The 56,534-nt window shown below is 64.3% G+C and carries 51 protein-coding genes (2 of these 51 running past the window's edge); 22 read left to right on the forward strand and 29 right to left on the reverse strand.

Features of this window, described 5'->3' with window-relative positions; genetic code table 11:
• Positions 1-410, reverse strand: partial view of a DNA mismatch repair protein MutS gene (gene mutS, locus D4Q51_RS03855; RefSeq protein WP_120076429.1) — the 5' end (the start) only. 2,209 nt of this gene lie to the left of the window's left edge; 410 of the gene's 2,619 nt are visible here — the first part of the coding sequence; it begins with the start codon at positions 408-410; its stop codon lies off the left edge, out of view.
• A 113-nt stretch (positions 411-523) separates the two neighbouring features.
• Between mutS and D4Q51_RS03860 the strand changes: the two genes are divergently transcribed.
• A complete protein-coding gene (locus D4Q51_RS03860) occupies positions 524-2,788 on the forward strand; it encodes an NADP-dependent malic enzyme (RefSeq protein WP_120076430.1) in 2,265 nt (754 codons plus the stop codon).
• Between the two features lie 164 nt (positions 2,789-2,952).
• Positions 2,953-3,561 (forward strand): outer membrane protein, encoded by a 609-nt coding sequence (locus D4Q51_RS03865; RefSeq protein ID WP_120076431.1) that lies wholly within the window; start codon positions 2,953-2,955, stop codon positions 3,559-3,561.
• Between the two features lie 46 nt (positions 3,562-3,607).
• Here D4Q51_RS03865 and trmB read toward each other — a convergent pair whose 3' ends face one another.
• On the reverse strand, positions 3,608-4,309 hold the full coding sequence (trmB, locus tag D4Q51_RS03870) for a tRNA (guanine(46)-N(7))-methyltransferase TrmB (protein ID WP_120076432.1): 702 nt from the start codon (positions 4,307-4,309) through the stop codon (positions 3,608-3,610).
• Between the two features lie 67 nt (positions 4,310-4,376).
• On the opposite strand from trmB, the gene D4Q51_RS03875 reads away from it, so the two are divergent.
• Positions 4,377-5,588 (forward strand): mechanosensitive ion channel family protein, encoded by a 1,212-nt coding sequence (locus tag D4Q51_RS03875; RefSeq protein ID WP_120076433.1) that lies wholly within the window; start codon positions 4,377-4,379, stop codon positions 5,586-5,588.
• 85 nt (positions 5,589-5,673) lie between these two features.
• Here the strand turns inward: D4Q51_RS03875 and ctrA are convergent, their stop codons facing one another.
• Positions 5,674-6,375 (reverse strand): response regulator transcription factor CtrA, encoded by a 702-nt coding sequence (gene ctrA, locus D4Q51_RS03880; RefSeq protein ID WP_120076434.1) that lies wholly within the window; start codon positions 6,373-6,375, stop codon positions 5,674-5,676.
• Between the two features lie 600 nt (positions 6,376-6,975).
• On the opposite strand from ctrA, the gene D4Q51_RS03885 reads away from it, so the two are divergent.
• Positions 6,976-7,260 carry a GIY-YIG nuclease family protein gene (locus D4Q51_RS03885; RefSeq protein ID WP_120076435.1) on the forward strand — a complete coding sequence of 95 codons (285 nt, stop codon included), beginning with the start codon at positions 6,976-6,978 and terminating at the stop codon, positions 7,258-7,260.
• A 701-nt stretch (positions 7,261-7,961) separates the two neighbouring features.
• Here the strand turns inward: D4Q51_RS03885 and rpoN are convergent.
• Both rpoN and lptB read right to left on the reverse strand, forming a co-directional pair.
• Positions 7,962-9,410 carry an RNA polymerase factor sigma-54 gene (gene rpoN / locus D4Q51_RS03890; protein ID WP_120076436.1) on the reverse strand — a complete coding sequence of 483 codons (1,449 nt, stop codon included), beginning with the start codon at positions 9,408-9,410 and terminating at the stop codon, positions 7,962-7,964.
• A gap of 54 nt (positions 9,411-9,464) precedes the next feature.
• On the reverse strand, positions 9,465-10,280 hold the full coding sequence (lptB, locus tag D4Q51_RS03895) for an LPS export ABC transporter ATP-binding protein (RefSeq protein WP_240624550.1): 816 nt from the start codon (positions 10,278-10,280) through the stop codon (positions 9,465-9,467).
• Positions 10,281-10,469: 189 nt separating this feature from the next.
• On the opposite strand from lptB, the gene D4Q51_RS03900 reads away from it, so the two are divergent.
• A complete protein-coding gene (locus tag D4Q51_RS03900) occupies positions 10,470-10,847 on the forward strand; it encodes a hypothetical protein (protein WP_120076437.1) in 378 nt (125 codons plus the stop codon).
• Between the two features lie 65 nt (positions 10,848-10,912).
• On the forward strand, positions 10,913-12,256 hold the full coding sequence (locus D4Q51_RS03905; protein ID WP_240624551.1) for a mechanosensitive ion channel domain-containing protein: 1,344 nt from the start codon (positions 10,913-10,915) through the stop codon (positions 12,254-12,256).
• Positions 12,257-12,453: 197 nt separating this feature from the next.
• On the opposite strand, the gene D4Q51_RS03910 is transcribed toward D4Q51_RS03905, so the two are convergent.
• Both D4Q51_RS03910 and D4Q51_RS03915 read right to left on the reverse strand, forming a co-directional pair.
• Positions 12,454-12,870: a PilZ domain-containing protein gene (locus tag D4Q51_RS03910; RefSeq protein ID WP_120076438.1), complete on the reverse strand. Its 417-nt coding sequence runs from the start codon at positions 12,868-12,870 to the stop codon at positions 12,454-12,456.
• A gap of 90 nt (positions 12,871-12,960) precedes the next feature.
• On the reverse strand, positions 12,961-13,350 hold the full coding sequence (locus tag D4Q51_RS03915) for a PilZ domain-containing protein (RefSeq protein ID WP_162925123.1): 390 nt from the start codon (positions 13,348-13,350) through the stop codon (positions 12,961-12,963).
• A 180-nt stretch (positions 13,351-13,530) separates the two neighbouring features.
• On the opposite strand from D4Q51_RS03915, the gene D4Q51_RS15615 reads away from it, so the two are divergent.
• Positions 13,531-13,716 carry a hypothetical protein gene (locus D4Q51_RS15615; RefSeq protein WP_162925124.1) on the forward strand — a complete coding sequence of 62 codons (186 nt, stop codon included), beginning with the start codon at positions 13,531-13,533 and terminating at the stop codon, positions 13,714-13,716.
• A gap of 26 nt (positions 13,717-13,742) precedes the next feature.
• Positions 13,743-14,072 carry a PilZ domain-containing protein gene (locus D4Q51_RS15620; protein WP_162925125.1) on the forward strand — a complete coding sequence of 110 codons (330 nt, stop codon included), beginning with the start codon at positions 13,743-13,745 and terminating at the stop codon, positions 14,070-14,072.
• A gap of 24 nt (positions 14,073-14,096) precedes the next feature.
• Here D4Q51_RS15620 and ppa read toward each other — a convergent pair whose 3' ends face one another.
• Entirely contained in the window at positions 14,097-14,633 is a 537-nt protein-coding gene (ppa, locus tag D4Q51_RS03925) for an inorganic diphosphatase (protein ID WP_120076441.1), read from the reverse strand.
• Positions 14,634-14,805: 172 nt separating this feature from the next.
• Between ppa and hisS the strand changes: the two genes are divergently transcribed.
• The 7 genes from hisS to D4Q51_RS03960 all read left to right on the forward strand — a co-directional run bounded on the left by hisS (position 14,806) and on the right by D4Q51_RS03960 (position 23,059).
• Positions 14,806-16,047: a histidine--tRNA ligase gene (gene hisS, locus D4Q51_RS03930; RefSeq protein WP_120076442.1), complete on the forward strand. Its 1,242-nt coding sequence runs from the start codon at positions 14,806-14,808 to the stop codon at positions 16,045-16,047.
• Positions 16,044-17,111 (forward strand): peptide chain release factor 1, encoded by a 1,068-nt coding sequence (prfA, locus tag D4Q51_RS03935; RefSeq protein WP_120076443.1) that lies wholly within the window; start codon positions 16,044-16,046, stop codon positions 17,109-17,111. The genes hisS and prfA overlap by 4 nt, the downstream gene beginning before the upstream one ends.
• Positions 17,108-17,959, forward strand: coding sequence for a peptide chain release factor N(5)-glutamine methyltransferase (gene prmC / locus D4Q51_RS03940; protein WP_120076444.1), 852 nt, complete (start codon positions 17,108-17,110; stop codon positions 17,957-17,959). Before prfA ends, prmC begins: the two co-directional genes overlap by 4 nt.
• 188 nt (positions 17,960-18,147) lie before the next feature.
• Complete coding sequence (locus D4Q51_RS03945) at positions 18,148-18,885, forward strand: DUF4167 domain-containing protein (protein WP_120076445.1); 738 nt, start codon at positions 18,148-18,150, stop codon at positions 18,883-18,885.
• A 68-nt stretch (positions 18,886-18,953) separates the two neighbouring features.
• Positions 18,954-20,525 carry an apolipoprotein N-acyltransferase gene (gene lnt, locus D4Q51_RS03950; protein WP_338068448.1) on the forward strand — a complete coding sequence of 524 codons (1,572 nt, stop codon included), beginning with the start codon at positions 18,954-18,956 and terminating at the stop codon, positions 20,523-20,525.
• Between the two features lie 50 nt (positions 20,526-20,575).
• The gene (gene metK, locus D4Q51_RS03955; RefSeq protein ID WP_120076447.1) at positions 20,576-21,784 is read left to right on the forward strand and encodes a methionine adenosyltransferase; all 1,209 of its coding nucleotides are present in this window, start codon (positions 20,576-20,578) and stop codon (positions 21,782-21,784) included.
• Between the two features lie 12 nt (positions 21,785-21,796).
• Positions 21,797-23,059: a DUF418 domain-containing protein gene (locus D4Q51_RS03960; protein WP_240624552.1), complete on the forward strand. Its 1,263-nt coding sequence runs from the start codon at positions 21,797-21,799 to the stop codon at positions 23,057-23,059.
• Here the strand turns inward: D4Q51_RS03960 and D4Q51_RS03965 are convergent.
• The 4 genes from D4Q51_RS03965 to D4Q51_RS03980 all read right to left on the reverse strand — a co-directional run bounded on the left by D4Q51_RS03965 (position 23,022) and on the right by D4Q51_RS03980 (position 25,976).
• Entirely contained in the window at positions 23,022-24,305 is a 1,284-nt protein-coding gene (locus D4Q51_RS03965; RefSeq protein ID WP_120076448.1) for a spinster family MFS transporter, read from the reverse strand. The two genes, D4Q51_RS03960 and D4Q51_RS03965, sit on opposite strands and share 38 nt — an antisense overlap.
• Positions 24,306-24,386: 81 nt before the next feature.
• A complete protein-coding gene (locus D4Q51_RS03970; protein WP_120076449.1) occupies positions 24,387-24,761 on the reverse strand; it encodes a hypothetical protein in 375 nt (124 codons plus the stop codon).
• Positions 24,762-24,775: 14 nt separating this feature from the next.
• Positions 24,776-25,315, reverse strand: a complete 540-nt coding sequence (locus D4Q51_RS03975) for a hypothetical protein (protein ID WP_120076450.1) — start codon at positions 25,313-25,315, stop codon at positions 24,776-24,778.
• A gap of 25 nt (positions 25,316-25,340) precedes the next feature.
• Positions 25,341-25,976: a GbsR/MarR family transcriptional regulator gene (locus D4Q51_RS03980; RefSeq protein ID WP_240624553.1), complete on the reverse strand. Its 636-nt coding sequence runs from the start codon at positions 25,974-25,976 to the stop codon at positions 25,341-25,343.
• 49 nt (positions 25,977-26,025) lie between these two features.
• Here D4Q51_RS03980 and D4Q51_RS03985 point away from each other — a divergent pair, with 49 nt between their 5' ends.
• A complete protein-coding gene (locus D4Q51_RS03985; protein WP_120076451.1) occupies positions 26,026-27,378 on the forward strand; it encodes an FAD-binding oxidoreductase in 1,353 nt (450 codons plus the stop codon).
• Between the two features lie 3 nt (positions 27,379-27,381).
• On the opposite strand, the gene D4Q51_RS03990 is transcribed toward D4Q51_RS03985, so the two are convergent.
• The 3 genes from D4Q51_RS03990 to D4Q51_RS04000 form a co-directional block, all read right to left on the reverse strand.
• Positions 27,382-28,020, reverse strand: coding sequence for a CoA transferase subunit B (locus D4Q51_RS03990; protein ID WP_120076452.1), 639 nt, complete (start codon positions 28,018-28,020; stop codon positions 27,382-27,384).
• Positions 28,021-28,058: 38 nt separating this feature from the next.
• Positions 28,059-29,327: an HAD family hydrolase gene (locus tag D4Q51_RS03995; RefSeq protein WP_120076453.1), complete on the reverse strand. Its 1,269-nt coding sequence runs from the start codon at positions 29,325-29,327 to the stop codon at positions 28,059-28,061.
• A 103-nt stretch (positions 29,328-29,430) separates the two neighbouring features.
• Positions 29,431-30,150, reverse strand: a complete 720-nt coding sequence (locus D4Q51_RS04000) for a CoA transferase subunit A (RefSeq protein ID WP_120076454.1) — start codon at positions 30,148-30,150, stop codon at positions 29,431-29,433.
• Between the two features lie 476 nt (positions 30,151-30,626).
• Between D4Q51_RS04000 and D4Q51_RS04005 the strand changes: the two genes are divergently transcribed.
• The gene (locus D4Q51_RS04005) at positions 30,627-32,933 is read left to right on the forward strand and encodes a CDC48 family AAA ATPase (protein WP_120076455.1); all 2,307 of its coding nucleotides are present in this window, start codon (positions 30,627-30,629) and stop codon (positions 32,931-32,933) included.
• On the opposite strand, the gene D4Q51_RS04010 is transcribed toward D4Q51_RS04005, so the two are convergent.
• Both D4Q51_RS04010 and polA read right to left on the reverse strand, forming a co-directional pair.
• A complete protein-coding gene (locus D4Q51_RS04010) occupies positions 32,930-34,042 on the reverse strand; it encodes a mechanosensitive ion channel family protein (protein ID WP_120076456.1) in 1,113 nt (370 codons plus the stop codon). The genes D4Q51_RS04005 and D4Q51_RS04010 overlap by 4 nt on opposite strands.
• Positions 34,042-36,876 (reverse strand): DNA polymerase I, encoded by a 2,835-nt coding sequence (polA, locus tag D4Q51_RS04015; RefSeq protein ID WP_120076457.1) that lies wholly within the window; start codon positions 36,874-36,876, stop codon positions 34,042-34,044. The genes D4Q51_RS04010 and polA overlap by 1 nt, the downstream gene beginning before the upstream one ends.
• 204 nt (positions 36,877-37,080) lie before the next feature.
• Between polA and D4Q51_RS04020 the strand changes: the two genes are divergently transcribed.
• Positions 37,081-37,344 carry a hypothetical protein gene (locus tag D4Q51_RS04020; protein WP_120076458.1) on the forward strand — a complete coding sequence of 88 codons (264 nt, stop codon included), beginning with the start codon at positions 37,081-37,083 and terminating at the stop codon, positions 37,342-37,344.
• A 90-nt stretch (positions 37,345-37,434) separates the two neighbouring features.
• On the opposite strand, the gene D4Q51_RS04025 is transcribed toward D4Q51_RS04020, so the two are convergent.
• From D4Q51_RS04025 to D4Q51_RS04035, 3 genes are all read right to left on the reverse strand, one after another.
• Complete coding sequence (locus tag D4Q51_RS04025) at positions 37,435-38,499, reverse strand: serine hydrolase (RefSeq protein WP_120076459.1); 1,065 nt, start codon at positions 38,497-38,499, stop codon at positions 37,435-37,437.
• 135 nt (positions 38,500-38,634) lie between these two features.
• A complete protein-coding gene (locus D4Q51_RS04030; protein WP_120076460.1) occupies positions 38,635-39,042 on the reverse strand; it encodes a baeRF12 domain-containing protein in 408 nt (135 codons plus the stop codon).
• An 87-nt stretch (positions 39,043-39,129) separates the two neighbouring features.
• A complete protein-coding gene (locus D4Q51_RS04035; RefSeq protein ID WP_120076461.1) occupies positions 39,130-39,924 on the reverse strand; it encodes a class I SAM-dependent methyltransferase in 795 nt (264 codons plus the stop codon).
• A gap of 161 nt (positions 39,925-40,085) precedes the next feature.
• Between D4Q51_RS04035 and D4Q51_RS04040 the strand changes: the two genes are divergently transcribed.
• The gene (locus D4Q51_RS04040; protein ID WP_120076462.1) at positions 40,086-42,365 is read left to right on the forward strand and encodes a DUF305 domain-containing protein; all 2,280 of its coding nucleotides are present in this window, start codon (positions 40,086-40,088) and stop codon (positions 42,363-42,365) included.
• A gap of 48 nt (positions 42,366-42,413) precedes the next feature.
• Here D4Q51_RS04040 and D4Q51_RS04045 read toward each other — a convergent pair whose 3' ends face one another.
• Positions 42,414-43,739, reverse strand: coding sequence for an APC family permease (locus D4Q51_RS04045; protein ID WP_120076463.1), 1,326 nt, complete (start codon positions 43,737-43,739; stop codon positions 42,414-42,416).
• A gap of 146 nt (positions 43,740-43,885) precedes the next feature.
• On the opposite strand from D4Q51_RS04045, the gene D4Q51_RS15625 reads away from it, so the two are divergent.
• The gene (locus D4Q51_RS15625) at positions 43,886-44,245 is read left to right on the forward strand and encodes a hypothetical protein (RefSeq protein WP_162925126.1); all 360 of its coding nucleotides are present in this window, start codon (positions 43,886-43,888) and stop codon (positions 44,243-44,245) included.
• Between the two features lie 32 nt (positions 44,246-44,277).
• Complete coding sequence (locus tag D4Q51_RS04050; RefSeq protein ID WP_162925127.1) at positions 44,278-46,395, forward strand: TonB-dependent receptor; 2,118 nt, start codon at positions 44,278-44,280, stop codon at positions 46,393-46,395.
• A 59-nt stretch (positions 46,396-46,454) separates the two neighbouring features.
• Here the strand turns inward: D4Q51_RS04050 and D4Q51_RS04055 are convergent, their stop codons facing one another.
• The 5 genes from D4Q51_RS04055 to D4Q51_RS04075 form a co-directional block, all read right to left on the reverse strand.
• Positions 46,455-48,989, reverse strand: a complete 2,535-nt coding sequence (locus tag D4Q51_RS04055) for an HWE histidine kinase domain-containing protein (protein WP_240624554.1) — start codon at positions 48,987-48,989, stop codon at positions 46,455-46,457.
• Positions 48,986-49,615 carry a biliverdin-producing heme oxygenase gene (locus D4Q51_RS15915; protein WP_240624555.1) on the reverse strand — a complete coding sequence of 210 codons (630 nt, stop codon included), beginning with the start codon at positions 49,613-49,615 and terminating at the stop codon, positions 48,986-48,988. Before D4Q51_RS15915 ends, D4Q51_RS04055 begins: the two co-directional genes overlap by 4 nt.
• A gap of 148 nt (positions 49,616-49,763) precedes the next feature.
• Entirely contained in the window at positions 49,764-51,416 is a 1,653-nt protein-coding gene (groL, locus tag D4Q51_RS04065) for a chaperonin GroEL (RefSeq protein ID WP_120076467.1), read from the reverse strand.
• A gap of 56 nt (positions 51,417-51,472) precedes the next feature.
• Entirely contained in the window at positions 51,473-51,760 is a 288-nt protein-coding gene (gene groES / locus D4Q51_RS04070; RefSeq protein ID WP_119586592.1) for a co-chaperone GroES, read from the reverse strand.
• 165 nt (positions 51,761-51,925) lie between these two features.
• Positions 51,926-53,320, reverse strand: coding sequence for an MATE family efflux transporter (locus D4Q51_RS04075; protein WP_120076468.1), 1,395 nt, complete (start codon positions 53,318-53,320; stop codon positions 51,926-51,928).
• 174 nt (positions 53,321-53,494) lie between these two features.
• On the opposite strand from D4Q51_RS04075, the gene D4Q51_RS15920 reads away from it, so the two are divergent.
• On the forward strand, positions 53,495-54,079 hold the full coding sequence (locus tag D4Q51_RS15920; protein ID WP_240624556.1) for a c-type cytochrome: 585 nt from the start codon (positions 53,495-53,497) through the stop codon (positions 54,077-54,079).
• On the opposite strand, the gene D4Q51_RS04085 is transcribed toward D4Q51_RS15920, so the two are convergent.
• The 3 genes from D4Q51_RS04085 to rplJ form a co-directional block, all read right to left on the reverse strand.
• On the reverse strand, positions 54,076-55,497 hold the full coding sequence (locus tag D4Q51_RS04085) for a S41 family peptidase (RefSeq protein ID WP_120076469.1): 1,422 nt from the start codon (positions 55,495-55,497) through the stop codon (positions 54,076-54,078). The genes D4Q51_RS15920 and D4Q51_RS04085 overlap by 4 nt on opposite strands.
• A 109-nt stretch (positions 55,498-55,606) precedes the next feature.
• Positions 55,607-55,984 carry a 50S ribosomal protein L7/L12 gene (gene rplL / locus D4Q51_RS04090; protein WP_120076470.1) on the reverse strand — a complete coding sequence of 126 codons (378 nt, stop codon included), beginning with the start codon at positions 55,982-55,984 and terminating at the stop codon, positions 55,607-55,609.
• Positions 55,985-56,061: 77 nt separating this feature from the next.
• Positions 56,062-56,534: the 3' portion of a 50S ribosomal protein L10 gene (gene rplJ, locus D4Q51_RS04095; protein ID WP_120076471.1), read on the reverse strand. It continues 43 nt past the right edge of the window; 473 of the gene's 516 nt are visible here — the last part of the coding sequence; its start codon lies off the right edge, out of view; the stop codon is at positions 56,062-56,064.

Here is a 56,534-nt window from a genome sequence, read left to right on the forward strand (position 1 = left end):
GCACGGCGCGGCTCCAGCAGCGCTTCCTCGGTCAGCGTGCCGGCCGTCACGAAACGCACGATGTCGCGCTTCACCAGCGCCTTGGACACGGGCGCGCCTTCGCGCTTGGCGCGTTCCTTCGCCTCGTCCGGTGTCTCCACCTGCTCGGCAATCGCCACGCGGCATCCGGCGCGGATCAGGCGGGCGAGATAGTTCTCCGCCGAATGGACAGGCACTCCGCACATCGGCACAGGATCGCCGCCGTGTTCCCCGCGCGTGGTGAGCGCGATATCGAGCACGCTCGCAGCCGTTTTCGCATCGTCGAAGAACAGCTCGAAGAAGTCGCCCATGCGGTAGAACAGCAGGCAGTCTCCGGCCTCTGACTTGAGGTCGAAATACTGCTGCATCATCGGGGTTGCTGCGTTGGCCATGAAGCCGCGGGGTTACAGCCACGCGCGCCGATTCGGGAAGAGCGGGCGTGCCGCTTTCCCCTATCGCGGCTGGCAATCGGCCTCTATGGCGGGGGCCAATAGGGAGAAATCGCTTGGCCGACGAAACGAATACCAGCTTCACCGCCCGAGAGGCGCTGTTCTATCACGAGACGATCCGCCCCGGTAAGATCGAGATCATCGCCTCCAAGCCGATGACGACGCAGCGCGACCTGAGCCTCGCCTATTCGCCCGGCGTCGCCGTTCCGGTGGAGGAAATTGCCCGCGATCCCGCGCTGGCAGCGCGCTACACCGCCCGCTCCAACCTCGTCGCCGTCATTTCCAACGGCACCGCCATCCTTGGCCTGGGCAACCTAGGCGCGCTGGCATCGAAGCCGGTGATGGAGGGCAAGGCCGTGCTGTTCAAGCGCTTCGCCGATGTCGATTCCATCGATATCGAACTCGATACCGAAGACCCTGATGCCTTCATCGAGGCGGTCGCGCTGATGGAGCCGAGCTTCGGCGGGATCAACCTCGAAGACATCAAGGCGCCGGAATGTTTCATCATCGAGCAGGCCCTGCGCGAACGCATGAACATCCCGATCATGCACGACGACCAGCACGGCACCGCGATCATCGCGGCTGCCGGCCTGATCAACGCCTGCCACCTGACGGGACGTGACCTGAAGGACGTGAAGATGGTGGTGAACGGCGCGGGCGCATCGGCGCTGGCCTGCACCGCGCTGATCAAGTCCGTTGGCGTGCCGCACCAGAACGTGATCGTGTGCGACCGCTCCGGCCCGATCTATCCCGGCCGCGCTGATGTCGACCAGTGGAAGAGCGCCCATGCCGTGCCCACCGATGCGCGCAGCCTGGAAGAGGCGCTGGATGGCGCCGACATTTTCCTCGGCCTCTCTGCCGCAGGTGCACTGAAGCCCGAATGGGTGGAGAAGATGGCCGACAGCCCGATCATCTTCGCAATGGCCAATCCCGTCCCCGAGATCATGCCGGACGAGGCGAAAAAGGTCCGGCCCGATGCGATCATTGCCACCGGGCGCAGCGATTTCCCCAACCAGGTCAACAACGTGCTGGGCTTCCCCTTCATCTTCCGCGGTGCGCTGGACGTGCGAGCAACCGCGATCAACGAGGAGATGAAAGTCGCCGCCGCCCGCGCCATCGCGGAACTGGCGCGCGAACGCGTGCCCGAAGAAGTGGCTGCGGCCTACGGCATGAACCACCAGTTCGGCCGCGAGTACATCATTCCCGCGCCGTTCGATCCGCGCCTGATGGAGCGGGTTTCCTGCGCAGTTGCGAAGGCCGCGATGGACTCGGGCGTTGCGCAGGACATGATCGAGGATTTCGACGAATACACCCTGCGCCTGCGCAGTCGCCTGAACCCGACCACCGCCGCGCTCACCCGCGTGTACGAGGATGCCAAGGCCAATCCCAAGCGGATGGTCTTTGCAGAAGGCGAGGAAGACGTATCGCTGCGCGCTGCCATCCAGTTCCGTGATTTCGGCTACGGCACGCCGATCCTGGTGGGCCGCACCGAGCGGGTGCTGGAGAAGCTGCGCGAACTGAAGGTCGACGATCCCGAGAGCTACGAGATCGCCAACTCGGCAAACTACGACGAGATCGAGCCGATGGTGGACTATCTCTACAAGCGGCTTCAGCGGCGCGGCTATACCGAGCGCGACGTTCGCCGGATGGTGAACCAGGAGCGCAACGTGTTCGCCGCCCTGCTCGTGGCGCTGGGCAAGGGCGATGGCATGATCACCGGTCTTACCCGCCCGTTCAGCCAGTCCGCGCGCGACATCGCCAAGGTGCTCGATGCCAAGGAAGGTGCGACGCCTTTCGGCATTCACATGGTGCTGGGCAAGAACCACACCACGTTCCTCGCCGATACGACGATCAACGAACGTCCGACTTCGGAGCAACTGGCGCACATCGCCAAGGAAACCGCTGCCGTTGCCCGGCGCATGGGGCACGAACCGCGCGTTGCCTTCCTGTCCTATTCCACCTTCGGCAACCCGTCGGGGCAATGGCTGGGCAACATCCGTGACGCCGTGGCCATCCTCGATGCCGACGAAAGCGTGAACTTCGAATACGAGGGCGAGATGGCACCCGATGCCGCGCTGAACCCCAAGGTGATGGCGCTCTATCCCTTCAGCCGCCTGTCCGGCCCCGCCAACGTGCTGATCATGCCGGGGCTGCAATCGGCCAACCTCTCGGCAAAGCTGCTGCGCGAGCTTTCCGGCGATGCGGTGATCGGGCCGATGATGATCGGTTCGGAAAAGCCGGTGCAGATCGCCCCGATGACTTCGCTTGCGCCCGACGTCCTGACGCTGGCCGTGCTGGCAAGCGCGGGCATCGTCGGCTGATTGCCAAGGTGGGCCATTCGTTGCCCTGCCTGCCCCTCGTCCGGTGGAACAGGCAGAGCGGCCTGTCGCACATTCGCTCGCCTGTCTTCAGCGGTTCACTGGTGGGCAAGTGATACCGCCGGATCTGCCTTCGCGTGCTCGGATTGCACGTGAAAGGAATATCAATGAGAAAGACAGTCGCAGTGGTCGCAATCGTAGCGTGTATGGCAGCAACGCCTGCCATGGCGCAGGATGGCAACGCCGCTTCCGGCGGGCTTTATGTCGGCGCGATCGGTGGGTACGAAGGGCTCAATGTGGATTCCGGGGATGGCACAGTGTCGGCCGATGCCGATTCCGTCGTCTACGGCCTTAACGCGAGTTACGACCTGGCTCTCGGCAACGCCTTCGTGGGTATCGAAGGGGAAATCTCGACCAGTAACGGCTCGACCGAGTTTCCAGGCAGTTTCGCCGGGGCTCGCGACGGCTTGGAAGCCAATGGCCAATACTATCTCGGTGCCCGTGCCGGTGTGGCGCTGACCCCGGGTATCTCCGCCTACGGCAAGGTCGGATACACCGCGCTCGACACCCGAGCGTTCACCACGGCTGGCTCGCTGTCGGAGCTTGACGAAAACGCCGATGGCCTGCGCTTCGGTGGCGGCCTGCAAGTGCAATTGCCCGGACCGCTCGAAGCGCGTCTGGAATACCGTCGTTCGCAATACAACCATGTCGCCGACAGCGACTTCGGTGACGCGACGACCGATCAGGTGGTCGCGGGGGTAGGCGTCCGCTTCTAGTTACCGAACATACGTCGGGAGCTGCCTCACAGGAAGCGGCTCCCTCCTATTTCCGCCGGTATCGGAAGTACCAGACCTCGTGCCCCATCTTGGTGCGGGCCTTGTGCTCGTAGCGGGTTTCGCACCAGCCGGAAGGGCGATTGCGGAAGTCGTCCGGGCCCTCTGCCACCCACTCGAACAGGTGCGTGAAGCGGCGCATCACCATCAGCGCGTGGCGCACGTAGACCGGGTGGTCGGTGCCGAAGCGGAACTCACCGCCCGGCGTCAGCTTGTCGGCGATCATCTGCACCGGCCCGTCGTTCATCATGCGCCGCTTTGCGTGCTTCGCCTTTGGCCACGGATCGGGATGGAGCAGGTAGGTCATGGTCAGCGCGCCGTCGGGAATGCGGGCCAGCACCTGCAACGCATCGCCGTTATGCAGCCGGACGTTCGCCAGCGTGCCATCGCGTACGTGGGTAAGCGCCTGCGCCACACCGTTGAGGAAAGGCTCAGCGCCGATGAAGCCGTGGTCCGGCAACAGGTCCGCGCGATAGGCAAGGTGCTCCCCGCCGCCGAAGCCGATCTCGAAATGCAGCGGGCGATCGTCGCCGAACAGGCGCTCCGCCGTGACGGGGCCTTCTTCCGGCACCGCGATGCGCGGCAGCAGGGTGTCGACCAGTTCCTGCTGGGCCGCGCGCAGCGGCTTGCCGACAGAGCGGCCGTACAGCCTGTTGAGTGTGGTGGGATCGCCGTCCTTGTATGCCGTCATGGCGCGCTCGCTAGAGCGGCAGGGGGCGGGTTGTCCAGCACCAGCTTTGCGTTTAGGCGCACCGGCCATGGAACAGGCACTCGCTCTTTTCGAAGCGCAGCCGGCGTGGGCACAGGCCGCGATCGGCCTTGCCGCGCTGGCGCTGGTGGCGCTGCTGGTCAATTTCCTGCTCAAGAAGGTGATCCTGCGGCTCGCCGCCCCATTCCTGGATACCCGCACGAAGACTGCCGACAAGGCTGCCGCGCGCCTCGCTACGGTGGCCCCGCTGCTGATCGTTGCCAACGGAATCGAACTGGTGCCCAACCTGCCCGAGACGGTGTGGCTGCTGATCCAGAACATCGCCCAGGCCAGCATCGTGCTGAGCGTGGCCATGGCGATAAGCAAGGCGCTCGATTACGTGGAGGAACTCTACCGCCGGCGTCCCGACGCGCACATGCGCCCGATCAAGGGCTATGTGCAGGTGCTCAAGATCCTCGTCTATTGCGGCGCGGTCATCCTCGGCATTTCGGCACTGATAGAGCAATCGCCGCTGCTCCTGCTGTCCGGCCTCGGCGCAATGGCCGCGGTGCTGCTGCTGGTGTTCAAGGACACCATCCTCTCGCTCGTCGCCTCGGTCCAGCTCACCAGCAACGACATGCTGCGCGTGGGCGACTGGATCGAGATGCCCAGCATGGATGCCGACGGCGACGTGATCGACATCGCCCTGCACACGGTGAAGGTGCAGAACTTCGACAAGACCATCACCACCATCCCTACGCACAAGCTGATCGCCGAAAGCTATCGCAACTGGCGCGGCATGAACGATGCCGGGGGGCGGCGGATCAAGCGGGCTTTGCCACTGGACCAGAACTCGGTGCGGTTCCTGTCGAAAGAGGAAGTCGACGACCTGCGCCGCTTCCGGTTGCTGACCGACTACCTTGTAGGCAAGGACGAAGAGCTTTCCGAATGGAACGCGCGCGAGCTGGCCGGCGATGCAAACCCGGTGAACGCGCGACGGATCACCAACATCGGCACCTTCCGCGCCTACGTGATCGCCTATCTGAAGGCCCATCCGGAACTGACCGACAAGGGCTTCACCCTGCTGGTGCGGCAACTAGAGCCGACTCCGCAGGGGTTGCCACTGGAGGTCTACACTTTCACCAACACCACGGTGTGGGCGGAGTACGAGCGTATCCAGGCCGACGTGTTCGATCACCTGATCGCCATCCTGCCAGAGTTCGGCCTGCGCCTGTTCCAGGAGCCGAGCGGGCTCGACCTGCAGGGCCTCAAGACCGGCTGAAGAGACGACAACGCCCCGGCAGGCGATCCATCCTGCCGGGGCGCTGGTCCCCCCGCTATTGGCGGGTGCGTTTCTTATTCGTCCATCACGCGGCTTCCGTTTCCTCGACGGCATCGGGATCGCGCAGCACGTAGCCGCGGCCCCATACGGTCTCGATGTAGTTGTCACCACCGCAGGCGCTGGAAAGCTTCTTGCGCAGCTTGCAGATGAACACGTCGATGATCTTGAGTTCGGGCTCGTCCATGCCGCCGTAAAGGTGGTTGAGGAACATTTCCTTGGTCAGCGTGGTGCCCTTGCGCAGCGAGAGCAGCTCCAGCATCGCGTATTCCTTGCCGGTGAGGTGGACACGCGCGCCGTCGACTTCCACGGTCTTGGCATCGAGGTTCACCGCCAGCTTGCCGGTGCGGATGATCGACTGGCTGTGGCCCTTCGAACGGCGCACCACGGCGTGGATGCGGGCCACCAGCTCGTCGCGGTGGAAGGGCTTGGTCACGTAGTCGTCGGCACCGAAGCCGAAGGAGCGGATCTTGCTATCCATCTCGGCAATGCCGGAAAGGATCAGTACCGGCGTCTGCACCTTGGCGACGCGCAGCTTCTTCAGCACGTCGTAGCCGTGCATGTCCGGCAGGTTCAGGTCGAGCAGGATGATGTCGTAGTCATACAGCTTGCCCAGATCGAGGCCTTCCTCGCCCAGGTCTGTCTGATAGACGTTGAACCCCTCCGTCGTGAGCATCAGCTCGATCGCCTTGGCGGTTGTCGGCTCGTCTTCGATAAGCAGAACGCGCATCGTATTACCCCTTCGTGTGTCCCCGCAGGCCTGCCCCGCTCGGAGATATGACCCGGTATTAACCACGCAATTTCTCACCGAAAAAGGTTAACAAAGCGTTTCGGGCGTTAAGACTTTCTGGGTGAGACCTTTGGGTTACAGTGTTTTTCTTGGCTTTCGGCCTCCGCCGAAACGTCCTCGGTCCTATTCCCTTGCGCTCTGCTGAGGGGCACCTGCGGGCGGGCGTTCGCCCTTGCGCTTCGCTTCGCTAGCGTTTGGTCGAGGGCGTTAAGATGTCTTGCTGCAGGTCTTAACAGCGATATTCCAACTAACCTGGAACACATGGAACACTGTCCAGGGGCAAAAAGCGTGATTGTGTCGCCCTTGCTGGTGGACGCGTCACTTTTGGGCGAAAAGTGTGACCTTGCAGGCGGAGAGGTGGCATTTTCACTGGGATCGAATTGTGGGTTGTTGGCAGGCTGGGTCATGACGGAGTGAGAGGCACGGAACGGAGCTTGTAGGAAAGGGAGAGAGCCTCGACGCGCGGCAAGTTGCCACTAATCACCACGTCCGCTCAGCCTGAGCTTGTCGAAGGCCACGCGCTGACGCTAGCCGAACCCGATGGACTTCCGCGCCTACCTCCTGCGCTGCAACGACGGCAGCTACTACGCAGGCCACACCGACAACCTCGAATTTCGTCTAGTTCAGCACGCTAGCGGCGCACTGGGCGGTTATACCGCGCAGCGTTTGCCCGTCACTCTGGTTTGGTCCGAACGCTTCCCCACCCGCGACGAGGCTTTCGCCGCCGAACGCCGGATCAAGGGCTGGAGCCGGGCGAAGAAGGAAGCTTTGATTGCGGGCGACTGGGAGCTGGTATCGCGGTTGGCGCGCAATCGGCAAAGGTAAAGGGTGATTTTGGCTGGTGGAGGCGCGTGGCCTTCGACAGGCTCAGGCTGAGCGGGGTTGGGCAATTGCTGCGGGCTGGGATGGGTCACATACGAGCACTTGGCGCAAGGCAATCCGGCTTGGCAAGTCGATGGGTGGTGGAATGCGAATGAACCCTCGGCTAGCTTTTCACTATGAGTACCGCTTGGATCGTCTTTTTTGTTCTTGTCTTTCTAGCCGTAATCCCATTCGTGATTCGCAATTGGATACGGCAATGGAATAGCATCAAAACAAGGGCTTCAGAGGAAGCTGTCAGGCGAGATCGAAAAGATCGCCAAAGCTAGTTCAGTTGAGTGGACGCAATCGGGTCGTTAGCAGAATGTCCGCTTTCTGCGGATGGAGAGGCAAAAGCGCCCCATCATCCTCTCTTCTTCGACAGTTTCTCCGAATGCAGCCGAAGAACGTATGCAATGCCCAATATCAGCTGCCCTAGGTAGGCTACGATTTCGAAGTCTCCCAGCTCGATCCAGTTGTTTAATGAAGCAAGCACGAGCATCGCGGATGCGATCCAAGCAACACCGATTACAAGTGTTAATCTCACTGATCATTCCTCCTCAACCGAGATGAACATTGCAGGTCGCACCTACAGCCGGCGTCCGCAATCGGGTCGTTAGCGGACGGGCCCTTTTCGGTCGGCAATCCGCATAAACGGACCCTCCGCCTCACCCCATAGCCGCCAGCTTCTTCGCCCGCCGCCGCTGCACGCTCGAGCCGATCCCGATAGCCTCGCGGTATTTCGCCACCGTTCGCCGGGCGAGGTCGAAACCCTCGGCTTTCAGCAGTTCCACCAGCTTGTCGTCCGAGAGGATCTTTTTCGGGTCCTCGGCATCGCACAGCGCCTTGATGCGGGCCTTCACCGCTTCCGCGCTCGCGCCTTCGCCGTCCGTGCCGCCGCCCACGCCGCTGGTGAAGAAGTACTTCAGCTCGAACGTACCGCGTTCGCAGTGAAGGAACTTGTTCGATGTGACGCGCGATACCGTCGACTCGTGCATATCGATCGCCTCGGCCACGGTCTTCAGCGTCAGCGGGCGTAATTCGCTCACGCCCCTTCTGAAAAAACCGTCCTGCTGTTTCACGATCTCGGCGGCGACCTTGAGGATGGTCTTCTGCCGCTGGTCCAGCGCCTTGATCAGCCAGTTGGCATCGGCCAGCTTCTCGCTCAGCCAGCCCTTCGCGTCCTTGCTGGTCGCGCCTGCGCGCAGTTCGACATAGTAGCTGCGGTTCACCACCAGGCGGGGCAGGGTGTCCTCGTTAAGCTGGATATCCCAGCCATCGTCCTTCGCGCGCAGCAGCACGTCGGGCACCACCGCGCCGCTGGGGGAGCCGCCGAATTTGAGGCCCGGTTTCGGATCGTAGCCGCGCAGTTCGGACAGCATCTCGGCAAAGTCCTCGTCGTCGACGCGGCAGATGCGCTTCAGGTGCGCGACCGCGCCCTTGGCGACGAGTTCGAGATTGTCGATCAGCACTTCCATACACGGGTCGTAGCGATCGGCTTCCTTCGCCTGCAGCGCTAGGCATTCGGAAAGGGATCGCGCGCCCACACCCGTCGGGTCGAGCGACTGGACCACGCCCAGCGCCTCCTCCACCCGCGCCAGCGGCACGTCGAGGCTGACGGCAATGTCGCGCAGGTCCGTGCCGAGGTAGCCCGCCTCGTCGAGCAGGCCGATGATGTGGCGGGCGATGAACTCGGCAACGGCATCGGGGGAGGCCGGACCGACCTGCGCCTCGAGGTGATCGGCCAGCGAGAGGTCTTCGTTGCTGCGGTTTTCCAGGTCCGGCGCGTCGCCCGCCGCGCCCGCGCCCGAATGTTCCGCGGACCAGTCCCCCGTATCGCGGTCGGTATCGAGCGAGCCGGGATCGATATCGAGCGCCTCGTCCCCCTGTCCCGGTGTTGCGTCGTGGATTTCCGGCTGGTCGCTTTCGGCTGGCGGGTCGCGATCCTCGGCTCGCACTTCGCCCGCTTCCAGCAGCGGGTTGGCTTCCAGCGCCTCGCCCACGAAGGTCTCGATCTCGAGGTTTGACAGCGCCAGCAGCTTGATCGCCTGCTGCAGCTGCGGCGTCATCACCAGCGATTGCGATTGCCTGAGGTCTAGTCTTGGCCCCAGAGCCATATCAGACCTCCCGATACGAATTCCCCCTCCCGCAAAATCATTGTCGGAAAGGCATCACAGTTCGAAACCCTCGCCAAGGTAGAGGCGGCGCACGTTCTCGTCCGCCACCAGTTCCTGCGGGGAGCCTGCAAACAGCACCTGTCCGCCGTAGATGATGCAGGCGCGGTCGACGATATCCAGCGTCTCGCGGACATTGTGATCGGTTATCAGCACGCCGATGCCGCGTCGCTTCAGGTCTTTTACGAGGTCGCGGATGTCGCTGATCGAGAGCGGGTCGATCCCGGCGAAGGGTTCGTCCAGCAGCATGATGCTGGGTTTCGCGGCCAGCGCGCGGGCGATCTCGCAGCGGCGCCGTTCACCACCGGACAGCGCCATTGCCGGGCTGTCGCGCAGGCGGGTGATGTGGAATTCCTCCAGCAGCCGCTCCAGCTCCTGCTGGCGGACTTCCTTGTTCGGCTCGACCATCTCCAGCACGCAGTTGATGTTCTGCTCCACCGTCATGCCGCGAAAGATGCTGGTTTCCTGCGGCAGGTAGCCAAGACCCAGGATCGCGCGGCGATACATCGGCAGCTTGGTGACATCGACGCCGTCCATCAGGATGCGGCCGCTGTCGGGCTTCACCAGCCCCATGATGGAATAGAAGCACGTGGTCTTGCCCGCGCCGTTGGGGCCGAGCAGGCCCAGCACTTCGCCCTTGGCGACGGTGAGGGAGATATCGCTCAGCACCGCGCGCTTGTCGTAGCTCTTGGCGATGGAGACCACTTCCAGCCCGCCGCTTTCCGGCAGGTCGGGTGCGGCGTTGCTGGGCGCATCCGCCAGTGCCTCGGTCAGGGCCTCCTCGTCGAGGAATTCGTCGTCCAGCGCGCTCATGCCTGATCCTTCGTCATGCAGGCCATCTAGCACGAAAGTGCGTGGATTGAAGGGTGCTTGGCAAGATTCGTGCATGTGCCGCCAAGGAACGGCATCGTCCGGGCGATGGCGCACTGTTCGCATCGGCTTGCATCCAGCCTCGCGAAGTGGAATACTTCGAATCGGGACTGGAACAGAGAGGGAAGCCTGATGAACAAGGCACTCGAACAGACAGAGCAGGCTCGCGAAGAGACTGCGCGCAAGGTCGACTGGCGCCGCCGCATCAGCGATCACGTCGCCTATGGCCTGCTGATCTACACTGGCCTGCATATCTTCCTCACCATGACGCAGCTCAAGTCCGGCAACGGTTCGCTGCTGCCCTATCTCGCGCTGGTCGTGCTGGTGGCCGCGATCATTCCCGCCTGCCGCTGGTTCGAAATGCGCTGGAGCGACCTGCCCGATGCCAAGGCCCATGACCCGGCACTGGCGCCTGTTTTCCGGCGCGAAGTGGCGCTGATGTGGCTGGCCGTCTTCGGACTGCCGGTGCTGCTGACACTCGGCTTCAAGGCCGCCGCTCCGCTTTTCTGACAACTGTTATACGCCTGTTCGCCGCGCTGTCGCTGGCCTTGCTGCCAGTCTCTGCGCATGCGAGCGTGCTGCTGCCTGAAGCCGCGCCTGCCGAACAGGCACCCGCCACGCCTGCACCGACCGCAGGCTCCATAGAGATCGACCAGGTCGCCGGGCAGGACGACCGCATCGCCGCGCGCCTGTCCGATATCTTCGCCAATGTGCCTAGCCTCTCGCAGGTCGAGGTTTCCGTGCGCCAGGGCGTCGTAACGCTCACCGGCACCGCGCCCGACGATGCCGCGCTGGCACGGGCGGAGGCGATTGCGGGCGGTGTTGAAGGCGTCGCCACGGTCGAGAACGACATAGAGCGCGACGTGTCCGTCGACATCGGGGAGGGCATCGGGGGGCTCGGCGACCGGGTCGAGCAGATTACCCGGATGCTGCCGCTGGTGGGCCTTGCGCTGCTGGTGGCGCTGGCGATTTCCGCGATTGGCTACCTGCTCGCCTCGTTCACGGGGTTGTGGCGGCGGGTGGCGACAAACACTTTCCTGGCAGAGCTGATTGCCAGTGCCCTGCGCTTCGTTTTCGTGATCGCGGGTATCGTGATCGCGCTCGACATGATCGGGGCGGGCGCGCTGATGGGCGCGGTGCTGGGCGGCGCGGGCGTGATCGGCATCGCGCTGGGTTTTGCCATGCGCGACACGGTGGAGAACTACGTCGCCAGCCTGATGCTGAGCTTGCGCCAGCCGTTCCGCGCGAACGATCACGTGGTGATCGACCAGCACGAGGGCCGGGTGATCCGCCTCACCAGCCGCGCGACCGTGCTGATGACGCTGGAGGGCAATCACCTGCGTATTCCCAATTCCACGGTCTTCAAGGCGGTGATCGTCAATTACACGCGCAATCCGCAGCGCCGCTTCGATTTCGAGCTGGGCGTGGACGCGGACGACGATGCCGAGGCCGCCCGCCAGCTGGGCCGCGATACGCTGGCATCGCTGGACTTCGTGCTGGACGATCCCGCGCCCGAAGTGCGGATAGACCGGGTGGGCGATTCCAACGTGGTGCTGGTGTTCCTTGGCTGGATCGACCAGCGCGAGGCCGATTTCTTCAAGGCCCGCAGCCGCGCCATCGCCGCCAGCAAGCGCGCGCTGGAGGACGGCGGCTTTGCCTTGCCCGAGCCGATATACCGCCTGCGTTTCGACCAGCGGACCGTGCCGCTGCCGTTCGAGAACGTGGGGGAAGGCCGCGCCGCTCCTGCGCAGGCTGTGCCACCTGCACCGCCGCGACCTCCGCAGAAACCGGTTCCCGCAGCCACGGACACGCACGATATCGCCCCCGAGGACGAGATCGCGAAGATGGTGGACGAGGAGCGTGCGAACACGCCGGGGCAGGAAAAGGACCTGCTGGATAGCGGGCGCCCCGTGGAATAGGGCCACAAAACGCGGGGCATTGCCCCTTCTTAGGCTGGATCTATCCGTTCGGACTTGCGGCGATCGCTCCCTGATCGCCTGTCGGCCACGCGCCGTTCCACACCATCGTACGCCGCAGACTTGCCGCTTCGCTGATCGCTATGCCTGCGATCACTGCCCGAACGGCGGGTTTCCGTATCCATTGGTCTTCTCCTCGCTCAGTTGCGGAACGCGCGCAGCCCGTGAATTGGAGGCAGTTCCCGCCCGAACCGATCGCGCGGCACGAAGTCATCCATGCTGACCGCGACGGGCTTGAAGCCCATTTGCAGGACGACCGCGGGATGCAGCTCGCTTGCGAACTTGATGCCCGCGTACTGGTCGCTCTTCCAGACCACGGCTCCTTCGGCGCCGACGCCATTGGGGAACTTCAAGTATAGCTTTTCGCCCGGCGCAACGCGCGAAGTGCCGGTGTCGATGCAGCAGCCGTCGACGCAGATATCGTAGATAGTAAGGTTGATGCATTCGTCCTCGACGAAGCATTCCACCTGTACTTCCACTACGTGCCTTTCGTGGCGTCGCTTCTGGCGCTGGTTGTCAGCATCGTAATCCATGACGAAAACTTGCCAGCGAGTCATGAAAATATACTAAAACGCGAGCCTGATTCTTCTTGAGGAAAATGAGCTATAACCAAGAGGGGCAAGTTGCCGAAAGAGGAAATGCAGTCGTTACAGGCCGTTGTTCCAGTCGGACCTTGCGCGAATCATGTCCGGACTTAGGCCAAGCTTCCTTGCTTCTTCCGCAACTTGCCTGAACTCGGCAACCTCTGCATCGCTCATGCGGTGGTCGAACGCCAGGCCGCATTCGTTGCCCTCGCGCCAGACCACGGAGGCAAACATCTTCGAGCCGCCTATGGTCAGTTGTACGAATTCTCCGACGGGGGGCAGGTTGGTACCGGACACGCGTGCCCCTGCGGCCGAAATGTCCTCGAACACGACGGACTGCCTGTCGAACGGTGTAACGAGGTTTCCGGGCAGGGATACATGAGAACGCGGCCTGCCGCGCTTTCCTGTCCGGATGCGCTGGCCATCTCGCTTGCTTGCGGCAAAACTTTTCACTGTGCCCTCCATTGGCTCTGCAATAGATGTATCAGCAAATACTGAACACGTGGTTTAGTCGTGCAGGCACGACTTGTTAGGTTCTTGTGAACCCTGATATGAAACAGGTCTTCCAAGAGACTTGTTATCGTTCGTTATTTGCTGGACCCCTCCGCTATTGGTTTCAAGGGGAGAGAGCCGATGGAATTCGTTCAGCACTCGCGAGACAAGGCCGCCATGCTGCGCGCCCAGGCAGACCTTGCGCCGGCAGAGGCGGACCGGATCTCGAAACTCGTCGCCGCGCGCAAGCTCGAGGCGAGAGCCAGGGAAGTCGAAATCGTAATCGGGCCGAGCGGCGAGTCCGCTATCGCCGACTGGCTCGACTAGGGGCCGTGCCAGAGGGGGCGACAGGCATGGAGCGGCGACACTTCAAGCGCCACGACGCAAGGGCATACGTGGATGTCCTCGTGCGCGGCGGAAAGGTGAGAGCCGAGATGGACAACCTGTCCGTCAGCGGGTGCAGGGTCGACTATTCCCAGTGCTGGCTCGCGAGGGGGGAGCCGGTGACCTTGCGCATGATCGGGGAGGAATCCGGCAACATTGAAGTCAACGGGAAGGTCGCCTGGATCGTGCGGGAGCGCGTGGGGGTGCGCTTTGCACAGCCGCTGTCCCCTGCCCTTGTGCTGGACGCCGGCAAGGCAAGCACTGCGCGCGGATTGCGAAGGGGTCGGCGAAGGGCGTGACCGTGTCGGGCCACGCCCGTCACCTTACTTCTTGTTGCCTTCGTAGCGCTCGATCGCTTCCAGCGTGATGCGCTTGGCTTCCGCCGCATCGCCCCAGGCGCCGATACGCACCCACTTTTCCTTTTCCAGGTCCTTGTAGTGGGTGAAGAAGTGCTCGATCTGCTGGAAGATGATCGAGGGCAGGTCCTTCGTTTCGCCCACGTCGGAGTAGTAGGGGAAAGTGGTGTCCACCGGAACGCAGACCAGCTTCTCGTCGCCGCCGTGTTCGTCTTCAAGGTTCAGCACGCCGATCGGGCGCGCACGCACCACGCAGCCCGCGATGAAGGGCGAGCGTGCGATCACCAGCGCATCCAGCGGGTCGCCGTCGGGCGACAGCGTGTGCGGCACGAAGCCGTAGTTCGCCGGGTAACGCATGGGCGTGTGCAGGATGCGGTCGACGAACAGCGCGCCGCTTTCCTTGTCGAACTCGTACTTCACCGGCTCTCCGCCGGTGGGCACTTCGATGATAACGTTCAGACTGTCCGGCGGATTATCACCCGTCGGGATGTGTTCGATACGCATGGATGCTTTATCCTCTTGCGGGTTTGACGCACCCTCTCCCAAAACTCAGCGGGGCGCCTAGCGCACGAGGGCGCGCTTGCCCAGACCAATTGTCCGTGTTTCTCCATAGTGGGCTCGTACTATCGCCGCGAAGCCTTTGCGAAAGCCATCCATGCGGCTAAACGCCCGCTCCATGAGCAAGACCAAGACCCCTCAGGCCATCAGAGGCACGCAGGACATTTTCGGACCCGACGCGGAAGCCTTCGCTTTCGTCGTCGAGACGTTCGAGCGCGTGCGCAAGCTCTATCGCTTCCGCCGGGTGGAAATGCCCGTGTTCGAGAAGACCGAGGTGTTCAGCCGCGCCATCGGCGAGACGACCGACGTGGTCTCGAAGGAAATGTACTCGTTCGAGGATCGCGGCGGGGAAAGTCTGACCTTGCGCCCGGAATTCACTGCCGGAATCGCGCGCGCTTTCCTGACGAACGGCTGGCAGCAACACGCTCCGTTGAAGGTTGCGACGCACGGGCCACTATTTCGTTACGAGCGTCCGCAGAAGGGCCGCTATCGCCAGTTCCACCAGATCGACGCCGAGATCATCGGTGCGGCCGAACCGCAGGCGGACGTGGAACTGCTGGCCATGGCCGACCAGGTGATCCGCGAGCTGGGCATCGAGGACGTGACCCTCCACCTCAACACGCTGGGCGACGGCGACAGCCGCGAGGCGTGGCGCGCGGCGCTGATCGAATACTTCGGTGCGGTGCGCGGGGAACTGTCCGAGGACTCGCAGGAGCGGCTGGAGAAGAACCCGCTGCGCATCCTGGACTCGAAAGACCCGCGCGACCGCAAGTTCGTGGGCGAAGCGCCGAAGATCGACGCTTTTCTGTCGGACGATGCACGCGCCTTTTTTGATGCTGTCACCACCGGTCTGGACGCGGCCGGCGTGAAATGGACCCGCGCCGAGAGCCTCGTGCGCGGGCTGGACTATTATCGTCACACAGCGTTCGAATTCATTCCGGACGAAGGCTCCGCAGCGGCAGGCGCGCTGGGTTCGCAAAGCACGATCCTTGGCGGCGGGCGCTACGATGGCCTGATGGATTCGCTCGGCGGCGCGCCGACGCCTGCCGTGGGCTGGGCGGCTGGTATCGAGCGGCTCGCAATGCTGGTGGGAGAGAGGCGCGAAGTGCCGGCAGACGCCATTGTCGTGGTCGAGGATGACAGTCTGATTGCGCGGGGTGTTACGGCGCTGGGCAAACTGCGTGCCGCAGGAATGTCGGCCGAGATGATTGCCAGCGGCAGCCCGCGCAAGCGCTTCGACAAGGCTGTGAAAGCGGGCGCGCTTGCCATTGTCGGCCTGTCACTTCGCGATGGTGCAGAGAACGTGCGGATCAAGGCAGACGATGATGTGACCGCCCGTGTCGAGGCAGTTCTCAATTGACCATCCCAGCCGAACGCCTCCGCCAGATCGCCAACCGTTTCGCCGAACTGGAGGCGAGGATGGCGTCGGGCCAGCTGGAGGGCGAGGAGTTTGTCCAGGCCAGCCGCGACTATGCCGAGCTGGAGCCGGTGGCGAAGATCGCTGCCGAAGTCTCCGCCATGCGCGACGAGATCGCGGGGCTGGGCGACATGCTCTCCGACCCCGAAATGCGCGCCATGGCCGAGGAGGAACTCGCCAGCCTCAAGAAGCAGTTGCCCGAAGCCGAGCGCAAGCTGGCGCTCGCCATGCTGCCGAAAGATAGCGCCGACCAGCGCCCCGCCATGCTGGAAATCCGCGCCGGAACAGGCGGTGATGAGGCGGCGCTGTTCGCGGGCGACCTCTATCGCATGTACGAGAAATACGCCGCCGAGCAGGGCTGGAAAGTGGAGCCGGTCTCCATCGCCGCTGCAGACGTCGGCGGCTACAAGGAAGTGGTCGCCAACGTCACCGGCACCGGCGTGTTCGCCAAGCTGAAGTTCGAGAGCGGCGTCCACCGCGTGCAGCGCGTGCCCGTGACCGAGAGTGGCGGGCGTATCCACACCAGCGCGGCGACCGTGGCGGTGCTGCCGGAGCCGACCGAAGTCGACGTCTCACTCGACGAGAACGACTTGCGCATCGACATCTACCGTTCCAGCGGGGCGGGTGGGCAGCACGTCAACACCACCGATTCCGCCGTGCGCATCACCCACGTGCCCACCGGTATCGTGGTGGCGATGCAGGACGAGCGCAGCCAGCACAAGAACCGCGACAAGGCGATGAAAGTGCTGCGCGCGCGCCTTTATGAAAAGCGCCGCGAGGAAGCCCACGGGGCAGAGGCCGAGGCGCGCAAGGCGATGGTGGGCAGCGGCGACCGCTCCGAACGCATCCGCACCTACAACTTCCCGCAAGGCCGCGTCACCGATCACCGCATCGGCCTGACCCTGCACAAGTTGCCCGAAGTGCTGGAAGGCACCGGCCTTGGCGAACTGATCGACGCACTGATTGCCGAGGACGAGGCGAAGCGCCTCGCGGCGATGGATGCGTGACAGTAGCTGAAGCCATCCGCGAGGCGGCGCAGCGCCTTGCCACCACCAGCGATACCGCGCGGCTGGATGCCGAATTGCTGATGGCCCACGCGCTGGGCTGCTCGCGCTCCGACGTGCTGCTGCGCCACATGCAGGCAGGCGCGCCCGAAGCCTTTGCCGCGCTGGTCGATCGCCGGGCCGCGCGCGAGCCTGTCGCCTACATTCTCGGCAACCAGGAGTTCTACGGCCTCGATCTCGCCGTTTCGCCTGCCGTCCTGATCCCGCGCGGGGACAGCGAGGCCATCGTGCGCGCCGCTTTGGCGGCCGCGCCGGATGCGAAGCGCGTGCTGGACCTCGGCACCGGTTCGGGCGCGTTGCTGCTTGCGGTGCTCAGCGAGCTGCCGGGCGCACAGGGCATAGGCATCGACGCTTCTCCCGCCGCATTGGAGATCGCGCGCCAGAATGCGGACAGCCTCGGTCTTGCGGATAGGGCGGCGCTGCAGGCTGGCGACTGGACCAAGCCCGGCTGGGCGGACGATCTCGGCCGGTTCGACCTCGTCATCGCCAACCCGCCCTACGTCGAGGACGATGCGCGGCTCGACCCCGACGTGCGTGATTACGAACCCGCCAGCGCGCTGTTCTCCGGCCCCGAAGGGCTGGACGATTACCGCATAATCGTCCCCCAATTGCCGCGACTGTTGACAGAAACGGGCGTCGCCGTGCTCGAAATCGGGGCGAGCCAGGCAAGTGAAGTCTCCGAAATCGCACGCCAACACGGCTTTACCGCGACTGCACACCGCGACCTTGGAGGGCGCGACAGGGCGCTGGAATTGCGATTAGCACTTGGCAAAGGCGAATCGAGTAGCTAACTCTTGCATCAGGTCGACGGCGCAGGGCGCTGGACCAAACTCCAACATTTGCCATTCCAGCGGGACGGTTCCCGCTCGCAAGCATGCAGATGATGGGACGTAAATGCCTCGTGACGGGGGTGTAACCACGAGGGGTCATATGGCGATGCGGCACAAGGCCGCAGCCAGATTGAGGAAGTGAAGTTCCCTTGAATAGCAATCGAAACAACAATCGTCGTCGCGGCCGCGGTAACAATCGTGGTGGAGGCGGTGGTGGTGGAAACCAGTCCAACCGCATCGATTCCCGCGCACGGGGCAATGCCCCGCAGATGCTGGACAAGTACAAGAAGCTGGCTCACGAAGCCTCCTTGAACGACGACCGGGTGCAGACCGAGTACTACCTGCAGTTCGCGGATCACTATTTCCGGGTGATTGCCGACGCCAAGGCGCAGAAGGACGAGGCCCAGGCCAAGCGCAACGCAGAGCGCGGGCAGGACAATTCCGACGACGACGATGATGATGACGACGACAACAATGACGATCGCGGCAACCGCTCGCAGGATCGGCAGAAGGGTCGACAGGATCGTCGGGGCAGGAACACCAGCCGACGTGACGATTCCGATTTTGAGGAGGGCCACGAAGGCCAGCCCGGCGATCAGGAAGACGACGACAACCCGTTCATCAAGCAGGACAAGCCGAAGAAGGCACGCAAGCCTGCAGCCCGCAAGCGCAAGTCCGACAGCGAAGATGCGGTGAATGACGACGGCGGGCTCGATCCCAGCATGTTGCCGCCGGCCATAGCCCGCAGCTCGCAAGGCGATGACGACGGCGATGAGGCTGAAGAAAAGCCGCGCCGCAAGACGACGCGTTCGCGCCGCAAGCCTTCGGACGATAGCAATAACGATGGCAGCGAAGACGGCGGGGAAGCGCTCGAAGCGGTCAACTGACCGCTCAAGTACCGGGACGGAATTCTACGCGGCAGGAAGCGACAGCAATGGCCAGCGGGCATTCCGTCTTGAACCATATTGAAAACCGTCCCCGCATCGCCGCGCTCGCGCTCGGTCTGCTGGCGGCGACCGGATTCCAACCGCTAGGATTCTGGCCAGTCGCCCTGCTGGCCGTCGGCCTGTTCGCCTTGCTCGTCGCGCGAGCCGCCACCCCGCTGCGCGCGCTCGGCCTGGGCTGGCTGTTCGGGTTCACCCATTTCACGCTGGGCAACAACTGGATCGCCTCGGCCTTCACCCACCAGTCGGAAATGCCCGCCATTCTCGGCTGGGCGGCGGTGCCGCTGTTGGCGGTCTACCTCGCGGTCTATCCCGCGCTCGCGGCCATGCTGGCGAGGCTTCTGGTGCGCACTGGTGGGGCGTGGTCTTTCGCCCTCCTGTTCTCGGGCACGTGGATCGTGACAGAGTGGATGCGCGGCTGGGTGTTCACCGGCTATTCGTGGAACCCGCTTGGCATGGTGCTGCTCGGCCCGTTCGACCGCCCCGGCATCGCCGCGCTTTCACCCCTCATGGGCACCTATGCCTTGTCCGGCCTCGCCGTCCTGCTGGGATGCGGGGTGGTCCTGCTGCTGCGAGAGCGCAACTGGCTGGCGAGCGGCGCGGTGGCCGTGCTGCTGGCGCTGGCGATGTATTGGCCCGCAGGTGCGGCGCGCGAGGGCATCTTGCCCGTCACCATCGCAAAGCCCGACATCCCGCAGGACGCGATCAGCGATCCGCGCTTTTATGAGGCGAACTACATGCGCCTTGCCGAGCTTTCCCCGCGCATCGACGACAGCAGCGAGCCGCGACTGGTGCTGTGGCCGGAATCGGGGATGGCGGATTACCTGCGCGAGGGATACCCGCAGCGCTATTACGATCGCACCACGGCGCTGGGCGACCCAGCCTATGCGCGTCGCCGCCTCGGCGCGACCGTAGGCGATGACAGCGCGCTGATGACGGGCGCGGTGGACCTTGAGATCGGCGCTGACGAGACCGGCTTCGTGCGCGCCCTGGGTGCCCGCAACGCGGTGACGGCGTTGAGTGCCGATGGCGAGATCATCGGCAGCTATGCCAAGGCGCACCTCGTGCCTTACGGCGAATACCTGCCCCTGCGCGGCATTCTCGAACCGCTGGGCCTGTCGCGGCTGGTAGCAGGCACGATCGACTTCTGGCCCGGCCCCGGTCCGCGCACGCTGGACCTTGGCGAGTTCGGCAGGGCGGGCATCCAGATCTGCTACGAGATCGCCTTCCCGGGACAGGTAGTGGACCGCGAGGACCGGCCTGAATTTATCTTCAACCCGTCGAGCGAGGCGTGGTTCGGCTCTTTCGCGCCGCCTCAGTTCATGGCCCAGTCCCGCATGCGCGCGATCGAGGAAGGGCTACCTGTCCTGCGCGCCACGAACAGCGGCATCAGCGGCGTGATCGATGCGCGCGGCGTCGTGCGGCAGCATCTCGGGCGCGGCGAGCCGGGACGGATCGATGCCGTGGTGCCTCCGCCAGCAGATCCCACGCTTTTCGCGCAGCTGGGCAATGGTCTTTCGATTGTCTGGGCACTTTTGCTGCTGCTGGCGGGTTTGGTTGCCACACGCCGCCGGGCCAGTTAGAGCCGCGCCCAAAGACACACGCGAGTTAAGAAGAGAAGGCAATCTCCAACATGCGCCGATCCTATCTGTTCACGTCCGAGTCCGTTTCCGAAGGCCACCCCGATAAGGTTTCCGACCAGATTTCCGATGCCATCGTCGACCTCTTCCTCGCCAAGGATCCTGAGGCGCGCGTTGCCTGCGAGACGCTGACGACGACGCAGCGCGTGGTGCTGGCTGGCGAAATCCGCGGCAAGGGCATCATCGAGGGTGACAAGTGGGCACCGGGTGTCGAGAAGGAAATCGAGGACACCGTGCGCGGTGTGGTAAAGGACATTGGCTATGCGCAGGAAGGCTTCCACTGGGAAACGCTGACGTTCGAGAACTTCCTCCACGGCCAGAGCGCCCACATCGCGCAGGGCGTCGATGCCAGCGGCAACAAGGATGAAGGCGCGGGCGACCAGGGCATCATGTTCGGCTTCGCCTGCAACGAAACGCCGGACCTGATGCCGGCGACCATCGACTACAGCCACAAGATCCTCCAGCAGATGGCGACCGATCGCAAGAACGGCACCGCCCCGTTCCTGGAGCCGGACAGCAAGAGCCAGGTCACGCTGCGTTACGAGAACGGCAGGCCCGTTGCCTGCACCGCCGTGGTCGTCTCCACGCAGCACGCGCCAGGCTATGACGAGGGCGAAAAGGAGGCCGAGTTGCGCGCCTACGTAAAAGGCGTTGTCGGCAAGATCCTGCCCGATGGCTTCATCTCGGACGCGACGCAGTGGCACATCAACCCGACCGGCACCTTCGTGATCGGCGGCCCCGATGGCGACGCTGGCCTCACCGGGCGCAAGATCATCGTGGATACCTATGGCGGCGCGGCTCCGCACGGCGGCGGCGCTTTCAGCGGAAAGGACCCGACCAAGGTTGACCGCAGTGCAGCCTACATCACCCGTTACCTCGCGAAGAACGTCGTCGCGGCTGGCCTTGCCACCAAGTGCACGATCCAGATCGCCTATGCCATCGGCGTGTCGCAGCCGTTGTCGCTCTATGTCGACACCCACGGCACCGGCACCGTTGCCGACGACCAGATCGAGGATGCCATTCGCGGGATCGAGAAGCTGGGCGGGCTGACCCCGCGCGGCATCCGCACGCACCTTGGCCTCAACAAGCCGATCTACCGCGGCAGCGCCGCCTACGGCCACTTCGGCCGGACGGCAGAAGGCGACCTGTTCCCGTGGGAACGCACCGACCTTGCCGCCGACCTGAAGGCGGCGCTCTCGTAAGGGCCTGACGGCGTGAGCGTTTCGGGCACCGCCCTTACCGCCGCGCCTTCGTCCAAAAGGCGCATCACCGCGCTCGACGCATTGCGAGGTGTGGCGGTCATCGGCATCGTGCCAATGAACGTCATCGCCTTCTCGATGCCCGCCAATGCCTATCTGAACCCGCGCGTATGGGGAGGCACTGATCCGCTGGAAGTGGCGATGTGGGCGATCAGCTTCGTCCTTGTCGAAGACAAGTTCCGCGCGCTTTTCGCGATGATGTTCGGCGCAGGGATAGCCATCCTGCTCGGCAAGGCCAGCGACCACCCGCTGCGCGCCCACTACGCCCGCATGGTGGTGCTGCTGGCCATCGGCCTCGCGCACGCCGTGGTGCTGGCCAACAACGACGTGCTGCGCATCTACGCCACCTGCGGACTGCTGCTGCCGCTGGCGGTGAACTGGCCGGTCAGGCGCCTACTGTGGGCGGCTGGCCTGCTGATCGCCGGGCAACTCGCGGTGTCGGGCTACTTCGCCTGGGGCTGGCTGGATTACTGGTACCAGCGGGTGAGTGGCCTGACGTTCGATCTTGCGCCGCTGGACTTGGCGGAGCGCACATACGGCGGCCATCCCGATACCACCGCTGCTTCTCTGGCTCGCGGGCAGGAGGGGCTGGGCGAGCGACTGGTGCGGCGCGTGTCCGATCCGATGCTGCAAGTCCGCTTCATCGTCGCCTCCATTCCATCGGCGCTCGCCTCCATGCTGCTGGGCGTGGCGCTTTGGCGCGGCGGCCTGCTGGCAGGCGAGTGGGAGCCACGGCGCGCCCTGCGGTTGGCGCGTGCCTGCTGTGTGGTGAGCGTGCCTGTGCTAATCGCCCTGGCGGCGTGGTCGATCCTTTCCGGCTTCGACCCCATCGTCACCGCGGCCAACGCGCTCGTTTGGTCCGCCCCGTTCGATATCATGCTGGGCACCGGTTACGCCGCGCTCGCCATGGCGCTGTTCGGCGGCGCGCTGAGAGACCATCGTGCCACCCGCCTGCTGGCCGCCGCCGGGCGCATGGCGCTGACGAACTACCTCGCTACCAGCGTGATTTTCGCCGCGCTGTTCGCGGGCTGGGGCCTCGGCCTGTTCGGAGAGGTGTCGCGCGGCGAGGCGCTGCTCCTCGCGCTCATTCCCATCGCTGCCATGCTGACATGGTCTTTCCCGTGGCTCGCCCGTTTCCGGCAGGGTCCTGCGGAATGGGCATGGCGCAGCCTCGCCAGCCTCAAGCGCCTTCCGATACGGCGGGAACGGGCACCCTGACCCGCTCCATGTCGCCCGCCAGCTTGCGCGCGGCGAGGAAATAGTGCGCCGATGCCCAGACGTAGGCGAGGCCGGTGATCGCCATTGCCGTCGCCAGCCCGCGCGCGGGGCCTTGCGAGATGGCGAAGCTGTCGCTCATCCAGCCCAACAGCAGCGGACCCAGCCCGCCCGCAATGCCATAGACCACGTTGAGCAGCGCCACGGTGGTGGCGCGCATGCGCGGGTGCATCAGGTTCTGGATGGTGGCGAAGGTGATGCCGAGATAGCCGAAGTTGAGGAACGTCGCGATCCCCACCAGCGCCAGCAGCAGGATGAGGCTCTCCTGCCAGATGGCGAGCGCGTAGATCGGACCGCCCACCAGCAGCATAACCGCCGGAATCAGGGCATAGGCCGCCGGGTTGCCCGGCCCCCAACGGTCCCCCATCCACCCGCAGGCCACGACGGACAGCGCGGCGGGCAGGCTGGCGATAAGCCCGGTGTAAAGCCCGGCCTCTCCCAGCGCGAGATCGAACTCGCGGATCATCAGCGAGGTGAAGAAGTAATTGAGGCCGAAGCCGAACATCGCGGCGAGGGCAGAGCCGATCACGAGGTTGCGCGCGCTCGGCAGCACGAACAGCCGATAGAGCACGGCGGAGATCGGCGGCACCTCGTCCCCCGCGCCCGGATCGTGCTGGCCGCGCCGCGGCTCCGCCACGAAAAGGAAGGCGATCACCGATAGGATCAGGCCCGGCACGGCGGCGATCAGGAAGGTCATGCGCCAGTCAAACTCCTGCGCGATCCACCCGCCACCTACGAAGCCGACGAAGGCCCCTACCGGCGGTGCCAGCATCAGCACGGAGAGCGCGAGGCCCCGCTTCGTGGCCGGGAAATAGTCCGCCAGCACCGACTGGTTGCCGGGCAGACCGAACGCTTCGCCAAGCCCCACGCCCACTCGGGCCACAAGCAACTGCGCCCAACTTCCCGCCAGTCCGCAGGCGGCGGTGGCGACGGACCAGACGGCGGTACCGAGCGAGATGAGGGTGAGGCGGCGCTTGCGCTCCGCCAGCCGCGCGGCGGCGATGCCCACGCCGATGTACATGAGCGCAAAGGCCATGCCCATCAGCGAGACCTGCGTGTCCGACAGGCCGAACTCGGCCTTCACCGGCTCCACCAGCACGTTCACCACGATGCGGTCGATAAAGCCCACGGTACTCACCCCGGTCAGGACGACCAGTGCCAGCCACGGCGATGTGCTGCGTGATTTCATGTCCTCTCCCCGCAAAGAGGCATAAACGAAAACGGCGGCCCCGCAATGGAGCCGCCATTTCAACGCGGTGGAGTTTGCCCGTCAGGCGATCTTCGCGCCGTGGTTCTCGCGCACCCAGCGGCCCACCTTGCGGCCGTAGCGGGCGATCATCTGCATGTTGAAGAAGTGCCAGCAGCCCAGCACCAGTACGGCAAGACCCACCTTGGTGGCGACGAAGCGGATGGCTTCGGCTAGCGTCGTCGGCTCGCTGCCGAGGCTGATGGTCAGCAGGATGAAGCCGACGTTGACGAGGTAGAACCCCACCACCAGCAGGTGATTGGTGCTGCGCGCCAGCACCTCGTCGTGGCCGAAGCAGTCGACCAGGAACACCTCCCCGTTGACGCTCAGCGTGCGCGCCACCCAGCCGGTGAGGGCAATGGCGATGAAGAGATAGGCGAAATAGCTCAGTTCGGTCATCGTGCTTCTCCTGCTCAGTAAATCATGTCGTGGTAGGGGTTGGTGGGTGGATCCGGATCGTCGCCACGAGACGGGCGGACCAGGGCATCGCGATGACGTCCCCAAACGCATCCGCTAGCCAATCCAGCCAAAAGGCCGTGGATGGTGGCGAGCGTAGCAAGTCCGAAACTTCCGGTGCTGCTCCAGCAGTAACCAAAGGCAATCAACGGCCCGAGTGCTCCGAATATTTTCATGTAGACGCTAACGCGCTCTCGATTTAGCCGCTTGAGCGCCCAAGTGATTGGCGCGCCAACGAAAAGCATGGCGAACAAGGTAATTTCTGCGGCTGTCAAGAACGGTGCGAGACTGAACAGTGCCATTCCGAAGCCGACACCTGTTTCGCCCTGCGCGATACCGCTGAACAACAAGACAGGGGCTGCGACGAAAAGAAAGAAGGCGCTACCCGCAAGCCCACCAAAGGCGACTGTCAGCGTGAGCGCGAAGAGGTCTGCAAGGAGGTTGCTATCGGGAATTTCTGTAGAATCAGAAATCTCTCTGCGTGGATCGGCAGTCATGGCAGTTGATCCTTCCTGGCTGGAGTTACTTGCCTGTCTGATTTCGGGTGGGAATGAACCGCGCGACCTTGCTGCCCAGTTTCATCAGTGAGACGAGCGTGCCCTTGGGCAGCTTGCGCACATCGTCGAACCAGCCGGTCAGCGTACCCATGAATTCGTGCATGCGCCCGATGCGCTGGGCGATGTGCGGGGGCACGTCCTTGCGGCCTTCGAGCCTGGCCGACAGGTCCGACAGCACTTGCAGCGTGGGGTCGATCTCGCGCTTCTTGCGCTCCACCGTGATGCGCATCAGCATTTCCCACAGGTCCGTTTCGGCCACGAAATGATCGCGCCGGTCGCCGATCACGTGCTGGCGGCGCACGATGCCGTAGCCCTGCAATTCCTTCAGCGCGGTGGAGACATTGGATCGGGCGAGGCCCAGCGTGTCGCAGATTTCCTCTGCATGGAGCGGCCGGTCGCTGAGATAGAGCAGCGCGTGGACCTGGCTGACCGAGCGGTTCACCCCCCAGTGCGAACCCATCTCTCCCCAGTGGAGGATGAACTGTTCAGCTTCTGGAATATCGGTGACTTTCACGGCTTCCGACTCGCATTCCTCAATTTCTGTAATTTCAGAAATAGCAGCAAGAGCGGACCAGTCAAGCCGCCTTGCATTGTCCGCCATGCGGGTGCGATAGTGTGGAAGGTCGCGCAGCATCAAAGGGGGAAGCTGGATGACCATTACCGATTTCGCCGGAACGATCGTCAACCGCGAGGATGAGGATTTCGAGACCGCCCGTTTTGGCTGGAACGGCATGATCGACCGCAAGCCCGCGATGATCGCGCGCTGCGCCAGCACGGCAGACGTAGCGGCGGCGGTTCGCCATGCGGCGGCGAGCGACCTGACAGCGGTCGCGCGGTGCGGCGGGCACTCGGTTTCGGGAGCGTCGCTGCCGCAGGACGGGTTGCTGGTGGACCTCTCTGGCCTAAAGGACATCAGCGTAGATCCCGCAACGCGCATTGCGCGTGTCGGTGGCGGGGTGCTGCTGGGCGAACTCGATGCTGCCTTGCAGGCGCATGGCCTCGCCGTGACGGCGGGGGGCGAACCGGAAACGGGCGTGGGGGGGCTGACGCTGGGCGGTGGGATCGGTTTCCTCGCCCGCAAGCTGGGCCTGACCATCGACAGCCTCGTGGGGGCCGAAGTCGTATTGGCAGACGGCTCCGTGGTCGAAGCGACCGACGACGATCACCCCGACCTCTTCTGGGCCCTGCGCGGCGGAGGCGGGCAGTTTGGCATTGTCACCCGTTTCGATTTCCTCGCGACACCCGTGGGGCCGGAAGTGGTGGTGGCGCAGGCCTTCTACCCGCTGGACAAGGCGCGCGAAGTGATGCGCTTCGTTCGCGAATTCATGCATGACGCGCCGGACGACCTGACCATGGTGCCGGTTTTCATGACGATGCCGCCGGTCGATCCGTTCCCGGCAGAGTGGCAGGGCAAGCACACCGTCGCGATCATCGCCTGTCACGCGGGCGAGCAGGAGGAGGCCCAAGCGCAGGTGCAGCCGATGCTGGAACTGGGCGACATGATCCTCGGCTTCGTCGCCCCGCAGCCCTACGTCGAATTTCAGAAGACCTTCGGCGGGGCCTCCCCCCACGGCGGGCGCTATTACTGGAAGTCGATCTTCGTGGACGACCTCAGCGATGAACTGACCGACGTGCTGGTGGAGGGCCTGACATCGCTGCCGGGCGAATACTCGCAGATCTTCATGGAAACGCTGGGCGGCGCGGTCGCGCGGGTAGGGGTGGAGGACACCGCGTTCGCCAATCGCAAGGCGCGCTACAACCTCGGAATTTCCGCCGGATGGTCAGACCCCGCCCGCGATGCCGAGATCATGGGCGCGGCGCGGGCGACCTACGACAGGCTGAAGCGGTTTTCCGACGGCACGGTCTACCTGAACTACCTCGACCGCGACGAGCTGGGGCGCGCAAAGGAAGGCTTCGGCCCCAACTTCGCGCGCCTGCAGCAGGTTAAGCAGCAGTACGACCCCGACAACGTGTTCGGCGGCGTGCTGGGCGGTGCCGGCTGAACTCTAGTCGGTGACGAAGTGGGCGGTGGTCTTCTCGGCCACTTCCTCCGCCGTCACGCCGGGAGCCAGCTCGACCAGCTTGAACGGGCTGTCATGGTCCGGGCGCTGGAACACGGCGAGGTCGGTGATGATCATGTCGACCACGTTGGTACCCGTCAGCGGCAGGGTGCATTCGGGGATGAACTTGGGATCGCCGTGCTTGGAGGTGTGCTCCATCACGACGATGATCTTCTTCACGCCCGCGACGAGGTCCATCGCGCCGCCCATGCCTTTCACCATCTTGCCCGGAATCATCCAGTTGGCGATGTCGCCGTTCTCGGCCACTTCCATCGCGCCCAGCACGGTGAGGTCGATATGGCCGCCGCGGATCATCGAGAAACTGGTGGCGCTGTCGAAATAGGCGGAGTGCGGCAGCTCACTGATGGTCTGCTTGCCGGCGTTGATCAGGTCGGCATCTTCCTCGCCTTCGTACGGGAAGGGACCGATGCCGAGCATCCCGTTCTCGCTCTGCAAGGTTACCTGCATGCCTTCGGGGATGTGGTTCGCCACGAGCGTGGGAATCCCGATGCCGAGATTGACGTAAAAGCCGTCCTCCAGCTCGTTCGCAGCGCGGGCGGCCATTTCGTCACGGGTCCAGGGCATTTGGATGTTCTCCTTGGAGGAATGGGGTGGGGCGGAGGTTATCCGCCGACAGGGTTTTCGATCAGGAACCAGCCGTTGCCGAGCAACAGCTCGAGATTGCGGGCATCGCCTGGCTCCCGGATGAAGTTGTAGAGGTCGTCGAAGTCCGAACGCTCGTCTCCGGCCAGTGCAATCACGCACTGGGTCTGCGCCAGCGCCGCGCGGCGGGCCTGCTTGGTCTCGCCCGGATAGCGTTCGACGTAAATGGAATCCTCGGCATCCGGATCGAGGCCGGAGGCGACGAGGCGATCACGAATGGCGCGCGCGTCGATCGGACCGCGATCGGTGATCCAGGCGATCTGCACGTCGCGTAGGCGAAGTTCCGCCAGGATGCGGGCCAGATCGGTGTTCACCCGCAACGGGCCGACAATCGGCACCAGCTCGCCTTGCGGGTCGAGATCGATCACCACGGTCGGCGCATTGCCTTCGCAATCGCGCCGTACGGGTTGCAGGCTGGTGGGATCGGCCAGCATAGCGGAGGGAAGCGGGACGCCTTCGCCAAGCGTGCGCAGGGCGTAGCTGCGCAGGCTGCCATAACCGCGGAGGTCCGCGCCCGCCTGAGCGCTGCTCGTTGCGGCTGGAGCGGGCGGTTCGGCGGCGGATGCAGCGGGGCTTGCAGATGCGGCCAGTGCGCTTGAGGCAGGCTCGTCGCTACGCTCGGGCATCATCGTTGCCGATGCATCGGATGCTGCGGGTTCCGTCTGTGCCGGTGCAGGGCGCGCGGGCGCCAGGCTGGCGGCCACTTCGCGCGCAGCCGCCCAGGCGTCTGATACGGCGCTATCCGTAGCCGGTTCGCGAGCGGGCGCTTCTGCCGCAGGCATGGCTGCGGCGCCCGATGCCGTTGGAAGGGTCGGCGCGGATGTTACAGTCGGCGCGGAAGCGGCGCGGCTTTCGTCCAGCGTGGAGACGACGACGGGTTCTGCCGGGCGGGCCGCCAGAGATGCCTGCTGCTGCGATGTTGACGGGCCGGTTGCCGGTGTCGATGCCGCGGTGCTGGCAGGCGGGGTGGCCGTGCGCAGCGGCTCGGAAGGCTGGGCGGAAGCCAGTGCGGGCGTCGGGGTAGGGGCAGGCGCAGATGTCGGGGCCGGAGTCGGGGCAGGCGGAGGAACCACGGCAACCTGCTCGCGCCGATCCGCGCGGGCGTCGTCCGAAACCGTGTCGCGCACCAGCGCCCCGCCGCCTGCAACGATGGGGATTGCCGCCGCCGCGATGCAGCCTTGCAGCGCGACGGAGGAAAGGCCGAGAAGCAACAGGTTACGAAAGGTCATCGGTTCTCAAATCCTGCAATGTTTCCACTGCGTTGGTATTGCATGGGCGCTGCATGTCGAGGCCTTTTGCAGCTCCGCGCCGCTAAGCCCTCTCAGCCGCGCGTCAGGCGTTCTCGCGCTGCCGCGTGGTGACGAATTCGATCTTCTTGTCGTAAGGCGCGCCCACCACCATGCGGTTGATGAAGACGCCGGGCAGGTGAATGCAATCGGGGTCGAGCGAACCCGCTGGTACCACTTCTTCCACTTCGGCCACGCAGATCTTGCCGCAGGTGGCGGCGGGCTGGTTGAAATTGCGCGCGGTCTTGCGGAACACCAGGTTGCCGGTCTCGTCGGCCTTCCATGCCTTGATGATCGAAAGATCGGCGAAGATGCCTTTTTCGAGGATGTAGTCCTCCGGCCCGTCTCCGGTGTCGAACTGCTTCACTTCCTTGCCTTCGGCCACCTGGGTGCCGACGCCGGTCTTGGTGTAGAAGCCGGGAATGCCGGCCCCACCTGCGCGCATGCGCTCGGCCAAGGTGCCTTGCGGGCAGAATTCCACTTCCAGCTCGCCGGAGAGGAATTGCCGTTCGAACTCCTTGTTCTCGCCCACATAGCTGGAGATCATCTTCTTCACCTGCTTGGAACGCAGCAGCATGCCGATGCCCTCGTTGTCGATCCCGGCGTTGTTGCTGGCGAAGGTCAGGTTCTTCACGCCCGAATCCTGGATCGCTTTCAGCAGGCGTTCGGGAATACCGCACAGGCCAAAGCCGCCGCTGGCGATCAGCATGTCGTCCCGCAGCACGCCTTCCAGGGCGGCTTTGGCGGAAGGATAGAGTTTCTGCATGGCGGCTCCTCGTCTCAGGTTCGGTCTGTCTGGTGTCGTGTGAAACTGTAGCGTGAGGCATTAGAACCCCGCGGCGGTCATGTCACCAGCAGAGGCTCCCTATACCGCGCCGCGCAAAAATGCGCCCCAAAAGATGAATCACCATTCAATTTTGTGATCTGCTGACAAGCGTGTCAGCCGAAAAACTTCGCAAATACAAAAGCCGGAGGCTTGAGTTGCATCCCATGCAACATGCTGTGCTCTTTTCGCACTTGCGAGATGGGGCGGATTCGAACATATCTCTCCCTGCCTTTCAGGCATCCTCTCCCAAAACTTCCAAGGCCCGGTCGGCAACGACCGGGCCTTTTTTCTTGGCCCATCCGATCGCGCCTCCGCGGTCGCATTTTCGGCACGTTTCCTCTTCCGGCAGGTTTGCAATAGAGGCGGGCGCTTCCTAATTCCGCCGGACAACAGGATTCCAAGAGGAAACGACAGGCATGGCCGAAGCGGATGCAGCGAAAGTCGAAGAAGGCACGGTAAGGCTGCAGGTAGCCGCCGCCAGGCAGGAGGAATCGGGACGCGGCGTCGTGCGAATGCCGCGCAGCGCTTTCCAGAAGCTTGGCATTACCGAGGGCGATGCGGTCGAGATCGAGGGCAAGCGCTCTACCCTTGCCGTGGCCGTTCCCAGCTATGACGAGGACGAGGCGCTCGACGTGATTCGTCTCGACGGCCTGCAGCGCGGCAATGCCGAAACGTCGAGCGGTGAACACGTGCTGGTGCGCCGCGCCGAGACCAAGCCCGCCACCCGCGTCGTCTTCGCGCCCGCGCGCCGCGAAATGCGCCTGCACGGCCCGAGCGAGGCGCTGAAGCGCGTGTTCTTCAAGCAGCCGCTGACCACTGGTGACCTTGTCGCCACCCACGGCCAGCAGCCGGTTCAGAACGTGCCGCCCGAAGTGCGCCGCATGTTCAACGCGCCCGCCTACGCGCTGACGCAAATTCGCCTGCAGGTTGTCTCCACCAGCCCCAAGGGCTTCGTCCATATCGACGAGAATACAGAGGTGGAGCTGCGCACCGAGTTCGAGGAGCCGCGCGATGCCCGCGGGCTCATCAACTACGATGACGTCGGCGGCATGGAAGAAACCATCAAGGCCCTGCGCGAGATGGTGGAACTGCCGCTGCGCTATCCCGAACTGTTCACCCGCCTCGGCGTCGACCCGCCCAAGGGCGTGCTGCTGCACGGCCCGCCCGGCACCGGCAAGACCCGGCTGGCGCAGGCGGTGGCGAACGAATCGGACGCCGAATTCTTCACCATCAACGGCCCGGAAATCATGGGCAGCGCCTATGGCGAATCGGAAAAGCGCCTGCGCGAGGTGTTCGAGGAGGCCGAGCGCAGCCAGCCCGCCATCGTCTTCATTGACGAGATCGATTCGATAGCTCCCAAGCGCGAGCGGGTGCAGGGAGAGGCGGAAAAGCGCCTGGTTGCCCAATTGCTGACCCTGATGGACGGCCTGCAGGCCCGCTCCAACCTTGTCGTGATCGCCGCCACCAACCGGCCCGACGCCATTGACGAGGCGCTGCGCCGTCCCGGCCGTTTCGACCGCGAGATCGTGATCGGCGTACCCGACGAGAGCGGCAGGCGCGAGATCCTCGCCATTCACACCCGCGGAATGCCGCTGGGCGAAGGCGTGGACCTTGGCGAGCTGTCGCGCTCAACTCACGGCTTCGTCGGCGCGGACATTGCGGCGCTGGCACGTGAAGCCGCGATCGAGGCGGTGCGCCGCATCATGCCGCGGCTCGATTTGGACGCGCGCGAAATCCCTGCCGAGGTGCTGGAGGAACTCTGCGTCGAGAAGCAGGACTTCCGCGAGGCGCTGAAGCGCGTGCAGCCGAGCGCCATGCGCGAGGTGATGGTGCAGGCCCCGACGGTGGGCTGGGAAGACCTGGGCGGCCTGGACGAGGCCATCTCCTCGCTCAAGGAAGGCGTCGAACTGCCGCTGAAGAATCCGCGCGCGTTCGAATCGCTGGGGATTCGCCCGGCCAAGGGTTTCCTGCTCTACGGCCCTCCCGGAACCGGCAAGACCCTGCTCGCCAAGGCCGTGGCGAAGGAGGCGGAGGCGAACTTCATCTCGATCAAGTCGAGCGACCTGCTTTCCAAGTGGTACGGCGAGAGCGAGCAGCAGATTGCCAAGATGTTTGCCCGCGCCCGTGCGGTGGCGCCGTGCGTGATCTTCATCGACGAGATCGACTCACTGGTCCCCGCACGCGGTTCATCGATGAACGAACCGCAGGTAACTGCGCGCGTGGTGAATACGATCCTCGCCGAAATGGATGGGATGGAGGAGTTGTCCTCCATCGTGGTGATCGGCGCGACCAACCGTCCTACGCTGGTGGACCCCGCATTGCTGCGACCGGGGCGGTTCGACGAACTGGTCTATGTCGGCGCGCCCGATCAGGCTGGCCGCGAACACATCCTCAAGATCCACACGTCTGCCATGCCGATGGCCGACGACGTGGACCTTTCGGCAGTGGCGAAAGAAGCGGAACGCTTCACCGGCGCCGACTTGGAGGACGTCGTACGCCGCGCCGGTCTCAACGCCATCCGCCGCACGCAAGGTTCGCCTGATGCGGTGACGAAGGCCGACTTCGAGCAGGCGCTGAAGGATTCGCGTCCCACCGTCACGCCGCAGATGGAAACCGAGTACCGGAAGATGAAAGGCGAGCTGAAGAAGCGGGCGCTGGAGGTGAACCCCATCGGCTTCATCACCGAAGGGATGGTGGAGAGCACGCGCGACTCCAAACACTAGTCGCGGTTCGAGGTCTTCCCCGGCTCGCCTGCCTCCCAAATCGCCTCGGAAGCTGAAGCGACGCGGCGCATGGCGATGGCTTCGGGCATGTTCTCGCGGATGAAGGCAAGCATACCTTCGCGGATCTGGCATCGCAGGTCGAAGGCGCTCGATGCGTCTCTGGCACTCATGAGGAGGCGCAGTTCCATCGAATCGAGCGTCGTTTCGGTGACCTGCGCGGCTTTCACGCGCTTGTCCCAGTTCCCGTTCGCCTCGACCTGCCGTTCGAACTCCGCGCGCAGGCGGTCCACGTCGGCCAGCGGGTCGAGGTGCAGGAAGACCGTGCCAAGCAGCTCGGAGCCCTTGCGCGTCCAGTTCTGGAAGGTCTCCTCCAGGAACTTGTTCACCGGGACCACCAGCCGCCGCTCGTCCCATATGCGGACCACGACATAGGTCGTGCGGATATCCTCGATCTTGCCCCATTCCCCGTCGACGATGACAACGTCGTCGATGCGGATGGGTTCGGTCAGCGCCATTTGCAGGCCACCGATCAGCGCCTTCAGCGCGGGCTGGGCAGCGGCGCCCACGGCCAGCGCGGCAAGACCGGCGGAAGCCATCAGTGTCACCCCGATATCGCGCACGCCGGGGATGGATAGCAACATCAGGCCGATGGTAATGAAGACGATCACGAAAGTGCCAATACGGCTGAAAATGGCGAGCCGGGTGCGGCGGCGGCGGGCGGAAAGGTTGTCCGCCACGTCGATATCGGCGCGCAGTTCCATCGCCGCCACCAGCGCGCGCATGATGGCGAGTGCGATCCAGCCGATCAGCGCGGGCATCACGAAGCCGGCGATCTTTTCCCACCCCGCCTCCAGCGCGGGCACCTCCCGCGCGGCAAGGACGATTCCAAGCGCCACCATTGCCCACTTGCTGGGACGAGCGAGATGGCGGACCACGATGTTGTCGGCGGTACTGTCGCTGGAACTGGCGATCTTTCGCAGTACGCGAAAGATCACGTAGTGGACGACCAGCGCCAGCAGCACGCCTAACCCGGCGGCGAGCGCCGCGACAAACCACGTCTCCCAGCCATCGGGAATGGCCTCGCGTATCGGGTCCAGCCAGCCTGCCATCAGTGCGCCGCGTCCCAGCTTGCCCCGGTGCCGATCTCGATTCCCAGCGGCACGCTGAGCTCGACGGCGGGCAGGGCGGCTTCGGCCATGACTTTCTCGATCACCGGAGAGGCGGCTTCCACGTCGCTTTCCGGCAGTTCGAACACCAGTTCGTCATGCACCTGCAACAGCATCCGCACATCCGGCAGACCCGCCTCGGCAAGCGCAGGCAGCATCCGGGCCATGGCGCGCTTGATGATATCGGCGCTGGTGCCCTGAATTGGCGCGTTGATCGCGGCGCGCTCGCTGCCCTGCCGCTCCGCCTGGTTCTTGGAATTGATGCGCGGGAACCACGTTTTCCGCCCGAACAGCGTCTCCGAATAGCCCTTGGCGCGCACGGTCTCCAGCGTCTGGTGAATGTAGTTCTGGATGCCGGGGAAGCGCTTGAAATAGGTGTCGATCACTTCCTGCGCCTCGTCCGGCTCCACGCCCAAGCGGCCCGCAAGGCCCCAGCGCGAAATCCCGTAGAGGATGGCGAAGTTGATGGTCTTGGCCTTCGCGCGAGTATCGCGGTCGACCTCACCGTACATTTCCTTCGCGGTGCGCGCGTGGATGTCCTCGCCCGCTTCGAACGCTTCTCTCAATTGCGGCACGTCGGCCATGTGCGCGGCGAGGCGCAGTTCGATCTGGCTGTAGTCCGCCGCCAGCAGCACGTTGCCTTCATCGGGGACGAAGGCCTTGCGGATCTCGCGCCCGATCTCGGTGCGGATGGGAATGTTCTGCAGGTTGGGATCGGTGGAGGACAGGCGCCCGGTCTGCGCGCCGACCAGCGAATAACTGGTGTGAACGCGGCTGGTGTTGGGATTGATCGCCTGCTGCAATGCGTCGGTATAGGTGGACTTCAGCTTGGATAGCTGGCGGTATTCCAGCACCTTGTCGGCAATGGTCGCGCCCTGCTGCGAAAGCTTCTCCAGCACCGACTGGTCGGTGGAATACTGGCCGCTCTTGCCCTTCTTGCCGCCCTTGTAGCCCATTTTCTCGAACAGGACGTCACCCAGTTGCTTGGGGCTGCCGATGGTGAATTCCTCGCCCGCTTCGGCGTGGATTTCCTTCTCGATGCGCGCGGTTGTCTCGGCGAACTGTTCTGACAGGCGCGAGAGCGCGGCGCGGTCCACCTTGATGCCTTCGCGCTCCATGCCAGCCACCACCGGGATAAGCGGCCGGTCCACTCGCTCGTAGATGCGTGTAGCGCCTTCCAGCGGCAGACGACGGTGGAGGTGCTGGTAGAGCCGCCAGGTCACGTCCGCGTCCTCCGCCGCGTATTCCGTGGCCTTGTCCAGCGGCACCTGGCCGAAGGGGATCGCTTTCTTGCCGGTGCCGCAGATGTCCTTGAACTTGAGGCAGGAGTGGCCGAGGTGGCGCTCGGCAAGCTCGTCCATCCCGTGCCCGCCGCCGATGCCGCTTTCCTCGCGGCCCGCGTCCATCGCGAAGCTGATCACCATGGTATCGTGGATCGGCGCGACGTGGATGCCGTGGCGGGCCAGCACGTTGAGGTCGTACTTGATGTTCTGGCCGACCTTCAGCACCGCGTCGCTTTCCAGCAGCGGCTTGATCGCGGCGAGCGCGGTCTCCCGCGCGATCTGTGCCGGTTTCTCGTCGAACATGTCGCCGGTGCCGTGGGCGAGCGGTACGTAGCAGGCATCGTTCGGCCCGACCGCGAGACTGAAGCCGACAAGGTCGCACAGCATGCAATCGAGATCGCTCGTCTCGGTATCGAAGGCCACCAGCCGTGCGGCAAAGGCGCGCTCGATCCAGTGCTCCAGCCGTTCCAGCGACTGCACGCATTCGTAAGTGCTGCGATCGACGTCCGGCCATTCGGGCAGCGGCTGGCTGTTGCCATCGGGCGAGGGATCGGCGCCCTTGTTGTCGGCCTTGGCGGGGTTGAGGTCGTTGGGCTTGTCCGGGCTGCCGGTCCCGGCGTCGAGGCGGCGCAGCAGGCTGGCGAAGCCGTGCGTCTCGAGGAATTTCGCCAGCGGTTCGGGCGGCACGCCCTCGAGCCTGAAATCCTCCAGCGGCTGCGGAAGCGCGCAATCCTCCTTCAGCGTCACCAGTACGCGGCTGAGTTCGGCATCGGCGCGATGCTCGATCAGGCGTTCCTTCAGCTTGGACTTCTTCATGCCCTCCGCGGCATCGAGAGCGGCGGTCAGGTCGCCGTGCTCGGCGATCAGCTTGCTCGCGGTCTTGGGGCCGACGCCGAAGATGCCGGGGATATTGTCAACCGAATCGCCCATCAGCGCGAGAACGTCTCCCACCTTCTCGGGGGGCACGCCGAATTTCTCCTCGACTTCCTCGATATAGATGCGCGCGTTCTTCATCGTGTCGAGCATGTCGATGCGGGCGCCGTCGACTTCGCCCACCAGCTGCATCAGGTCCTTGTCGCTGGAGACGATCGTCACGTCCCACCCCTCCCGCTGCGCGGCGCGGGCGTAGGTGGCGATCATGTCGTCCGCCTCCACGTCCGGTTCCTCGATGCAGGGCAGGCTGAAAGCGCGGGTGGCATCGCGAATCAGCGGGAACTGCGGCACCAGGTCTTCCGGCGGATCTGGCCTGTGCGCCTTGTATTCGCTGTAAATCTCATTGCGGAAGCTCTGGCTCGACTTGTCGAGAATCACTGCGAGGTGCGTGGGGCCGTCCGCCTTGTCGAGATCCTCCGCCAGCTTCCACAGCATCGTGGTGTAGCCATAGACCGCGCCGACCGGGGTTCCTTCGGGATTCGTAAGCGGCGGCAGGCGGTGGTAAGCGCGGAAAATATAGGCCGAACCATCGACCAGGTAGAGATGCTGTTTTTCGGCCATTTGCGCCTGCTAGCACGCCCTTCTTCCGCCTGTAAGCACCAAACATCCTGCCTTATTCTCGCCCTCGCTTCGCCGCATTGTTGCCACATTATGCTTGCGCGGGTCGAAATGTGGCATTATTTAGGCATCAGAGCCGGGGGGAAACCGGCTTCGGGACAGGCGACACGCCTTTTCCAACTTTATGCAATTCAAGGATTTATACCTATGCGTAAGATCGCTCTCGTCGCTGCCGCTGCTGCTGGCGCCCTGACCCTGGCCGCTTGCTCGGAAGGCACCGAAGACGCCGCAGAAGCCACCGCTGAAAGCGCTGCCGCCGACACCGAAGCCAACATGGAAGCCATGGAAGAAGGCGCTGAAGAAGCCACCATGGAAGCCGAAGCTACCATGGAAGAAGGCATGGCCGAAGCTGGTGCCGAAATGGAAGAAGCCGGCGCCGAAATGCAGGAAGAAGCTGCCGAAGCCGAGTAATCGGTCCGCAGCCTTCCAGGCTTACAGAACAAAGGGCGTGGCCAGCGACGGCCGCGCCCTTTTTCTTTGTCCGTCTGATTATCGGCTAAATCAGCGCGCCGCAGCAGCCGACTGGTGCTGCGCGCTGGCATACTGGCGCGCATCGGCACGTTCGGCATAGCCATCGTAAAGCGCACGGGCGATCGAGGCGATGCGGGCATCGCGCAACCGCCGCGCTTCGGACTTGTTGGCGTTCTCGTGCGCCTGCGAGGCGCTCTGCCCGGTGACGAAGATTGCCATGGCAATCGCGCGGCCATCAGGCATTTCAACAATGCCGATGTCGCCCGCCATGCGATTGAGCGTTCCGGTCTTGTGTGACACCGTGACGCCTGCAGGCATCATTCCGCGGATACGATTGCGACCGGTGCGGGTGCGCTCCATCGCGTTGAGGATCACGTCGCGGCTCTCCGCGCTCAGCCATTCGCCCTGGTAGATGCCCGCCAGCAACCGGACCATCGTTTCCGGCGTCGCGGCATCGCGCGGGTCGATGTGATATGTGGGGTCGAACTCGCCGTCGTCGCGCACGAGCGTGGCGATATCGCGGTCGAGGCTGAAACCGGAGAGACCTGCGCGGCGCGCCCAGTCGTTCACCGCAGCAGGACCGCCGACCGCTGCCAACAGGGCATCGGTCGCGGGATTGGAACTGCGGGTGATCATCAGGTCGATAAGCTGGCTCGCGGGCAGGTATTCGCCTTCGCGAACCGGCGCGACGCGGGTGGAGAAACGCTGGGAGCGCACGGCCCACAGCAGCGGGAACTCGCTCGTCAGGCTCCAGCGGCCCTGGTCAACGCCTTCAAGGAAAGTCGCGGCAATGGCGATCTTGCTGGTGGAGGCCATGGGGAACAACTGGTCCCCCAGCACCGATACCTGCTCGCCCGTTGCGAGATCGATCGCGGCAACGCCGATGCGCCCGTCACGGCCATTGGCGATCTGAGCAATTCGCCGCTCCAGCGGACTATCCGGGTCGGCAACGAATTGCTCGGGCTCGCGAACTTCGGTGCCGAAGGCTGAGTCGAACGCGCTTTCAAGGTCCTGCGCCTGGGCCGGCGCGCTTGCGAATGGAGCCAGTGCCAGCGCCAGCGGCGCAACAATACGAGTAAGAGCCGATCTGTTCATATGCCTCACGCTGCCAGAAACGTGCTTATCAATTGCTTAATAACACAACTTCTGGCCAATCCCGCGCGATGAATCGCACGGGATTGGCGACGTGATGAGCAGCATAGCCTGAATGCGGCGCAAAAAAGGCGGCAATCAGGCGTTGGCGAGCACCTTCTCGATGCGATCGAGCGGTTCGTGCGTCAGCGCCTTGTCCAGTTCACCCACCAGCCGCTTTTCCAGTTCGACGTGATAGTGACGGCGCATTTCGCCAAGCGTCTTGGGATCTGCGATCACCACAAGTTCCTCGAATTCGCCCGCAATGGCCTTGCTGTTGAGCCACTCCGCTGCGGCAGCACCATGGGCCAGTTCGTTGAGATCGGTGTTGCCGCTCATCTGACTGGCGCTGTCCTGGTGCTTCACGCCGGCACTGAAATTGGTAGCATCGAGATCGGGTTCGGCCACCTTGGAAAGCTTTGGCTCGAAAATCTGGCCGTCGTTACGCAGCAGCACGAAACGCTCTCCATCGACCAGCGCGACATGGGCCTTGTGCGGAACTTTCATCTTGGGTTCTCTCCTGCCAATTGGTGTTCTCTCAAAGCAACGGGCAGCGAAGCGATTGGTGCCCCGGAAAGGGCACCGAAATCGGTGCTATTCCGGCTTTCTCAGGCGCCAGGTGAACTGGTCCGTCTGGCCACGGATGGAATCGTCGAAGACGTTGGCGGTGCGCGGGTCGTCGGGCCGGGCGTAAAGGTCTGATTCCTCTTCCAGTTCGAAGCCCACGCCCGTCAGCGCGTCCAGCGCCAGTTGCCTGTCCATGCGGTGCACGGTGTTGGCCGCTTCGACCCCGCCGCCTTCTGCCGCGAGGTGATCCACCACCACCAGCGTGCCGCCGGGCTTCAGGGAATCGTACAGCATCTGCACCGCCTCTTCTGCCGTGCCCTCCGGGAAATCGGTCAGGTAGAGGTCGTGAAAGTTCATCACCGTGATGATGGTGTCGAGCGGCTCGGGCCAGCCCGGCTCTGCAATCGGGCCTCGCAACGGGACAACGTTGACCGGGTTACCCTCGCTATCGGCGTAGGGCGCCACGGCGGCATCCTGCTCGTCCGCGTATTCGGGACGGAAGGCGATGAACTCCTCCGGCTGGAAGGCATAGACCTTGCCATTCGCGCCCACGGCGGTGGCCAGCAGGCGCGTGAGGTAGCCCCCGCCCATGATGTAGTCGCCGACGACTTCGCCCTTGTCGATCTGGGCGAAGGCCAGCAACTCAGCGGGCTGCCGGGTTTCGTCGTACTGGCGATCGTCCATGCGCGCGATGTCGTTGACGGCCTGCATGTACTGCCGCGCGGAATAGTTCGCGCTTTCGCTTTCGACAGTCTCCGTCTCGCTGCCGCAGGCCGCAAGGCCGATCAGCAGGGCACCCGCAATGATGGCGCTGCGCATCATGAAATCTCCCCTCGTTGCTCCGGTCGAAGAAGCTATCGTCATGGCTCGTGCCTCGCAAGCGGCACCCGCAACCGCGCATGAGCCAATGTCCACGCTTGACGTGAGCGGGCTTTCCGGGCCCTATAGGTGCGAATGAAACCAGTCCCGGGAATCGCATTTACATGAACAATCGCAACCGCTTCGCTGCGGGCGTCTCGCTCGCTGCCCTCCTGCTTGCCGGCGCCACCAGCGTTGCTGCACAGGACGTGTCCATCGTGCAGCCCGGACCCATCGGGGCAGAACCGCGCACGCTGAGCGAGGAGGAAGCGACGCAGCTTGCCCGCAACGGCTATTCCCCGGCGGACGTCGCCTTCATGCAGGGCATGATCGTGCACCACCAGCAGGCTGTCGACATGGCGGCGCTGGTGCAGGAGCGTACCAACACGCCAGAAGTGCTGGCAGTGGCGCGCCGGATCGATGCCTCACAGAAGGACGAGATGGATTTCATGCGCGGCTGGCTCACCGATCGCGGTGAACTGGTGGAAATGGCAGGTATGGGCCACGCCGGCCATTCCGGCATGGAAGGCATGGCAACGCCCGAGCAGATGGAAGCGCTGGCCGCCGCGCGCGGCACCAATTTCGATCGCTACTTCCTCGAGTTGATGGTCCGCCACCACCAGGGTGCAATCACCATGGTGAATGAACTGCACAACCAGCGCGGCACGGCGGCGGACCCGGTGATGTACGAATTCACCAGCGAAGTGGTGAACGACCAGAACGCCGAGATCGAGCGGATGAACGCTTTCCTCGTCAGCCTGTCCGACGATCCTCGCGCCACGCTGGCCGCGGGCGTGTTCGATGCGGGCGAAGCGATCAGCAACCTTCGCCACGTCGCTTTCCTGCGCAAGCCCGCGGGCTTCTTCGATCCGGAAAATCCGGCTGACCTGCGCCCGCGCATCGACACCGATGAAGACGAGGCCGAAACCGCCGAAGAAGCCGGCGAAATGGACCATTCCCAGCACGCCGGGCATGGGGGTCATGCGATGGCATCTTCCGATCCGCGCGATGATGGCGAAGAGGAAGCCGAGCCCCGCTTCGCAGAGCGCGGCGGCCTGCTGGACTTCGCCAACACGGACATCGCCTTCTCAGGCGACCTGATGGTGGCGGGCAACTATCACGGGTTCAACGCCTATCGCCTGGGCGCGGACGGTGTGCCGCAGCTGGTCAGCTCGGTGGTCTGCCCCGGCGGGCAGGGCGACGTGTCCATCGCGGGCGACCTGCTTATCATGAGCGTCGAGGAAACCCGCGGTCGCACTGATTGCGGCCTGGAGGGCGTGACCGACCGCGTGAGCGAAGAGCGTTTCCGCGGCCTTCGCATTTTCGACATTTCAGATGTCACCCGCCCGCGCCAGGTCGGCCAGGTGCAGACCTGCCGTGGCAGTCACACCCACTCCATCGTCACCGAGACCGACACCAGCCTGATCGTCTACAACTCGGGCACTGGTTCCGTGCGCGAGACCGAGGAGCTGGAATTCTGCATCGGCGATGTTCCGGGCGACGATCGCACCGCGCTGTTCAGCATCGACGTGATCGAAATCCCGCTCGCCAATCCGGGGGAGGCGCGCATCGTCTCCAGCCCGCGCGTGTTCGCCGATCCCGAAACGGGGCGCCTTGCCGGCCTGTGGCTGGGCGGTGACCACGGCGACCAGACGCAGGACACCCGCCGCACCGACCAGTGCCACGACATCACCGTGTTCCCGGCGCGCAACATCGCGGCGGGGGCTTGCTCGGGCAACGGCATCATCTTCGACATTTCCGACCCGATGAACCCTGTGCGCATGGACGAGGTGGTCGACCCCGGCTTCGCCTACTGGCACTCGGCCACGTTCAACAACACCGGCGACATCGTGCTGTTCACTGACGAGTGGGGCGGCGGCGGTCGCCCGCGCTGTCAGGCCAGCGACCCGCGCGAATGGGGCGCCAACGCCTTCTACGCCATCGAGGACGGGGAACTGCAATATCGCGGCACCTTCAAGCTGCCCGCGCCGCAGGGCGAGACCGAGAACTGTGTCGCGCACAACGGCTCGATCATTCCGGTGCCGGGCCGCAACATCTTCGTCCAGGCATGGTACCAGGGCGGAGTTTCCGTGATCGACTTCACCGATCCGGCGAACCCCTACGAAATCGCCTATTTCGACCGTGGCCCGATCGACACGGACCAGCTCGTTACCGGCGGCTACTGGTCGGCTTATTGGTACAACGGTCGCATCTACGCGACCGAGATCGCACGCGGCATCGACGTTTTCGCACTGGAGCCGAGCGAACACCTGACCGCAGCCGAAATCGCGGCGGCAGAAGCTGCCAGCTTCCAGGACGGCGTGTTCAACCCGCAGACGCAGTTCCCCGTCACCTGGAGCGACGAGGTGCTGGAAGCGGTCGAGGAAAGCCGGATGGGTGGGTAACGTCCCGAACTGGATGGGGGCGGGCGAAACATCTTCCGCCCCCTTCTTCTAGGAAGCTGCTCGCGCCTGCGGAGCTTCGCGAATCTCGATAGGTTCCACGTCTCCGCCCTGGTGGCGTGCGAGCATGTAGACAAGTCCGCCCACCGCAAGGATACCGAGGGTGGGCAAGGCCGCACTAAGCGGCACCTGCGCCATCAGCCAGGCCTTGAAGGCGAGGGCAATCGCGACAATCACAGCCCAGCCAGCGCCCAGTTCGCTGCCCAGCCCGCCGGTATTGCGACGCCACATCGCCACGAAGGCGGCTATCGCCACAAGAATGACCAGCGTTTCGGTTGCCACCATGAGCACCGCCAGCGAGGCAAAAGTTCCGCTCAAGGCCAGGAAGGCGACGATTACGGCATAGACCGCGATGGCAAACCACGGGGTCTGGAAACGATCCGAGACACTGGCGAAGCGGGCCGGAAGCAAGCCCCGGCAGCCCATGCCGTAGAAGATGCGCGGCATTGTCACGAAGTAATTGAGCTGCCCGGTCCCGATGGAGAAGATCGCTGCCAGCGCGATCAGGATGCCGCCTGCGGGGCCGAAAACGGCTTCGCCTGCTGCGGCAAGCGGCCGGTCGGAATTCACGCCCTCGGGCGCGACTGCGACATAGGCCAGCAACACCAGCGCATAGAGAGCCGCGACGATTGCGAGATTGATATACATCGACCACATCACAGTGCGGTGCGGGTTTTTCGTTTCTCCCGCCGAGATCGTGGAAACGCCTCCGCCGGAGAACGCATAGGCCAGCAGCAGGGCGGTGGCCTCCACTTCACTGAATTGCGGTGCAACGTAAGTGTCGGGCAGTCCGTTGACCGCAAGCCCGACAAGGCAGAGCGCCAGGATCGGCGTCAGCTTCAGCACGGTGCCCACCCACAGCGCGCCGACGGACCGGCGCGTGCCTGAGATTGCCAGCAAGGTGAACAGGGCGATCAGCGCAAGGATGGTCGCCATGCGCAGCACCGGGTCGTCAAACACCGGGAAGACCGATGCAAGGTAGGACACGATGACGTGGAAGTTGGCCGCCCTCGCGGCAATGTTTGCGCCGAGGATGCACCAGCCGGCCTCGAATCCGGCGAAGCGTCCGAATGCCGTTTCGACATAGAGTTGCGGGCCGCCGGATTGGGAAAACAGCCCGCTCATCTTGCCGAAGACGGCGGCGAGCGATGCCGACAGCAGCGCAAAGGCGAGGATGGCCAGCGGCGCGAGGCTGCCAGCGCCCGCGTAGAGCAAGGCCGGCAAGGCGAAGATTCCGGCACCCACAACGCCGTTGAGATTGAGCAGCACGGCGCTGCCCAGCCCGATGACGCGCGGCGGCTTCCTTCGTGTGTCCATTCGCTGCCCCCCTGTGCCGGGGAGAGGACCGCAAGTTTCCAGTCGTGTCAAACGCAAACACCGGCGGGGCCGGTCAAACCGGCTTCATGCCCTTCGCAAGGAAGGCGTTGTCAGCCGCCTGGATGCACCATAGAGCGCCGGACGCAATGCCGCGCCAGTCAATCCTCCTGCAAGTCCTGCTGCTTGTTGCACTGGCAGTGCGCATATGCGTCGGTGCGCCGTGCTGCACCCGGGGAATGTCGCCCAGCGAGCCGGTGGCGCAAACCGGCCATCACCAGATGGCCGCTGCCCACGACCTGGCGCCTTCCGGCCACGGCGAACACGACAGCGACAATACCGCGAACCCGTGTTGCAGCGCCTGCGGGCCCACACTGCCACAGCAGCCGCTGATTCTGGCCAGAACCGCCGCTCCGGCTGGAGCTTTCGCCCTGGCACCGGAACACCCGGTACCCTCGCTGGAAGCGATCCGCGCCTACCAAGCCAGGGGGCCGCCCTCCCGCGTCTGAATCCAGCCAAATTCAGACAAATGGAGATTTTCATGAATACCCTTTCGAAGGCGGCGCTTGGCGCTGCCTGCTCGCTCGTGTGCATGCCGCTGGCAGCGCAGGCAAACGAAACCGATGGCGCGGCCGTTCAGAACCCGGCGCTTACCGACCTCATCGTCGTTACCGGAAAACGGCCTTCTGCCGAATTGGCGGACGAATTGGCACCGCCTCCCGGCATCGCCTTTCCAGCCGACACGGCTGATATTGCCGCGCGGATTCCCGGCGGCGCGCTGGTGGGCAATGGCGCACTTTCGGGGCAATTGTCCTATCGCGGATCGACGGGTGAGCGAGTGCTTGGCCGGGTGAACGGTCAGCGCTTCGCGACCGGTGGACCCAATGCCATGGATCCGCCGCTGCACTATGCGCCCTCCGTTCTGGTGGAAAGCGTCGCAATCGCTCGCGGCGTGGCGCCGGTGTCGCAGGGGCCTTCGCTGGCCGGGGCAGTCAACGCCCGGCTGGTCCAGGCGGAATTCGCGCAAGGTAACTCCGCCGAATGGCAGGCCCATATCGCTGCGCAATATCGCAGTGTCGACAACAGCTATGCCGCGGGCGGGCTGCTGGGGCTGGCGACGGCAGACTGGCGACTGGGCGTGATTGCCAGCCGCGAGGAAGGCGATGACTACGAATTCCCCGGCGGCACGGCGATCGGCACCTCGTTCGAGCGCAACCTTTATGGCGCTCACGCTGGGTACCGCCTCGGAGAAGGGGAAGTCTTCGCCGAATACCGGCGCAGCGAAACAGACCCGACCGGCAATCCGCCGTTCGCGCTGGATATCGTCTATTTCGATACGGACTTCATCCAGGGTGGATACCGCGGGGATATCGCGCAGGACATTGCACTCGATCTGCGGGTCGGGCACGTGGCCGTTCGCCACCTGATGGACAACCAGACGACCCGTCAGCCAGCCGCACCCCCAATGATGGCGCGGGCAACCTTTGCCGATGCCGATACCACCACGGCCGAAGCTGCGCTGCGCTTCGGATCTGCGGCATCCCACGTCGAACTGGGCGCCGATGCGGAACTGGTAGAGAAGTCCGTCACGATCACCAACCCGGCCAATGCGGCGTTCTTCATCGAAGCGCAGCCCGATGTGCAATCGGATCGCTATGGTGCCTTCGTGCAGTGGCTCGGCAGTGCCGGGGATGCGCGGTTCGAGATCGGTGCCCGGATTGACCGGACCGAGCAATCGGCAGGCACGCCGCAACTCGGAACGGCGGTGCCGATGGGGCCGCGTATGCTGGCGGGCGCGTTCTCGGCATCGGGCAGGGAGCGCGGGGCGACCACTGTGGATGCCGTGCTTCGCGTGTGGCTGCCACAGGACGGCTTTACTCCCAGGCTGACCTTGGCCCGCAAGGAGCGGGTGCCGAGCCTGCTGGAGCGATTTGGCTGGCTGCCGACCGAGGCGAGTTTCGGCCTTGCCGATGGCAACATCTACGTCGGTAATCTCGACCTGGAGCCGGAGACCGCGCTGATCGCCGAGACCGGTTTCGATCTGTTCACCGACAGGTTGTCGATCAGACCGACCGTCTACTATCGCCGGGTCGACAATTTCATCCAGGGCGCGCCGTTCGACCAGACCGTGGGTGTCGTGGACAGTCCCGTCGAGATGGTCGCGGCGATGAATGGCGATCCCACGCCTTTGCGGTTCGACAATGTCGATGCCGAACTGGTTGGCGCGGATCTCGATTTCGTGACTCGTCCGCTCGACCGGCTCGAGATAGCCGGGACGGCGGGTGTCGTGCGGGCCAGGCGCCGGGACATCGACGACGACCTATACCGCATTCCGCCCGCCAACCTTCGGCTGTCTGCGATCTGGAGCGGCGATCGGCTGTCCTTCGGGGCCGACCTCTTCGCCGCCGCCGGGCAGGGCAAGGTCTCCCTGGCCAATGATGAGCAGCCGAGCGATGGCTACGCGGTGGTCGGCGCCTTTGCCCGATACCGGGTGCTCGATGGGGTGGCTCTGGAAGCCGGGGTCGAGAACATTTTCCATACCTATTACCAGCCGCACCTTTCGGGGCGAAGCCGGGTCGGTGCTTCCGATGTGCCGGTGGGAGAGAGGCTTCCCGGACAGGGCCGCGGCGGCTGGGTGAGGCTGACCGCCCAGTTCTAGAAGGAAGAAGGTAGAAGGTAGAGGAAGGCAGGCGGGCATCCCCGTCCTGCCTTCCCGCTTCAGCCCCTGACCTGCGCGATGGCCTGCTCGATCTGCTCGCGGGTGTAGGGCTTCGTGATGACCGGCACGCTGGCGAACTCGGGCGGGATGACGTCGCTTGCGCCGTAGCCGGAGGCGAAGAAGAACGGCACGCCTTTCTCGCGAAGTTCCTCTGCGATGGGCAGGCTGGTTTCGTTGCCCAGATTGAAATCCAGCATGGCCAATGTGACCTCGTCCTCCATCGCGCGCATGGCCGAATTGACGCTGGCGGCAAGGATCACGTTGCCCGCGCCCATTTCCCTCAATTGGTCCTCGGCATCGAGAGCGATGAGCATACTGTCTTCCACCAGCAGAACCGTGTCGCCTCGCAAATCGATCGTCGCGGGGGCATCTTCCCCGGAGGCCGCGTCGGACGTGCCGGGTCCGCTGGCTGCAACGATATGCCGCGCCGGAACGGTAAAACAGGCTTCCAGCCCGCCGACCTTGAAATCGACGCTGGCCTCGCCGCCCAGTTCGTGAGGAATGGAAGTAGAGACAATCGTGGTGCCAAAGCCGCGCCGTTCGGGCTTTTGCACTGCAGGGCCACCCTTTTCCTGCCAGTTCAGGACCAGGTTCCTGTCGCTGTCGCAATGCCATTTCAGCGCGATGGAACCACTGTCGCTAAGCGCGCCGTACTTCGCGGCGTTGGTTGCCAGTTCGTGGATCACCAGCGCCATGATGGGGATGGCCGCGGGCTGGATGCTGACTTCCGGCCCCTCCATCGTCACCCGCTGCCGCGTGGCCGACATGTAGGCCTGCAATTCCACCTCGAACAGCGTGCGCAGCGGGGTGGGTGCCCAGTTTTCCGCAGTCAGCATGTCATGGGCGCTGGCGAGGGCCTTCACCCTGCTTTCCAGCGTATCGACCACTTCGGCCACGGAGCCCTGCTCGCGCCGGGTCTGCGACATCAGGGCGCGGATCAGGGCAAGGATGTTGCGCACGCGGTGGTTGAGTTCGGCAATCAGCAGCTTTTGCTGTTCACTCGCACGCCGTCGCTCCTCGCTGGCGGCTTCGCTCAATCGCAGGACGATTTCGAGGAGCGTGGTGCGCAGCGAGCGGGCAACCCCCACTTCGGGGGGCGTGAAGGGCCGGGACTGGCCGGTGACGGTCTGTTTCCAGGCTTCGAAGCTCTTGCGCGGCGTCAGTTCGACGCCGTCGTCGGTCTGCCTCGTGTGTTTCGCCTGCTCACCCGCCCAGCGGACAGAGCGCAGTTGCTCCTCGCGAAACAGCACCATGTAATCGCGCGGACGGCGCGAGATCGGAATGGCCAGGAAACCCGCGGCACCGTTGTCGAGCGGTTCGATGCCGAGATACCTGGAGATTTCGTTCGAGTAATGGATCACCTGCGCGTCTTCGGTGTTGAGGCGCTCGACCAGTTTCCTGAACAAGGCTTCGTCCGGGTGCAGACCGGCTGCGGCGATTTCGCCTTCCATGTGCACCATCAGACCGTCGCACTGGATCGCGTCGCCCATCATGTGCCACAGCCACTCGGCATCGAGCAGCTTGTGCGGATCCTGCGCGGCGGCGGACATCACCCTGTTTCCGACATCGCGCGCTTTCATCTCGTAATCGGAGGTGTCGGCGTTGAGCCGGCTTTCGAGCTGCAACGAGAAAATCTGGCCGAACAGTTCCGCCGCGCTGCGTTGGGCGAAAGAGGGCATCAGCGGCTCGTGGTGGTGACACGCGATCAGTCCCCACAACCGCCCGTTCACGATGATCGAGATCGACAGCGAGGCCGCCACGCCCATGTTGCGCAGGTACTCTAGGTGGATCGGCGAGACGGCGCGGTAGAGCGACAGCGACAGGTCCAGCGGTTCGCCATCGCCGCGCTGCACTATGGGCACCTGCTGTGCCGAGGCATCGCCGATGATGCGGAAGGTGTTGCGCATGTAGAGCTTGCGCGCCTGCTGCGGAATATCCGTCGCCGGGAAGTTCAGGCCGAGGAAGCTGTCGAACCCGCGGGCGACGGATTGCGCCACGACTTCGCCGCTCTCGTCTCCGGCAAAGCGGTAGATCATCGCCCGATCGAATCCCAGCAGGGCACGCGCCTGCCGCGCGCCTTCGTTCAGCAGGCTTTCCACGTCGCGGCACGTGGCCAGCCGGGCGAGGATGTTGCGCGTGGCGGAGGAGACTTCGACTTGGTCGCCCTTCGAAGGTTCTGCCTCCAGCACGACCGACCGGCCCGAGAAATGCAGCGCGAGATCGAACAGGCTGCCATCGCTCAGCAGCGGCACGGCGAACACGCGCTCGACCGAATCCTCGCCGCGAAGCATTGAAATGCGGGCGCGGATGAGCTGGACCGCAGATTCCGCGAAGACGCCGGGCAGGGACTTGCCCAGCAGTTCTTCCGGCTCGATGCCGAGGTAGGGATGGGTATTGGCGGCGCGCTGCACCAGCCAGTCCGCACTGAGGGAAAGGAGGAACCCGATAGGCTGAATCCCGCCGGGAATATGGATCGGCTCCCGATCGCAGTTGGTAAGCCCGACCTTGGCGTCGGCGGGAAGGAAGTCTGTCAAGAAACGTGCCCTGAAGTCGTGTTTGCGTGATGCCGGAAGAGAGCGAACGCGGTGCGAGCACCCTGCTCTACGTCGTCTTTCCAGCTTCCGCCTTGATGTTTTGCAATTTCCTCCAGCGAGCAACAAAATTCTTGCCATGGGCGCGTGGCGGAAACCTGGTCGGATGCGCTTGTGTCCAGGTATCGGACGGGACAGCCGGCAGGAACATTGCGAGCCAGAACCGCGCCGCCGAGGCGGGAGCCTTCGAGAACGTACTGCGCACCCCACAGATGGGCATCGCTGGGCAGGGACACGGCTCCCTCTACGAGGTCCGGAAGCAGGAGAATGCCAAGATCGCGGAGGTCGGTTTGCAGCAAGTGCCTGCGCGAGGTCCATCCGCTCCAGCCGCCGTTTCGCAGGCTCGGCTCGAGGGCTGCGAGTGCACCTGCGTGGGCAAGCAGGAAGTCGCGGTAGCCATCGCGGGTCGAGAGATCGAAGCACGCGAAGGCAGCTTCCGTTGCATCGTGCTCGTCGCGGGTTGCATGCCGCAGGTGAAAACGCATGCCATCGACGCGCTCGCGCTTCGCGGCCAACTCGTCGGTCGGCCGCGCCGAGGTGGAAATGAGAGTGGCGGCCGGTACGTTCATCGATGGTTGTAATGTATTGCGACGATGCTCAAACCCACGAACCCTCGTAACGGTCCCGGATTTTTGAGCAAGACGAAAAAGGCCCGGCGAGATCGCTCTCGCCGGGCCTCCTTGTTCTGGTCGATGGGACCGGATGGGGCGGAAGGGCTTAGAAGCCCATGCCGCCCATACCGCCCATGCCGCCCATGTCGGGCATGCCGCCGCCGCCAGCGGGCTTGTCCTCGGGGATTTCCGAGATAGCCGCTTCGGTGGTGATCAGCAGGCCGGCAACCGAAGCTGCGTCCTGCAGGGCAGTGCGCACGACCTTGGTCGGGTCGATCACGCCGGCAGCCACGAGGTTTTCGTAGGTGTCGGTGGCCGCGTTGAAGCCCATGGTTTCGTCGTTGCCGTCGATCAGCTTGCCTGCGACGACAGCGCCGTCGTGGCCAGCGTTCTGGGCGATCTGACGGATCGGGGCCTGAAGCGCACGGCGCACGATGTCGACACCGCGGGTCTGGTCGTCGTTAGCGCCAGAGACGCCTTCCAGCGCCTTCGTGGCGTAGAGCAGCGCGGTACCGCCGCCGGGAACGATGCCTTCTTCCACGGCAGCGCGGGTGGCGTGCAGCGCATCGTCCACACGGTCCTTGCGCTCCTTCACTTCGACTTCGGTGGCACCGCCGACCTTGATCACGGCAACGCCGCCAGCAAGCTTGGCGAGGCGTTCCTGCAGCTTTTCCTTGTCGTAGTCGGACGAGGTCGTCTCGATCTGCGCACGAATCTGCTCGACGCGGGCCTTGATGGCTTCGCCGTCACCGGCACCGTCGACGATCGTCGTGTTGTCCTTGTCGATGGTGACGCTCTTGGCTTCACCCAGCATCGACAGGCCGACGTTCTCCAGCTTGATGCCGAGATCTTCGGAGATCATCTCGCCGTTGGTGAGGATGGCGATATCCTGCAGCATGGCCTTGCGACGATCGCCGAAGCCCGGTGCCTTCACGGCAGCAACCTTCAGGCCGCCGCGCAGCTTGTTGACCACGAGGGTGGCCAGCGCTTCGCCTTCGATGTCTTCGGCGATGATGAGGAGCGGACGCCCGGCCTGCACCACGGCTTCCAGCACGGGCAGCATGGCCTGCAGGTTGGAAAGCTTCTTCTCGTGGATCAGGATGTAGGGGTTTTCCAGCTCGACCGTCATCTTCTCCGGGTTGGTAACGAAGTAGGGCGACAGGTAGCCGCGGTCGAACTGCATGCCTTCGACGGTTTCGAGCTCGAATTCGAGACCCTTGCTCTCGTCGACGGTGATCACGCCTTCCTTGCCGACCTTGTCCATGGCTTCGGCGATCTTCTCGCCGACCACGCGGTCGCCGTTGGCCGAGATGATGCCGACCTGGGCGATCTCGCCCGATCCGGACACGTCCTTCGAACGTGCCTTGAGGTCTGCAATGACCTTTTCCACGGCGAGATCGATGCCGCGCTTCAGGTCCATCGGGTTCATGCCGGCAGCAACCGACTTCATGCCTTCGCGCACGATGGCCTGGCCCAGCACCGTGGCGGTGGTGGTGCCGTCACCGGCGGAATCGTTCGCCTTGCTGGCGACTTCGCGCAGCATCTGCGCGCCCATGTTCTCGAACTTGTCCTTCAGTTCGATGTCCTTGGCGACGGTCACGCCGTCCTTGGTGATGCGCGGTGCGCCGAAGCTCTTGTCGAGCACGACGTTGCGGCCCTTGGGGCCCAGCGTTACCTTCACGGCGTTGGCGAGCGTGTCCACGCCCTTCAGGATGCGCTCACGCGCGTCGCGGCCGAACTGTACGTCCTTGGCAGCCATAATCGTTTCTCCTGGAATATCGTTGTGTTGGGGAAAAGCAGTCGGGGGAGGGGCTATCAGCCCAGCACGCCCATGATGTCGCTTTCCTTCATGATGATCAGGTCTTCACCGTCGATCTTCACCTCGGTGCCGGACCACTTGCCGAACAGCACGCGGTCGCCGGCCTTCACGTCGAGAGCGGTGACGGTGCCGTCTTCGGCCTTGGAGCCGTTGCCGACAGCGACGACTTCGCCTTCGCTCGGCTTTTCCTTGGCGCTATCGGGGATGATGATGCCGCCTGCCGTCTTTTCTTCGGCTTCGAGGCGGCGGACCAGTACGCGGTCGTGCAGCGGACGGAATGCCATGTCTGTGACCTCTTCCTAATAATGAGTGTTGTTACGATTGGCACTCTCCTGCGGGGAGTGCCAGCGGCGCGGATTTGGTAGCGCAGCGGCGCGGAGTCAATGGGCAGGGGCGAGAAAAAATCAGCCCGCGCGACAGGGTGAGCGATGGGGCGGGCGATTGGCGCGCTACTTCACTCCGGGCGCGGTAAGGCCGAGCGCCTCGCGCCGGTGCCAGCGCCACAGCAGCAGGACAGCGGCGAAAGTAAGCCCGGTTGCCAGGCCTATCCATACGCCTTTCCCGGCCAGCGGCGTGCCCAGCCCCAGCCCGGCGGCGAGGCCAAAGCCCGGCACCCAGTAGGAAAAGACCGCGATCCACATCGGGATGCGCGTGTCCTTCAAACCGCGCAGCGCGCCCGCCGCCACCGCCTGCACCCCGTCCGACAACTGGAAAGCGGCGGCGATGGCGAGAAAGCCGGTTGCGATCAGGATCAGTTGCCCGTTCGCAGGGTCTGAGGGGTCGATATAGAGGGCTAGCAATGCCTCCGGGGCAACGATCATCGCCGTGGCCGTGATCACCATGAAGCCTGTTCCCATGGCGACACCCATCCACCCTGCACGGCCAACCCCTTCCGGATCGCCCGCGCCGAAGAAATAGCCTACCCGTATGGTGGCTGCCTGGCCCACGCCGAAAGGCACCTGGAACGCGAAGGCCGCCAGGTTCAGCGCCACGGTGTGCGCGGCAAGTTCCAGCCCGCCCACGCGCCCCATCAGGAAGGCGGCTGCACCGAACACGCCTGCTTCCGCCAGCACGGTGATGGCAATCGGCGTTCCGATGCGCACGATTTCGGCGAAGCGCGCCCGGTCCGGCCGCCAGAAGAAACCCATGATACGGTAGCGGTGCAGGCGCGGGTCGAACCGGATGGCGGCTGCATACATGGCGGCAATCGCGACGGACGTTATGAAAGTCGCGACGGCGGCACCGGGCAGGCCCATCTCGGGCGCGCCGAGATTGCCGAAGATGAAAGCATAATTGCCCAGCGCGTTCACGCCGATGCCCAGCGCGGTAATGACGGTGGCGAAGATTGGCCGCCCCAGAGCGGCGACGAAATTGCGCTGCACGCCTGCCACGATCATCAGCGGAGCGGACCAGACCAGCACGTCCATGTAGCTCGTGGCAAGCGCCGCGATGCGGGGCTCCTGCCCGGTCAGCTGCATCAGCGGACCGATCATCATGCACACGCCCATCCCCGCGATAGAGACAATGACGGCGAGCCACAGCGCCATGCGGGTTGCCCGCCGCACCGGCCTCAGCGCGGGGCCGCGCGCGCCCAGGTCGGCGGCAATGATCGGGGCGACGGCTCCGGTCAGGCTCTGCAGCGACCACAGGACGAGACCAAACAGCGCGACGGCCAGCGCCGATGCGGCCAGTTCGTCCGGCCCCAGCCGCGCGATGAACATCACGTCGATCGCATAGGTCAGCATCTGCAACAGGTTGGCGAGCGCCAGCGGCCCCGCCAGGCGGAGCGTTTCGCGACCCTCGGCTTTCCAGCCGGGCGTGGGGGGATGGGCGACTGGGCGCATATGGTTTCTGCCGAAAGCAGCCGGACCGGATAGGCGCGGCGGTGCGGTCGGGAAAGGGCGAAGGTCGGCTGCCGGAGAAATTCCAGGCAGGGTGCGGCCAAGCGGTAACAAGTCTTGCCGAATGTGATGCCCGGAGACTAAAGGACATTGTCAACGTTTCATGGGGAGTGTCCTTTGCGTATCCAGATTGCTTTCGCCACCAGTACCGCGCTTGCCCTCGCGCTTTCCGCCTGCGGCGGCCCGCCCGAGAGTGATGACGCAGGCGATACCGCTGCGGCAGAGGAAGAGGTCGAGGTCGACCTGCCCGAAACCATGCCGGAAGGCGATGCCGAGACGGTCGATGGGGCGGATGTCGAAGGCGAGGCAGATGCCGAGGACACCGAGGAGCCGGAGCCTGTCGCCAGCGCCTCGCCCACGCCGACACCAACGGCGACGCGCACGCCCGCTGCCACGCCGACGCAGGCCATGGCGGCCGCCAAGCCGCAGTCCTTCACCACCTGCGGCGTGTGCCACTCGGTGGAGCCGGGTCAGAACATGATCGGCCCGTCGCTCGCCGGTGTTGTCGGCCGCCGCGCTGGCAGCGTTGCGGGCGCGAACTACAGCCCCGCCATGCAGAGCGCGAACATCACCTGGAACGAGGCGAACCTGCGCCGGTACATCGTCGATCCCAACGCCGTGGTGCCGGGCGGCTCGATGCCCGCGCCCGGCGTAAACGCCGCGGAGGCGCAGGCGATCGTCAATTACCTGAAGACGCTTTAGTCGGCCTGGACCTGCTGGCGCGCGATGATCGCGTCCGCCAGCCATTCCAGCACCACGCGGTGGCCTGCGATGGGATCACTTTGCGGGAAGACTTCGACGGGCCAGTGCGGGGCAATCCCGGCGCCTTCGTAAAGCGTGCCGTCGGGGGCGCGAAATGCCTCGTTCGATAGTTCGAGATACCAGCCGTTGGGCAAGGGTTTGGGCAACGGCGTCGAGAAGGCGCCGCGAGTCGTGCCGCCGACCTGCACGACACTTGGGTTCTGCCGCAGGGCGAGCGTCGCCAGTTCGCCGCCCGATACAGTCACGTCGCTGGTGAGCAGATAGACCGGTCCTTCGAAACGCGGCTGGGGCGCGACGTCCACGAAATAGGGCACCGGCTCGCCGCCACCGGTGTTGGTGACGGTGTAGCCTAAATATGCGCTGCCCGTCAGGCGCGAGGCGAGGCGACGGGCGATCACGTCATACCCGCCGCGATTGTTCGACAGGTCAAGGATGAGCGCCTCCGCCCGGGTATCGGCAAAGGCGGAAAGGATCGTGTCGAAAGCCTGATCGAACGCCGCAACCTCTGCATCGGCCCATTCCTGTGTGCCGGGCTCCACGCTTTCGTCGAAACCGCCCATGGTGAAGACCTGCACGTACCCGATGCGCCCGTTCGCCAGCGTCCCCTGCACGATCCGGCCGTTGGCGACCATCGAGGAGCCGGGATCGAGCACTTCGTCCTGCAACTGTGTGACGAGGCCCTGCAACCAGGTGCCTTCGCCGATAGAGGCGCGCACCATCGGCAGGGTCGTGCCGAGACCGCCTTGCGCACGCTGTCGCTCGCCGTCGATTTGCGCGGTGAGCTTGGTGTGCGAATCGCCCAGCGCTTCGATCATCGCGCCCATCACGCCGAACAGCGCGGCCTCGCCCATGCCGTCGCGCACGCGGGGGCGGGCTTCGTCCACCAGCGTCTCCCAGTCGATGCCGCGCTCCCCGAAGAAGCCGTAGTGGCGCTCCATGATGGCGGCGAAGGTTTCGAACAAGTCCGACTCACCTGTCAGGTCGCTTGCACCGCATTTCGCGGGAAGCCGGTCGAGCCGCTCGAAGTGCGTGGGGGTGTCGCCTTCGATATACTGGAAGATAGCCTCGTCGCGCCCGAGCGGCGTCATCAGCCGGTATTCGATCTGCCCCATCAAACCTGCGGCCCCGCCGCCCTGGTCCGCGCGGTAGCAGCCGGTTGGCGCGTCCTGCCAGCGGGCTATGCCGTCCTCCCCGATTTCGAGAATCCAGCCATTGGCGCGCGAGAGCCACACACCGCGCGCTTCGGGGATGACTGCGCCGTCCTGCTCGATCAGCAGCGGATCGTCGGGAAGGTCCGCCGATGCGGGCGTGGCGGCGAGTGCGGCTAGTGCAAGAAGTGGCAGCGTGCGAGCGATCATCGGATTCCCTGCAAATCCAGATACAAGAAAGGGCGGCTCCCCCAATAGGGAACCGCCCTTCGCGAAATCAATCGGTGAGGTGGACCGGAAGCCGACCCGCCTCGACAGATTACTTCAGCTCGACCGTGCCGCCAGCGGCTTCGATCTTGCTCTTGATTTCTTCGGCTTCTGCCTTGTTCACGCCTTCCTTGACGGCCTTGGGCGCGCCTTCGACGAGAGCCTTGGCTTCGGTCAGGCCGAGGCCGGTGATGCCACGGACTTCCTTGATGACCTGGATCTTCTTGCCACCGTCGCCGGTGAGAATGACGTCGAATTCGTCCTTCTCTTCAGCAGCAGCTTCACCAGCACCGCCACCGGCGGGGCCGGCAACAGCAACTGCAGCAGCGGCGCTAACGCCCCACTCTTCTTCCAGGGCCTTGGCGAGTTCGGCCGCTTCCATGACGGTCAGCGACGACAGTTCTTCAACAAGCTTGGCAATGTCAGCCATGATGTATCACTCCAATTTGGGCGGGGCGGTTCAATGTGCCCCTGATGTTTCGTCTCGTGTGTGCGAGAAAGCGTCTGTTACGCCGCATCCTTGGCGCCATAGGCACCGAAGACACGAGCAAGCTTGGCGGCCGGCTCGTTGACAACGCGGGCGATCTTGGTCGCGGGTGCGTTGACGAGGCCGACGATCGTGCCGCGCAGTTCGTCGAGGCTGGGCATCGAGGCCAGGGACCTGATACCAGCTTCGTCGAGAACCTGCGTGCCCATCGAACCACCGACGATTTCCAGCTTGTCGTTCGACTTCGCGAAATCGACAGCAACCTTGGCGGCTGCGACCGGGTCTTCCGACCAGGCCAGCGCGGTCGGGCCGACGAGATATTCGTCGATCCCGGCGTAATCGGTGTCCTTCAGGGCGAGCTTGGCCAGACGGTTCTTCGCAACCTTGTAGGACGCTCCAGCTTCACGCATCTTCGTGCGCAGTTCGGTGGACTGGGCCACCGACAGGCCGAGGTTACGGGTGACAACCACCACGCCGACCTCTTTGAAGACGT

Source organism: Aurantiacibacter odishensis (genome assembly GCF_003605195.1).
Lineage (GTDB): Bacteria > Pseudomonadota > Alphaproteobacteria > Sphingomonadales > Sphingomonadaceae > Alteraurantiacibacter > Alteraurantiacibacter odishensis.

Bases quoted from the DNA above. Each gene is read 5' to 3' on its own strand.
- D4Q51_RS03910 (WP_120076438.1), bottom strand. From the start codon at position 12,870: ATGACTCGCTGGCAAGTTTTCGTCATGGATTACGATGCTGACAACCAG.
- D4Q51_RS15615 (WP_162925124.1), top strand. From the start codon at position 13,531: ATGGAATTCGTTCAGCACTCGCGAGACAAGGCCGCCATGCTGCGCGCC.
- D4Q51_RS03885 (WP_120076435.1), top strand. From the start codon at position 6,976: ATGGACTTCCGCGCCTACCTCCTGCGCTGCAACGACGGCAGCTACTAC.
- D4Q51_RS03980 (WP_240624553.1), bottom strand. From the start codon at position 25,976: ATGGCGGACAATGCAAGGCGGCTTGACTGGTCCGCTCTTGCTGCTATT.
- rplL (WP_120076470.1), bottom strand. From the start codon at position 55,984: ATGGCTGACATTGCCAAGCTTGTTGAAGAACTGTCGTCGCTGACCGTC.
- D4Q51_RS04035 (WP_120076461.1), bottom strand. From the start codon at position 39,924: ATGATGCGCAGCGCCATCATTGCGGGTGCCCTGCTGATCGGCCTTGCG.
- groES (WP_119586592.1), bottom strand. From the start codon at position 51,760: ATGGCATTCCGTCCGCTGCACGACCGCGTACTGGTCCGCCGCCTCGAA.
- D4Q51_RS04040 (WP_120076462.1), top strand. From the start codon at position 40,086: ATGAACAATCGCAACCGCTTCGCTGCGGGCGTCTCGCTCGCTGCCCTC.
- D4Q51_RS04025 (WP_120076459.1), bottom strand. From the start codon at position 38,499: ATGAACAGATCGGCTCTTACTCGTATTGTTGCGCCGCTGGCGCTGGCA.
- lptB (WP_240624550.1), bottom strand. From the start codon at position 10,280: ATGAGCGCGCTGGACGACGAATTCCTCGACGAGGAGGCCCTGACCGAG.
- D4Q51_RS15620 (WP_162925125.1), top strand. From the start codon at position 13,743: ATGGAGCGGCGACACTTCAAGCGCCACGACGCAAGGGCATACGTGGAT.
- D4Q51_RS04010 (WP_120076456.1), bottom strand. From the start codon at position 34,042: ATGGCAGGCTGGCTGGACCCGATACGCGAGGCCATTCCCGATGGCTGG.
- metK (WP_120076447.1), top strand. From the start codon at position 20,576: ATGCGCCGATCCTATCTGTTCACGTCCGAGTCCGTTTCCGAAGGCCAC.
- D4Q51_RS03875 (WP_120076433.1), top strand. From the start codon at position 4,377: ATGGAACAGGCACTCGCTCTTTTCGAAGCGCAGCCGGCGTGGGCACAG.
- D4Q51_RS04045 (WP_120076463.1), bottom strand. From the start codon at position 43,739: ATGGACACACGAAGGAAGCCGCCGCGCGTCATCGGGCTGGGCAGCGCC.
- D4Q51_RS04085 (WP_120076469.1), bottom strand. From the start codon at position 55,497: ATGATCGCTCGCACGCTGCCACTTCTTGCACTAGCCGCACTCGCCGCC.
- rpoN (WP_120076436.1), bottom strand. From the start codon at position 9,410: ATGGCTCTGGGGCCAAGACTAGACCTCAGGCAATCGCAATCGCTGGTG.
- trmB (WP_120076432.1), bottom strand. From the start codon at position 4,309: ATGACGGCATACAAGGACGGCGATCCCACCACACTCAACAGGCTGTAC.
- D4Q51_RS03990 (WP_120076452.1), bottom strand. From the start codon at position 28,020: ATGCCCTGGACCCGTGACGAAATGGCCGCCCGCGCTGCGAACGAGCTG.
- D4Q51_RS03995 (WP_120076453.1), bottom strand. From the start codon at position 29,327: ATGACCTTTCGTAACCTGTTGCTTCTCGGCCTTTCCTCCGTCGCGCTG.
- ppa (WP_120076441.1), bottom strand. From the start codon at position 14,633: ATGCGTATCGAACACATCCCGACGGGTGATAATCCGCCGGACAGTCTG.
- D4Q51_RS03965 (WP_120076448.1), bottom strand. From the start codon at position 24,305: ATGAAATCACGCAGCACATCGCCGTGGCTGGCACTGGTCGTCCTGACC.
- D4Q51_RS04020 (WP_120076458.1), top strand. From the start codon at position 37,081: ATGCGTAAGATCGCTCTCGTCGCTGCCGCTGCTGCTGGCGCCCTGACC.
- D4Q51_RS04000 (WP_120076454.1), bottom strand. From the start codon at position 30,150: ATGCAGAAACTCTATCCTTCCGCCAAAGCCGCCCTGGAAGGCGTGCTG.
- groL (WP_120076467.1), bottom strand. From the start codon at position 51,416: ATGGCTGCCAAGGACGTACAGTTCGGCCGCGACGCGCGTGAGCGCATC.
- D4Q51_RS03975 (WP_120076450.1), bottom strand. From the start codon at position 25,315: ATGACTGCCGATCCACGCAGAGAGATTTCTGATTCTACAGAAATTCCC.
- D4Q51_RS15915 (WP_240624555.1), bottom strand. From the start codon at position 49,615: ATGAACGTACCGGCCGCCACTCTCATTTCCACCTCGGCGCGGCCGACC.
- D4Q51_RS03865 (WP_120076431.1), top strand. From the start codon at position 2,953: ATGAGAAAGACAGTCGCAGTGGTCGCAATCGTAGCGTGTATGGCAGCA.
- ctrA (WP_120076434.1), bottom strand. From the start codon at position 6,375: ATGCGCGTTCTGCTTATCGAAGACGAGCCGACAACCGCCAAGGCGATC.
- polA (WP_120076457.1), bottom strand. From the start codon at position 36,876: ATGGCCGAAAAACAGCATCTCTACCTGGTCGATGGTTCGGCCTATATT.
- D4Q51_RS03985 (WP_120076451.1), top strand. From the start codon at position 26,026: ATGACCATTACCGATTTCGCCGGAACGATCGTCAACCGCGAGGATGAG.
- D4Q51_RS04005 (WP_120076455.1), top strand. From the start codon at position 30,627: ATGGCCGAAGCGGATGCAGCGAAAGTCGAAGAAGGCACGGTAAGGCTG.
- D4Q51_RS03900 (WP_120076437.1), top strand. From the start codon at position 10,470: ATGAACAAGGCACTCGAACAGACAGAGCAGGCTCGCGAAGAGACTGCG.
- D4Q51_RS04050 (WP_162925127.1), top strand. From the start codon at position 44,278: ATGAATACCCTTTCGAAGGCGGCGCTTGGCGCTGCCTGCTCGCTCGTG.
- D4Q51_RS15625 (WP_162925126.1), top strand. From the start codon at position 43,886: ATGCCGCGCCAGTCAATCCTCCTGCAAGTCCTGCTGCTTGTTGCACTG.
- D4Q51_RS04075 (WP_120076468.1), bottom strand. From the start codon at position 53,320: ATGCGCCCAGTCGCCCATCCCCCCACGCCCGGCTGGAAAGCCGAGGGT.
- D4Q51_RS03970 (WP_120076449.1), bottom strand. From the start codon at position 24,761: ATGACCGAACTGAGCTATTTCGCCTATCTCTTCATCGCCATTGCCCTC.
- hisS (WP_120076442.1), top strand. From the start codon at position 14,806: ATGAGCAAGACCAAGACCCCTCAGGCCATCAGAGGCACGCAGGACATT.
- D4Q51_RS04030 (WP_120076460.1), bottom strand. From the start codon at position 39,042: ATGAAAGTTCCGCACAAGGCCCATGTCGCGCTGGTCGATGGAGAGCGT.